This is a genomic window from uncultured Bradyrhizobium sp. (assembly GCF_947648125.1).
Taxonomy (GTDB): Bacteria; Pseudomonadota; Alphaproteobacteria; order Rhizobiales; family Xanthobacteraceae; genus Bradyrhizobium.
The window spans coordinates 1-57,293 of the sequence record NZ_CANSMR010000035.1 but is presented as its reverse complement, the minus strand read 5'-3'; the positions used below and the strand labels follow the sequence as shown (position 1 = coordinate 57,293).

General features: G+C 64.7%; 51 protein-coding genes (1 of these 51 running past the window's edge). 30 read left to right on the top strand and 21 right to left on the bottom strand.

Annotated features, from left to right (window positions below; all coding sequences use genetic code 11):
* On the top strand, positions 1-474 hold the 3' end of the coding sequence (locus Q0030_RS35710) for a TadE/TadG family type IV pilus assembly protein (RefSeq protein ID WP_298378283.1). 876 nt of this gene lie to the left of the window's left edge; only the last 474 of its 1,350 coding nucleotides appear in the window; its start codon lies beyond the left edge, outside the window; its stop codon occupies positions 472-474.
* Between the two features lie 287 nt (positions 475-761).
* Here Q0030_RS35710 and argJ read toward each other — a convergent pair whose 3' ends face one another.
* Positions 762-2,003, bottom strand: coding sequence for a bifunctional glutamate N-acetyltransferase/amino-acid acetyltransferase ArgJ (argJ, locus tag Q0030_RS35705; RefSeq protein ID WP_298378281.1), 1,242 nt, complete (start codon positions 2,001-2,003; stop codon positions 762-764).
* Positions 2,004-2,258: 255 nt separating this feature from the next.
* On the bottom strand, positions 2,259-3,197 hold the full coding sequence (locus Q0030_RS35700; protein WP_097671099.1) for a peptidylprolyl isomerase: 939 nt from the start codon (positions 3,195-3,197) through the stop codon (positions 2,259-2,261).
* 380 nt (positions 3,198-3,577) lie between these two features.
* On the opposite strand from Q0030_RS35700, the gene secA reads away from it, so the two are divergent.
* Positions 3,578-6,442, top strand: a complete 2,865-nt coding sequence (secA, locus tag Q0030_RS35695; RefSeq protein ID WP_298378276.1) for a preprotein translocase subunit SecA — start codon at positions 3,578-3,580, stop codon at positions 6,440-6,442.
* A 57-nt stretch (positions 6,443-6,499) separates the two neighbouring features.
* Here secA and Q0030_RS35690 read toward each other — a convergent pair whose 3' ends face one another.
* Complete coding sequence (locus Q0030_RS35690; protein WP_298378273.1) at positions 6,500-6,934, bottom strand: VOC family protein; 435 nt, start codon at positions 6,932-6,934, stop codon at positions 6,500-6,502.
* 349 nt (positions 6,935-7,283) lie between these two features.
* Between Q0030_RS35690 and Q0030_RS35685 the strand changes: the two genes are divergently transcribed.
* Positions 7,284-9,719, top strand: a complete 2,436-nt coding sequence (locus Q0030_RS35685) for a hypothetical protein (protein ID WP_298378270.1) — start codon at positions 7,284-7,286, stop codon at positions 9,717-9,719.
* Between the two features lie 14 nt (positions 9,720-9,733).
* Here Q0030_RS35685 and Q0030_RS35680 read toward each other — a convergent pair whose 3' ends face one another.
* A complete protein-coding gene (locus Q0030_RS35680; protein WP_038387042.1) occupies positions 9,734-10,177 on the bottom strand; it encodes a MarR family transcriptional regulator in 444 nt (147 codons plus the stop codon).
* A gap of 178 nt (positions 10,178-10,355) precedes the next feature.
* Here Q0030_RS35680 and Q0030_RS35675 point away from each other — a divergent pair, with 178 nt between their 5' ends.
* The 8 genes from Q0030_RS35675 to Q0030_RS35640 all read left to right on the top strand — a co-directional run bounded on the left by Q0030_RS35675 (position 10,356) and on the right by Q0030_RS35640 (position 19,285).
* On the top strand, positions 10,356-11,537 hold the full coding sequence (locus Q0030_RS35675; protein WP_298378262.1) for a substrate-binding domain-containing protein: 1,182 nt from the start codon (positions 10,356-10,358) through the stop codon (positions 11,535-11,537).
* Positions 11,538-11,622: 85 nt separating this feature from the next.
* Positions 11,623-12,786 (top strand): substrate-binding domain-containing protein, encoded by a 1,164-nt coding sequence (locus Q0030_RS35670; RefSeq protein ID WP_298378260.1) that lies wholly within the window; start codon positions 11,623-11,625, stop codon positions 12,784-12,786.
* 323 nt (positions 12,787-13,109) lie between these two features.
* A complete protein-coding gene (locus Q0030_RS35665) occupies positions 13,110-14,624 on the top strand; it encodes an amidase (RefSeq protein ID WP_298378258.1) in 1,515 nt (504 codons plus the stop codon).
* Positions 14,625-14,666: 42 nt separating this feature from the next.
* A complete protein-coding gene (locus Q0030_RS35660) occupies positions 14,667-15,524 on the top strand; it encodes a branched-chain amino acid ABC transporter permease (RefSeq protein ID WP_298378255.1) in 858 nt (285 codons plus the stop codon).
* Between the two features lie 5 nt (positions 15,525-15,529).
* Complete coding sequence (locus Q0030_RS35655) at positions 15,530-16,750, top strand: substrate-binding protein (RefSeq protein WP_298378252.1); 1,221 nt, start codon at positions 15,530-15,532, stop codon at positions 16,748-16,750.
* Positions 16,751-16,757: 7 nt separating this feature from the next.
* Positions 16,758-17,870, top strand: coding sequence for a branched-chain amino acid ABC transporter permease (locus tag Q0030_RS35650; protein ID WP_298378250.1), 1,113 nt, complete (start codon positions 16,758-16,760; stop codon positions 17,868-17,870).
* Positions 17,857-18,591 (top strand): ABC transporter ATP-binding protein, encoded by a 735-nt coding sequence (locus Q0030_RS35645; RefSeq protein WP_176528524.1) that lies wholly within the window; start codon positions 17,857-17,859, stop codon positions 18,589-18,591. The genes Q0030_RS35650 and Q0030_RS35645 overlap by 14 nt, the downstream gene beginning before the upstream one ends.
* A complete protein-coding gene (locus Q0030_RS35640) occupies positions 18,584-19,285 on the top strand; it encodes an ABC transporter ATP-binding protein (protein ID WP_298378243.1) in 702 nt (233 codons plus the stop codon). Before Q0030_RS35645 ends, Q0030_RS35640 begins: the two co-directional genes overlap by 8 nt.
* A 116-nt stretch (positions 19,286-19,401) precedes the next feature.
* Here Q0030_RS35640 and Q0030_RS35635 read toward each other — a convergent pair whose 3' ends face one another.
* Positions 19,402-20,379, bottom strand: coding sequence for a hypothetical protein (locus Q0030_RS35635; protein ID WP_298378241.1), 978 nt, complete (start codon positions 20,377-20,379; stop codon positions 19,402-19,404).
* A gap of 61 nt (positions 20,380-20,440) precedes the next feature.
* Here Q0030_RS35635 and Q0030_RS35630 point away from each other — a divergent pair, with 61 nt between their 5' ends.
* Positions 20,441-20,719 carry a metal/formaldehyde-sensitive transcriptional repressor gene (locus tag Q0030_RS35630; protein WP_298378238.1) on the top strand — a complete coding sequence of 93 codons (279 nt, stop codon included), beginning with the start codon at positions 20,441-20,443 and terminating at the stop codon, positions 20,717-20,719.
* A 107-nt stretch (positions 20,720-20,826) separates the two neighbouring features.
* Positions 20,827-21,057, top strand: coding sequence for a hypothetical protein (locus tag Q0030_RS35625; RefSeq protein WP_298378235.1), 231 nt, complete (start codon positions 20,827-20,829; stop codon positions 21,055-21,057).
* 34 nt (positions 21,058-21,091) lie between these two features.
* On the opposite strand, the gene Q0030_RS35620 is transcribed toward Q0030_RS35625, so the two are convergent.
* From Q0030_RS35620 to Q0030_RS35600, 5 genes are all read right to left on the bottom strand, one after another.
* On the bottom strand, positions 21,092-21,487 hold the full coding sequence (locus Q0030_RS35620) for a nuclear transport factor 2 family protein (protein ID WP_298378232.1): 396 nt from the start codon (positions 21,485-21,487) through the stop codon (positions 21,092-21,094).
* 304 nt (positions 21,488-21,791) lie between these two features.
* A complete protein-coding gene (locus Q0030_RS35615) occupies positions 21,792-23,285 on the bottom strand; it encodes a murein L,D-transpeptidase family protein (protein WP_298378229.1) in 1,494 nt (497 codons plus the stop codon).
* A gap of 229 nt (positions 23,286-23,514) precedes the next feature.
* Positions 23,515-24,477 carry an acetyl-CoA carboxylase carboxyltransferase subunit alpha gene (locus tag Q0030_RS35610; protein WP_298378226.1) on the bottom strand — a complete coding sequence of 321 codons (963 nt, stop codon included), beginning with the start codon at positions 24,475-24,477 and terminating at the stop codon, positions 23,515-23,517.
* A 202-nt stretch (positions 24,478-24,679) separates the two neighbouring features.
* Complete coding sequence (xerD, locus tag Q0030_RS35605; protein WP_298378223.1) at positions 24,680-25,696, bottom strand: site-specific tyrosine recombinase XerD; 1,017 nt, start codon at positions 25,694-25,696, stop codon at positions 24,680-24,682.
* 16 nt (positions 25,697-25,712) lie between these two features.
* Positions 25,713-25,859, bottom strand: a complete 147-nt coding sequence (locus Q0030_RS35600) for a hypothetical protein (RefSeq protein ID WP_050405944.1) — start codon at positions 25,857-25,859, stop codon at positions 25,713-25,715.
* 145 nt (positions 25,860-26,004) lie between these two features.
* Between Q0030_RS35600 and Q0030_RS35595 the strand changes: the two genes are divergently transcribed.
* From Q0030_RS35595 to Q0030_RS35585, 3 genes are all read left to right on the top strand, one after another.
* Complete coding sequence (locus Q0030_RS35595; RefSeq protein ID WP_298378220.1) at positions 26,005-26,637, top strand: shikimate kinase; 633 nt, start codon at positions 26,005-26,007, stop codon at positions 26,635-26,637.
* On the top strand, positions 26,634-27,776 hold the full coding sequence (gene aroB / locus Q0030_RS35590; RefSeq protein ID WP_298378217.1) for a 3-dehydroquinate synthase: 1,143 nt from the start codon (positions 26,634-26,636) through the stop codon (positions 27,774-27,776). The genes Q0030_RS35595 and aroB overlap by 4 nt, the downstream gene beginning before the upstream one ends.
* A 117-nt stretch (positions 27,777-27,893) precedes the next feature.
* Positions 27,894-29,204 carry an HlyC/CorC family transporter gene (locus Q0030_RS35585; RefSeq protein ID WP_298378214.1) on the top strand — a complete coding sequence of 437 codons (1,311 nt, stop codon included), beginning with the start codon at positions 27,894-27,896 and terminating at the stop codon, positions 29,202-29,204.
* Positions 29,205-29,238: 34 nt separating this feature from the next.
* On the opposite strand, the gene Q0030_RS35580 is transcribed toward Q0030_RS35585, so the two are convergent.
* From Q0030_RS35580 to Q0030_RS35570, 3 genes are all read right to left on the bottom strand, one after another.
* Positions 29,239-29,526 (bottom strand): hypothetical protein, encoded by a 288-nt coding sequence (locus Q0030_RS35580; RefSeq protein ID WP_298378212.1) that lies wholly within the window; start codon positions 29,524-29,526, stop codon positions 29,239-29,241.
* 12 nt (positions 29,527-29,538) lie between these two features.
* A complete protein-coding gene (locus Q0030_RS35575; protein WP_298378209.1) occupies positions 29,539-30,027 on the bottom strand; it encodes a hypothetical protein in 489 nt (162 codons plus the stop codon).
* An 88-nt stretch (positions 30,028-30,115) separates the two neighbouring features.
* Complete coding sequence (locus tag Q0030_RS35570) at positions 30,116-30,391, bottom strand: BolA family protein (protein WP_028338206.1); 276 nt, start codon at positions 30,389-30,391, stop codon at positions 30,116-30,118.
* A 109-nt stretch (positions 30,392-30,500) separates the two neighbouring features.
* On the opposite strand from Q0030_RS35570, the gene Q0030_RS35565 reads away from it, so the two are divergent.
* The gene (locus Q0030_RS35565) at positions 30,501-31,136 is read left to right on the top strand and encodes a DnaJ domain-containing protein (RefSeq protein ID WP_223972137.1); all 636 of its coding nucleotides are present in this window, start codon (positions 30,501-30,503) and stop codon (positions 31,134-31,136) included.
* Between the two features lie 192 nt (positions 31,137-31,328).
* Here Q0030_RS35565 and Q0030_RS35560 read toward each other — a convergent pair whose 3' ends face one another.
* A complete protein-coding gene (locus Q0030_RS35560) occupies positions 31,329-32,423 on the bottom strand; it encodes a citrate synthase/methylcitrate synthase (RefSeq protein WP_298378204.1) in 1,095 nt (364 codons plus the stop codon).
* Between the two features lie 76 nt (positions 32,424-32,499).
* Between Q0030_RS35560 and Q0030_RS35555 the strand changes: the two genes are divergently transcribed.
* Positions 32,500-33,723, top strand: a complete 1,224-nt coding sequence (locus Q0030_RS35555; RefSeq protein ID WP_298378199.1) for a citrate synthase family protein — start codon at positions 32,500-32,502, stop codon at positions 33,721-33,723.
* On the opposite strand, the gene Q0030_RS35550 is transcribed toward Q0030_RS35555, so the two are convergent.
* Entirely contained in the window at positions 33,724-34,386 is a 663-nt protein-coding gene (locus Q0030_RS35550; RefSeq protein ID WP_298378196.1) for a DedA family protein, read from the bottom strand.
* A gap of 292 nt (positions 34,387-34,678) precedes the next feature.
* On the opposite strand from Q0030_RS35550, the gene cobS reads away from it, so the two are divergent.
* From cobS to Q0030_RS35520, 6 genes are all read left to right on the top strand, one after another.
* On the top strand, positions 34,679-35,677 hold the full coding sequence (gene cobS / locus Q0030_RS35545; protein WP_050405952.1) for a cobaltochelatase subunit CobS: 999 nt from the start codon (positions 34,679-34,681) through the stop codon (positions 35,675-35,677).
* Between the two features lie 3 nt (positions 35,678-35,680).
* Positions 35,681-36,091 (top strand): GNAT family N-acetyltransferase, encoded by a 411-nt coding sequence (locus tag Q0030_RS35540; RefSeq protein WP_095731654.1) that lies wholly within the window; start codon positions 35,681-35,683, stop codon positions 36,089-36,091.
* Entirely contained in the window at positions 36,088-37,986 is a 1,899-nt protein-coding gene (gene cobT, locus Q0030_RS35535; RefSeq protein WP_298378188.1) for a cobaltochelatase subunit CobT, read from the top strand. The genes Q0030_RS35540 and cobT overlap by 4 nt, the downstream gene beginning before the upstream one ends.
* A gap of 144 nt (positions 37,987-38,130) precedes the next feature.
* Positions 38,131-39,174, top strand: coding sequence for an esterase-like activity of phytase family protein (locus tag Q0030_RS35530; protein ID WP_298378185.1), 1,044 nt, complete (start codon positions 38,131-38,133; stop codon positions 39,172-39,174).
* 134 nt (positions 39,175-39,308) lie between these two features.
* Positions 39,309-40,421: an NADH:flavin oxidoreductase/NADH oxidase gene (locus Q0030_RS35525; protein ID WP_298378182.1), complete on the top strand. Its 1,113-nt coding sequence runs from the start codon at positions 39,309-39,311 to the stop codon at positions 40,419-40,421.
* Between the two features lie 106 nt (positions 40,422-40,527).
* Complete coding sequence (locus Q0030_RS35520; protein ID WP_298378180.1) at positions 40,528-41,628, top strand: LLM class flavin-dependent oxidoreductase; 1,101 nt, start codon at positions 40,528-40,530, stop codon at positions 41,626-41,628.
* A gap of 90 nt (positions 41,629-41,718) precedes the next feature.
* Here the strand turns inward: Q0030_RS35520 and Q0030_RS35515 are convergent, their stop codons facing one another.
* Positions 41,719-43,986, bottom strand: a complete 2,268-nt coding sequence (locus tag Q0030_RS35515) for a DUF2235 domain-containing protein (RefSeq protein WP_298378178.1) — start codon at positions 43,984-43,986, stop codon at positions 41,719-41,721.
* A 222-nt stretch (positions 43,987-44,208) separates the two neighbouring features.
* Between Q0030_RS35515 and Q0030_RS35510 the strand changes: the two genes are divergently transcribed.
* A complete protein-coding gene (locus tag Q0030_RS35510; RefSeq protein ID WP_298378177.1) occupies positions 44,209-44,628 on the top strand; it encodes a hypothetical protein in 420 nt (139 codons plus the stop codon).
* 98 nt (positions 44,629-44,726) lie between these two features.
* Here the strand turns inward: Q0030_RS35510 and Q0030_RS35505 are convergent, their stop codons facing one another.
* Positions 44,727-45,347 carry a TetR/AcrR family transcriptional regulator gene (locus Q0030_RS35505; protein ID WP_298378352.1) on the bottom strand — a complete coding sequence of 207 codons (621 nt, stop codon included), beginning with the start codon at positions 45,345-45,347 and terminating at the stop codon, positions 44,727-44,729.
* 48 nt (positions 45,348-45,395) lie between these two features.
* Between Q0030_RS35505 and Q0030_RS35500 the strand changes: the two genes are divergently transcribed.
* From Q0030_RS35500 to Q0030_RS35480, 4 genes are all read left to right on the top strand, one after another.
* Positions 45,396-45,653: a hypothetical protein gene (locus Q0030_RS35500; protein WP_298378171.1), complete on the top strand. Its 258-nt coding sequence runs from the start codon at positions 45,396-45,398 to the stop codon at positions 45,651-45,653.
* A 287-nt stretch (positions 45,654-45,940) separates the two neighbouring features.
* On the top strand, positions 45,941-49,399 hold the full coding sequence (locus tag Q0030_RS35495; protein WP_298378168.1) for an acyl-[ACP]--phospholipid O-acyltransferase: 3,459 nt from the start codon (positions 45,941-45,943) through the stop codon (positions 49,397-49,399).
* A 63-nt stretch (positions 49,400-49,462) separates the two neighbouring features.
* The gene (locus Q0030_RS35485; protein ID WP_363323531.1) at positions 49,463-51,238 is read left to right on the top strand and encodes an NAD(P)/FAD-dependent oxidoreductase; all 1,776 of its coding nucleotides are present in this window, start codon (positions 49,463-49,465) and stop codon (positions 51,236-51,238) included.
* A gap of 28 nt (positions 51,239-51,266) precedes the next feature.
* Positions 51,267-52,229 (top strand): alpha/beta hydrolase, encoded by a 963-nt coding sequence (locus Q0030_RS35480; protein WP_298378166.1) that lies wholly within the window; start codon positions 51,267-51,269, stop codon positions 52,227-52,229.
* 219 nt (positions 52,230-52,448) lie between these two features.
* Here the strand turns inward: Q0030_RS35480 and Q0030_RS35475 are convergent, their stop codons facing one another.
* The 4 genes from Q0030_RS35475 to rpmB form a co-directional block, all read right to left on the bottom strand.
* Positions 52,449-53,654, bottom strand: coding sequence for an ABC transporter substrate-binding protein (locus Q0030_RS35475; RefSeq protein WP_298378164.1), 1,206 nt, complete (start codon positions 53,652-53,654; stop codon positions 52,449-52,451).
* Between the two features lie 274 nt (positions 53,655-53,928).
* Positions 53,929-54,156, bottom strand: a complete 228-nt coding sequence (locus tag Q0030_RS35470; protein ID WP_298378161.1) for a hypothetical protein — start codon at positions 54,154-54,156, stop codon at positions 53,929-53,931.
* A gap of 291 nt (positions 54,157-54,447) precedes the next feature.
* Positions 54,448-54,672 carry a hypothetical protein gene (locus Q0030_RS35465; protein ID WP_298378158.1) on the bottom strand — a complete coding sequence of 75 codons (225 nt, stop codon included), beginning with the start codon at positions 54,670-54,672 and terminating at the stop codon, positions 54,448-54,450.
* A 317-nt stretch (positions 54,673-54,989) separates the two neighbouring features.
* The gene (rpmB, locus tag Q0030_RS35460; protein WP_207834568.1) at positions 54,990-55,298 is read right to left on the bottom strand and encodes a 50S ribosomal protein L28; all 309 of its coding nucleotides are present in this window, start codon (positions 55,296-55,298) and stop codon (positions 54,990-54,992) included.
* 374 nt (positions 55,299-55,672) lie between these two features.
* Here rpmB and Q0030_RS35455 point away from each other — a divergent pair, with 374 nt between their 5' ends.
* Positions 55,673-56,482: a DUF3108 domain-containing protein gene (locus Q0030_RS35455; protein ID WP_298378346.1), complete on the top strand. Its 810-nt coding sequence runs from the start codon at positions 55,673-55,675 to the stop codon at positions 56,480-56,482.
* The last annotated feature ends 811 nt before the right edge of the window (positions 56,483-57,293 follow it).

The window sequence follows — 57,293 nt, the reverse complement described above, 5'->3', positions numbered from 1 at the left end:
TCCTACACCGCGGACAAGGACAGCCAGTTCACCGCGATTTTCCCCCAGATCAACAACGCGATCGCAAACCCGGGCGCGGGCACGTCGTCGGCGCCGCTCAAATATCTGTTCTTCGTATCCGACGGGGTCGCCGACGAGCCGAATTCAAGCTGCCTGAAGCCGATCACCGGCAGCAATCGCTGCCAGTCGCCGATCAATCCGGCACTCTGCGATGCGATCAAGAAGCGCAATATCAAGATCGCGGTGCTCTACACCACCTATCTGCAGCTGCCGACCAACAACTGGTACATGACCTGGATCGATCCGTTCAATCAGGGCCCATTCGGCCCGTCGCCGAACAGCCAGGTCGCGCAGAACATGCAGGCCTGTGCGTCGCCAGGCTTCTATTTCGAGGTCAGCCCGACCCAGGGCATCGCAGACGCGATGAACGCGCTGTTCAAGAAGGCAGTCGCTGACGCGCGGATCTCGAGCTAGCGAAGGTCGACACACTGTCCCAACGTCACCCTGAGGAGGCCGCGAAGCGGCCGTCACGAAGGGCGACGGCCCCATCTCTCTCCACGCAGCGCTATCGTGGCCGTGCATCCTTCGAGGCTCGCTTCGCTCGCACCTCCAGCGACAAAGGCGAAGCCTTTGCGCGGGGATGGCGGGAATAACCCCGTCATTGCGAGCGAAGCGAAGCAATCCATCTCACCGAACATACGGACGGATGGATTGCTTCGTCGCTTCGCTCCTCGCAATGACGGAGGTGATTGGGAAAGCGACTACGACCTGTAATCGCCGTTGATCGCGACGTATTCCTTGGTGAGGTCGCACGTCAGCACGCGGTCCTTCGCCTTGCCGAGGCCGAGCGCGACCTTGATCTGGATCTTCGGCGCCTTCATCGCCTCCGACACTTCTTTCTCATTGTAGGACGGATCGCGCGCGCCGCTCTTGGCGACGCGGATGCCGTTGAAGGAGATCGAGAGCTTATCGCGGTTGGCGGGCTCGCCGGCCTTGCCGACCGCCATCACCACGCGGCCCCAATTGGCATCCTCGCCGGCGATCGCGGTCTTCACCAGCGGCGAATTGGCGATCGACATCGCGATCCTGCGCGCCGACGGTTTTGTCGTGGCGCCCTCGACCACGACCTCGACCAGCTTGCGCGCGCCCTCGCCGTCGCGCGCCACCTGCTCGGACAGATTGGCGAGGATCTGCTGGAATGCCTTGGTGAAGGCCTTCAGGCGCGGGTCGCTGGCGCGCGAGATCTTCGGCGCGCCGTGCGCCGCCGCAGCGCCGGTCGCAAACGCGAGCAACGTGTCCGAGGTCGAGGTGTCGCCGTCGATGGTCAGCGCATTGAAGGTGTCCTCGACGCCGGCCTTGAGCAGGGATTGCAGCACGCCAGCCGACAGCGGCGCGTCGGTGAAGACGAAGGACAGCATGGTCGCCATGTCGGGCATGATCATGCCGGCGCCCTTGGCCATGCCGTTGATCGTCACCTTGGCCTTGCCGAGCTTCACGGTCGCGGTGGCGACCTTCGGGAAGGTATCGGTGGTCATGATCGCCTTGGCCGCGTCCATCCACAGATCGGGGGTCGCGGTCTCCGCGAGCTGCGCCAGCACGCCGTCGAACTTGGTGGCGTCGAGCGGCTCGCCGATCACGCCGGTGGAGGCAAGGAACACGTCCGACGTCGAACAGCCGACCGCCTTCGCCGCGATCTGCGCGGTCAGCGCGGTGGACGATTTGCCGGTCTTGCCGGTGAAGGCATTGGCGTTGCCGGAATTGACCACCAGCGCGCGCGCAGCCCCGCCCTTCAGCTTGGCGCGGCACCATTCGACCGGCGCCGACGGGCATTTCGACTTGGTGAACACGCCGGCCACCGTGGTGCCCTTGTCCATCAGCGCGAGCAGCACGTCGGTGCGGCCCTTGTAGCGGATGCCGGCGGCGGCGGTCGCAAGCCGCACACCCGCGATCACGGGCATCTCGGGAACGTCAGGCGGGGCGAGGGGGGAGACGGCGGTGGACATGGGAGGCTTCCGGCTACGGGGAGGGAAGCGCTGCATAACATCTCGTCGGCTGAAGCGGGAGAGGGCTGCGATGGTGTCATCAATTGTTCAAGGAAGCCGTAGCCCGGATGGAGCGAAGCGCAATCCGGGGCCGCTATCACTGCGGATGGTCTGCCCCCGGATTTCGCTTCGCTCCATCCGGGCTACGAGGGCGCCTCAAAACGCAAATGGCCGGGACATGCCCGGCCATCGCAACTGCAACAATGTTCGAGAAGCTTACTTCTTCGCCGGCGCCATCTTGTTGTCGGCGGGCTTCGGCGCGTCCTTGGCGGCGTCGGCCGGCGCCGTCGCGTCCTTGGCCGTCTCGGCCGGCTTGTCCATGCGCTCGACCTTGGCGGCCTCGCGCAGCTTGGCGACATAGTCAGCCTGGGCCTTGCGGGTCACATAGGTCTCGATCTGGGCCTTCACCTGCTCGAAGTCGGGCGCCTTGCGGTTGCGCTTTTCCTCGACCTTGATGATGTGCCAGCCGAACTGCGACTTGACCGGATCGGAGATCTTGCCCGGCTCGAGCGTGAAGGCGACCGCGGAGAATTCCGGCACCATCTGCTCCTTGGTGAAGAAGCCGAGGTCGCCGCCGTCGGAGGCGCCGGGATCCTTGGACTTCTTCTTGGCGAGCTCGGCGAAGTCGGCGCCCTTGTCGAGCTCGGCCTTGATCGCCTTGGCCTCGTCCTCGGTCTCGACCAGGATGTGGCGGGCGCGCACCTCCTGCTCGCCGGTGATCTGCTTGGAGGCCTCTTCATAGACCTTCTTCATGGCGTCGTCGGTGGTCGCGGCCTTGCCTTCGCTGGCAAGCAGGCTGTCCATCAACAGGCGGTTGCGGGTGAAGGCGAGCCGCTTCTTGAAGTCGTCGTTGTTCTCGATCTTCTTGTCCTCGGCGGCCTTGGACACGATCTTCATGTCGATCAGGAAGGACAGCACGTTGTCCTTGCGGGTCGAGGGGTCCATCTGTTGCAGGCTCGGGCCGAGTTCCTCCTCGGCGAGCGCCACGTCGCTGGCGTGGATCTCGGAACCGTTCACCTTCGCCAGCACCGGGTCGGATTCCGCGGCGCGGACCGGGAGGCCGGCAGCCAGCACTGCGACAAGACAGCCCGTGGCGGCCAGGGTGGCGAGGCCGAGGCGCAGGCCGGTTTTGGTTTCCGGAGGCGAGGTGGTCATGCAAAATCCTTGTCTCAAAGGGGGGAAGCTCGAGCGGGGCGGACACTCGCCCAATCGTGTTACATTGGCAACGCGAAAGTCTTGTCAAAATGATGAATTCCTTGACATCTTGGCGGCGTTGACAACCCCCCGACCGGGCCATATCTCTGGCCGACCGTGTCAGCGGTGAGAGCGCTTATTTTGCTGCGTTTTTCGCCGTTGAACCCAGGATGGCCTGTTTCCCACTCAATTGGCGGAGGAGCTCCGGGCCGGGGCTCGAACCGTAGCGCGTCACGGTGAGTTGATAGGCAATCCGGCGGACCATCTCAGGCTGTATTCCAAGACTTGAAATTCAACACTGAACCAAGACCGAACTCGAGACCGAAGAACAGGAATTTCGCATGATCGGCGCGCTCGCCCGCAAGTTTTTCGGCTCCTCCAACGACCGTCGGGTCAAGGGGTATCAGTCCCGCGTCAGCGCCATCAACGCCCTCGAGCCCGAAATCGTCAAACTGACGGACGACCAGCTCAAGGCCCGCACCGCCGAGTTCAAGCAGCAGCTCGCCAGCGGCAAGACGCTCGACGACCTGCTGGTTCCGGCCTTCGCCACGGTGCGCGAGGCGGCCAAGCGGACGCTCGGCCAGCGCCATTTCGACGTCCAGCTGATCGGCGGCATGGTGCTGCACGAGGGCGACATCGCCGAGATGAAGACCGGCGAAGGCAAGACGCTGGTTGCGACGCTCGCGGTCTACCTCAACGCGCTCGCCGGCAAGGGCGTCCATGTCGTCACCGTCAACGACTACCTCGCCCGCCGCGACTCCGGCTGGATGGGTCAGATCTATTCGTTCCTGGGGCTGACCACCGGCGTGATCGTGCACGGCCTCGACGACGCCGAGCGCAAGGCGGCCTATGCCTGCGACATCACCTACGGCACCAACAACGAATACGGCTTCGACTATCTGCGCGACAACATGAAGTACCGCCTGGAGGATATGGTCCAGCGCGAGCATTTCTATGCGATCGTCGACGAAGTGGACTCCATCCTGATCGACGAAGCGCGCACGCCGCTGATCATCTCCGGCCCGCTCGACGACCGTTCGGATTTCTACAACACCATCGACACCTTCATGCCGCAGCTCACCAAGGCCGCCGACTTCGAGGTCGACGAGAAGCAGCGCACGGTGACGCTGACCGAAGGCGGCATGGAGAAGCTCGAGAACCTGCTGCGCGACGCCGGCCAGCTCAAGGGTGATTCGCTGTACGACGTCGAGAACGTCTCCGTCGTGCATCACGTCAACCAGGCGCTGCGCGCGCACACGCTGTTCACGCGCGACAAGGACTACATCGTCCGCGACGACGAGGTTGTCATCATCGACGAGTTTACCGGCCGCATGATGCAGGGCCGGCGCTATTCGGAAGGCCTGCACCAGGCGCTGGAAGCCAAGGAGCATGTCACGGTCCAGCCCGAGAACCAGACGCTGGCCTCGATCACCTTCCAGAACTATTTCCGGATGTACCAGAAGCTGTCCGGCATGACCGGCACGGCGCTGACCGAAGCCGACGAACTGTTCGACATCTACAAGCTCGAGGTCGTCGAGATCCCGACCAACCTGCCGGTGGCGCGCCTCGACGAGGACGACGAGGTCTACCGCACCCAGAATGAGAAGTACGGCGCGATCCTTGCCGAGATCGAGCGCGCCAACAAGCGGCTGCAGCCGGTGCTGGTCGGCACGGCGTCGATCGAGAAGTCGGAAGTGCTGGCCGAGTACCTCAAGAAGCACGGCTACAAGCAGATCGATTTCACCTCCGAATCCGGCATGGAGAAGCTCTACGCCGCCGCGCGCGCGGGCAAGCCGGCAAAACTGTTCGCGGTGCTGAACGCGCGCTTCCACGAGCAGGAAGCCTATATCGTCGCGGAAGCCGGCGTGCCGGGCGCGATCACGATCGCGACCAACATGGCCGGCCGCGGCACCGACATCAAGCTCGGCGGCTCGCTCGAAATGCGGATCCAGCAGGAGACCGCCGCGATCACCGACGAAGCCGAGAAGGCGAAGAAGATTGAGCTGATCAAGGCCGACATCGAGCGCTTCCGCGAGATCGTGCTGAAGGCGGAAGAGGATTTCGAGGTCGAGCCTGCCAAGGGCAACAAGCCCGCCAAGACGGTGAGGAAGCCGGGCGGCCTTTACATCATCGGCTCCGAGCGCCACGAATCCCGCCGCATCGACAACCAGCTGCGCGGCCGTTCCGGCCGTCAGGGCGACCCCGGCCGCTCGAAATTCTTCCTGTCGCTGGAAGACGATCTGATGCGCATCTTCGGCTCCGACCGGCTCGACAGCATGCTGCAGCGGCTCGGCTTGCAGGAAGGCGAGGCCATCATCCATCCCTGGATCAACAAGGCGCTCGAGAAGGCCCAGCAGAAGGTCGAGGCGCGCAACTTCGACATCCGCAAGAACCTCTTGAAGTTCGACAACGTCCAGAACGACCAGCGCAAGGTGATCTTCGACCAGCGCATCGACCTGATGAAGGACGACAGTGTCGTCGAGACCGTGACCGACATGCGTCATGCCTTCGTCGAGGACGTGGTCGCCAAGCACATCCCCGAGCACGCCTATGCCGAGCAGTGGGACACCGCGGGCCTCAAGGAAGAGCTGAAGCGCGTGCTCGATGTCGACCTGCCGGTCGACGAATGGGCCAAGGAAGAGGGCATCGCCGACGAGGAGCTGCTGACGCGCATCGAGAATCGCGTCGACGAGCGGATGGCGGCTAAGGTCGCGCAGTGGGGCCCCGACGTGATGCGTTACGTCGAGAAGACCATCCTGTTGCAGACGCTCGACCATCTCTGGCGCGAGCATTTGATCATGCTCGATCATCTGCGCCAGGTCATCGGCCTGCGCGGCTATGGCCAGCGCGATCCGTTGCAGGAGTACAAGACCGAAGCCTTCAATCTCTTCCAGGAGATGAGCGCGCATCTGCGCGAGGCCGTCACCGCGCAGCTGATGCGGGTCGAGATCGTGCCGCCGGAGGAGCCGGCGATGCCGCTGCCGCCGATGGAAGCGCACAAGCTCGATCCCAACACCGGCGAGGACGAGTTCGCCCAGGCCCGCCTGACCGAGGCCACCTATGCCCAGGCCTCGCTGGCGCCAGGCATGCCCGCCGCCGACCGCAATCCGAATGACCCGGCAAGCTGGGGCAAGGTCGGCCGCAACGAGGATTGCCCATGCGGCTCAGGCAAGAAGTACAAGCACTGCCACGGGCGGTACGCGTAAGCCGCCGCAGGTCCTGACGCGGCGGGCGTCTGGCCCGCCGTCGAGGCTCCATCGCCCTCAGCCGGCGAACGCCTTGTCAAGATCGGCGATGATGATCTTCTGCATCTTCAGCATCGCCTGCATCGCGCGATCGGCCGCCTTGCGGTCGGGATCGCCGAGATAGCGGCTCAGCGCCGTCGGGATCACCTGCCAGGACAGGCCGAAGCGGTCTTTGAGCCAGCCGCAGCGCGATTCCTGGCCGCCGTCGGTGAGCTTCTCCCAGAAGTAGTCCACTTGCTCCTGAGTCTCGACGCTGAGGAAGAACGACACTGCCTCGTTGAACTTGTGTTGCGGCCCGCCATTGAGCGCGTAGAACCGCTGCCCCTCGAGCTCAAAACTCGCCATGAAGTCGCTGACGGTCTCGATCTCGGCGTTCGGGAACACCGATTTGTAGAAGACGACGGCATCGCGGACGTTGTTGTCGAGCCAGAGGAACGGCGTGATCGAAGTCATCAGGGGAAATCCTTGTGATCGATGAGGAGGATGAACCGGAACCGCGCGCAGTGTTCGCGCATTCGGAGGACGAGCCCGCGACCGGCACTCCGACATGTTGACCGGACTTTTTGTTGGACCCTCCCGGCATGGCTGTCTGTCGGCGAGGCGGTATTTTCGCGATTTTGGGTTCCCGGGTAACCCCGCGCTAAGCCCGCCGCCGGTCCGGCCACTACCCAAAGTCGGTGTTGGCTCGTCCAATCAATCACTTGTTAGGGCTCTGTGTCTCAGTATTGCAGCGCGCGTTGGGTGAGCCGCCAACGCGCATCAAAGCGTCTCTTTGGTCAAGGCTCGATCAGGAGGTCGCGCCTTGCAGACCGCGACGACTATGCCCGGCCGCTACTATCCGGCGATCTTCGTGCTGGCGTCGGCCACGCTGGCCTATCAGATCCTCATCACCCGCTTTTTCAGCGTGATGGTGCATTACCACTTCGCTTTCGGGGCGATCGCCCTCGCGATGTTCGGGCTGACGCGCGGTGCAATGAAGGTTTATGAGGATTCCGCCCGTTATGCGCCGGAGCGTGTGGCGCCGGAATTTGCCCGTCACGCCGCGCGGTTCGCGATCAGCGGCGTCGCCGCCATGTGTGCCTTTCTGTATGCGCCGCTGGTCGTGCCCGGCGCATATGCCATGTCTGCGCTCGCCCTGGTGGCGCTGGCTTTCACCATTCCGTTTACCGAGGGCGGCATCTGCATCACGATTCTCCTGACCCGGCTGCCCTATGTCGGCGGCTGGCTTTACGCTGCCGATCTGGTCGGTGCCGCGGTCGGATGCCTCGGCATCATCTTCGTGCTGCTGGTGATCGATCCGGTCAGCGCGACGCTGTGGATCGGCGCCTGCGCCGCGGCCGTCGGCTGGTTCGTGGTCCGTCACGGCGAAGGCCGAAGCGATGTGCGCCTGAGCCGCAACGCCGCGCTTGGTCTCGCTGCGCTCGCCGCGGTTCACACCGCGCTTGCCGCAACCGGCGGCAGCCATCTTGGCGTGATCTGGGCCAAGGGCACCCAGCAGACCGGAACGTTGTTCGAGCGCTGGAACACCTATTCGCGCATCCGCGTGACCGATCTCGGGCTCTCGATTCCGTTCGGCTGGTCCTTCTCGCGCACCCCGGATGTCAGGATCGAGCAGCTCTATCTCGACATCGATGCCGACGCGGCGACGCCGATCACCCGCTTCTCCGGCGATCTGACCAAGGTTTCCTATCTCAAGGACGACGTCATCAACGCGCCCTATCTGGTGCAGCAACGGCCGGGCGATGTGGCCGTGGTCGGCGTCGGCGGCGGCCGGGACATCCTCTCCGGCCTCTATTTCGGCGCGCAGCGAATTCACGGCATCGAAATCAATCCTGCGATCTTCGAAGTGCTGACCGACAAGTTCGCCGATTATTCGGGCCATCTCAATCGCCAGCCCGGCGTGTCGCTGGTCAATGCCGAAGCGCGCAGTTACATCAACCACTCGCCCGATCGCTACGACCTGATCCAGATCTCGCTGATCGACACCTGGGCCGCCACCGCAGCCGGCGGGCTGACGCTGACCGAGAACCGGCTCTACACCGTGGAGGCGTGGGACGATTTCTTCCGCGCGCTGAAGCCGGGCGGCATGCTCTCGGTGTCGCGCTGGTACGAACCAACGGTCTATCGCGGCGAGTTCTATCGCCTGATTGCGATCGCGGCCGAGGCGCTGCAGCATCAGGGCGTGCCGATGACCGAACTGTCGCAGCATGTGATTGCGGCGAATGTCGGCAGCATCGTCACGGTCATGACCCGGCCCGAGGCGTTCACCGCGGCGCAATGGCAGGGCGCGCGCGACCGGCTGGAAGCACAGGGATTCAAGCTGCTGCTCGGGCCTGACATCGCGTATGACAATGTCACCTCGGCTCTTCTATCGGGCAGGGCCGACCAGAGCTTCCTTGATTCATTGCCGGAAAACATCGCGGCCTCGACCGACGACAAGCCATTCTTCTTCTATACCGGGCGACTTGGCGATCTGTTCGTCAAAAATGGCCTAGATGTGCGGCACAACGCAGCGCTCGCCGTCATCAAATGGGTGCTCGTCTTCCAGCTCGGCATCTGCATCTACTACATCGGCATTCCCTTCAGGCGCCTGATGCGGCGGATGCCGGTGGCCACACTGGTGCCGCCGGTGGCCTATTTCGCCGCGATCGGCATGGGCTTCATGCTGATCGAGATTTCGCAGATGCAACGGCTGATGGTGTTCCTCGGCCACCCCGTCTACGGGCTCAGCGTCGTGCTGTTCACGATCCTGCTGTTCGGCGGCATCGGCAGTGCGACAGTGGGTGCCGCGCCTGCACGGCCGGCCATGTTGATCGCTCGCCTCGTGGCGCTGGTTGCAACGCTGGTGGTTGCAGGCCTGCTGACGCCGGCGGTCACCGCCTGGGCGCGCTCGGCGCCGACCGACATCCGCATCCTGGTATCGGTCGCGCTGCTGGCACCGCCCGCTTTCTGCATGGGCATGATGTTCCCGCTGGGCCTCGGCATCTGGCGGCGGCATGACGGGCTGCTGCCGTTCTTCTGGAGCACCAACGGCATCACCTCGATGCTTGCTTCCGTGCTCGGCATGGGGCTGTCGATCCAGTTCGGCATCACCACGACATTCGCACTCGGCGTCTGCTGCTATGTGCTGTGCGCGATCATGATCGTCGGCAACCGGCTGGCCCATCCGGTCGCTGATGCTGCCCTCACGCCGGTCCGTCCGGCCGGCCTGGTGGCGCAGGACGAGGTGGCGTCGTAGCGGAGGCTGTTGCCTCAGTTTGCGCTGCCGATCAGGCTTTCCAGCAGGCGCTTGAGCTCGGTGGTCGACTTGTCGCCATAGCTCTCGACGATGTGCTCTTCCTGGCTCACCGCCAGCGAGTTCAGCCGGCGGCACAGCGCCTTGCCGCGGTCGGAGACGAACATCAGCACCTTGCGGCGATCCTTCGGATCCTGCACGCGATAGACCAGCGCATCCGATACCATGCGGTCGATCATCTTGGTCAGCGTCGGATGGTTGAGCAGCACAGCGTCGGCGAGCTCGCCCATCGAGTGTCCGTTGCCGTCGGACAGCACTTTGAGGATGCGCCACTGCTCGACCGGCACGCCTTCCTTGGCCAGCCGCGTCTCCAACTGCCGGTTGATCTCCCGGTTGGCTTGCGCGAGCAGGTAGGTGAGGTGTTCGGTGATCGGGGAATTTTCTTTCGGCGGTTTAGCCACGGCGTGAGACCTGGTTCCTGACCCGGTGAATGAATGTCCGGCAACTCATGCCATTTCTATATGCACTTCAATTGTTGAATATTCAATATTTTCCCCTAGGATATTCCCCCAACCAAAGGGCGGATGCCGCGACCGCCCGCTGGCTGCGTTGCGTACTGCTTCCCAGACAGGAGTTGGCGTGCTTTCGACGGTCCCTTTCAAGGCGTATGGCGGCATGCCCGTCGCGCCGCCGCACCTGTTTCGAAATCCGTCGTCCTGCGCGGCCGATCTCGCTTTGACCGTCAAGCCGGGCTCCTCGCGTCGTGGCGGCACCGACGGCAAGCTTAGAATCGGCAATTTCATCACCTTCTCCGGCGCGCCCGGAATCTGGGGGCCGATCTCGGCCAACAGCGTCATGCTGGCGGTTGCCGAGATCAACCGGCGCGGCGGCATCCGCGGCCGCGAGGTCGAATTGTCGATGTACGACGCCGGCGGCCCGATCGAGGAGGTGGTGCGCCGCGCGGAGCGGGCGATCGCGTTCGACGAGATCGACGTGATCATGGGCTCGCACATCTCGGCGGTCCGCCTCGCGCTGCGCAAGGTCACGGCCGGCCGCATCCCCTATGTCTACACGCCGGTCTATGAGGGCGGCGAGCGGACGCTAGGGGTGATGGCGATCGGCGAGACGCCGCGCGCCGAAAGCCGCCCGGCGATCCACTGGCTCACCGAGGTCAAGAAGGCGCAGCGCTGGTACCTGATCGGCAGCGACTATGTCTGGCCCTGGCAATCGCATCGCGCGGTGAAGCGCTACATCAAGGAGGCCGGCGGCCAGGTGGTCGGCGAGGAGTTCGTCCCGCTCGGCGAGGACGATCACGCGCCGCATCTGGCGCGGATCCGCGCAGCCCAGCCCGATGTCGTGCTGATCACCCTGATCGGCACCGACAGCATTACCTTCAACCGCGCCTTCGCCGAGGCGGGGCTCGCCGCCACCACGCTGCGCTATGCGGGCGCGATGGACGAGACCGTGCTGCTCGGCATCGGGCCGGACGCGACCGAGAACCTGTTCTGCGCCTCGGGCTATTTCGGCTGCGTCGATTCGCGCACCAATGACGAGTTCCAGATCAGCTATCGCGCGATGTTCGGCCCGCACGCGCCGCCGATCGGCTCGGTCGGACAGTCCAATTACGAGGGGATGCGCTTTCTCGAAGCGGCGGCCAACCGGGCCCGCTCGCTCTCGACGGGCCCGTTGTTCGCTGCGGCGCGGAACCTCGTCTACAGCGGCGCCCGCGGCACCGTCACCATTCGCGACGGCCGCGCCGAAATGCCGATCTATCTTGCCGAGGCCGACGGTCTCGACTTCAATGTGATCAAGACGATCTAGCGTGGCACCGTCGCCCGCGAGGGCGATGCCGTGAGCGGCGTGCCGGTGCCGGACAGGAGCAGGTGTGCATTCGACGCCCAACGTCATGGCAAGAAACCTCCCGTTCCCGCCATCCCTGCTGTTCAGGAACCTGGCGTCGGCGGCGTCGGATCGCGTGCTCGCGCCGATGGATCGTGGCGGGTTCGGTCCGCGCGGCGCGCGCAACCGGCTGCGGATCGGCGGCTTCGTCTGTTGCTCCGGATCGCCCGGAATGTGGGGGCCGGCTACGACCTCGACCGCGCAACTCGCGGTCGCCGACATCAACCGGCGCGGCGGCATCCTCGGCCGCGAGATCGAGTTCCAGGTCTACGACGCCGGCGGCCCGATCGACGCGGTGATCGACCGCGCCGAGCAGGCGATCGCCTCCGATGAGGTCGATCTCATCATGGGCATGCACACCAGCGCGGTGCGTGTCGCGCTGCGTCACCTCATCACCCGCAGCAAGATCCCCTACATCTACACGCCGGTCTATGAGGGCGGCGAGCGGACGCCGGGCGTGATCGCGATCGGCGAGACGCCGCGCTGGCAGAACCGGCCGTCGATCCACTGGCTGGCCGAGATCAAGAAGGCCAGGCGCTGGTACCTGATCGGCAGCGATTATGTCTGGCCATGGCAGTCGCACCGCGCGGTGAAGCGCTACATCAAGGAGACCGGGGGCCTCGTGGTCGGCGAGGAGTTCGTGCCGGTCGGCGAGGACGATCACGAGGCGCATCTGGAGCGGATCCGCGCAGCGAAGCCCGATGTCGTGCTCATCTCGCTGATCGGCACCGACGGCGTGACCTTCAACCGCGCCTTCGCCGAGGCCGGGCTCGCCGCCACCACGCTGCGCTTTGCCGGCTGTTTCGACGAAACGGCGCTGCTCGGCATCGGCGCCGACAAGACCGAGAACCTGTTCTGTGCCTCCGGCTATTTCCCTTCCGTCGGCTCGCAGGCCGGTGACGATTTCAGGGACCGCTATCGCGCGATGTTCGGGGCGTTCGCGCCGCCGGTCGGATCGTGCGGCGAGTCCGCCTATGAAGGCTTCTGCCTGTTGGAGGCTGCCGCCAATCGCGCCGGCACGCTGGACCTGCGGCCGCTGCTCGCGGCAGCGGATAACCTGGTCTATCGCGGCCCGCGCGGTCCGGTCACGGTGCGCAGCGGCCACGCCAGGATGCCGATGTATCTCGCCGAAGCCGACGGCCTCGACTTCAGGGTGATCAAGGCGATCTGAGAGGCTGTGATGCTTTGCATCACCGTCATTGCGAGGAGCATAGCGACGAAGCAATCCATCGTCCCGTTATGCCGAGCTATGGATTGCTTCGCTTCGCTCGCAATGACGGGGACAGCGCTGTGCGCACCGGTTGTCCTGAGGCGCGTTCCGGCAGCCTTAGTCAGCGGTTTTGCGAAATAATACTTGAAAAGGAAAATATTTCCGTTTTCAATACGGCGACGGGGTGAGCGGTTCGCGCGGGTCAACGCGCCGCTGCTGCTTCGTGCCCAAGGGATCCGATCCAGGAAATCAAATCCAAAGATCAAAAGCTTCAGGAGAGCGCCGTGACCGTCGTCCTTCCCACGCCAACGCAACTTCGTGCCGTCGCCGAGCAATGCGGCCTGTCCCTGACCGATGAGGACGTGGCCTCGTTCCGCGGCCTGATGCAGGGCTCGGTCGAGGCCTACAACCTCGTCGCCGCGATGCCGGACGAACTGCCCGAAGTGAAATATCCGCGCACGCCCGGCTATCGTCCGGCGCCGGAAGAGAACAAGCACAACGCCTGGTACCGCAAGTCGACGGTGAAGGGCGCTGCCTCCGGCAAGCTCAAGGGCAAGACGGTGGCGCTGAAGGACAACATCATGCTGGCCGGCGTGCCCATGACCAACGGCTCGTCGACGCTGGAAGGCTATATGCCCGACTTCGACGCCACCATCGTCACGCGCATGCTCGATGCCGGTGCCGAAATCGCCGGCAAGACCCACTGCGAACACTTCTGCCTGTCCGGCGGCAGCCACACCGGCTCCTACGGGCCGGTGCACAATCCGCACAAGATGGGCTATTCGGCCGGCGGCTCGTCGTCGGGCTCGGGCGTCGTGGTCGCGCTCGGTGAGGTCGACATGGCGATCGGCGGCGACCAGGGCGGCTCGATCCGCATGCCGTCCTCGTTCTGCGGCACCTATGGCATGAAACCGACCTGGGGCCTCGTGCCCTACACCGGCATCATGCCGATCGAGATCTATGTCGACCACACCGGCCCGATGACCGCGACCGTGGAAGACAACGCGCTGCTGCTGGAAGTGCTCGCCGGCGACGACGGCTATGATCCCCGGATCAAGGCGCCGAAGGTAGACGACTACACCAAGGCGCTCGGCAAGGGCGTCAAGGGCATGAAGATCGGCATCGTCAAGGAAGGCTTTGAGCAGCCGACCGCGGAGGCCGCGGTGAATGAAAGCGTGCACGAGGCGGCCAAGCGCTTCAAGGATCTCGGCGCCAGTGTCGAGACGGTGTCGATCCCGATGCACATGCTCGGCGGCGCGATCTGGACTCCGATCGGCACCGAGGGCCTGACCCAGACCATGATGTTCGGCGACGGCTACGGCCTCAGCCGCGGTGACCTCTATTCGACCTCGCTGATGGATCACCATCGCGGCTGGCGCCGCCAGGCCGACTCGCTGTCGGAGACGACGAAGCTGTTCATGATGCTCGGCACCTACATCAACAACAATTTCGGGCCGCGCTTCTACGGCAAGGCGCTCAACATCTCCCGCCGGCTGGCCGCGGCCTATGACAAGGCGTTCAAGGACTACGATCTGCTGCTGATGCCGACCACGCCGATGAAGGCGACGAAGTTGCCCGAGGCCAATGCCAGCCGCGAGGAATATGTCGCCCGCGCACTTGAGATGATCTCCAACACCGCGCCGTTCGACATCACCCACCACCCAGCGATGTCGCTGCCCTGCGGCATGGTCGACGGCCTGCCGGTCGGCCTGATGCTGGTCGGGCGGATGTTCGAGGAATCCACCATCTACCGCGCCGCGCACGCCTTCGAGCAGGCCGGCGACTGGAAGAAGATGTGAGGCGCCGCTTGTCGCAGACGCAGGGTCGATGGATCGAACGCCATGGCTAGCACCTTCGCCGCGGTGTTCGAGATCGTGAGCTTCGGCGCGATCATCGTGCTGGTCGTGCTCGGGCTCGGCATCATCGCCAGCATGATGGGCATCTTCAACTTCGCGCAGGGCGAATTCGTCCTGCTCGGGGCCTATGTGACCTATCTGGCCTACGCCCACGGCGCGCCGGTCTGGGTCGGCATGGTCGCCGCGCCCTTTGTGGTCGGCGCGATCGGCTTCGTGCTCGAGGCGCTGATCATCCGGCGCTTCTACGCCGCGCCGATCGTGGCGATGCTCGGCACCTATGCGCTCGGGCTGATCATCCGCGAAAGCGTCCGTGGCCTCATTGGCGGCTTCTATCTCACGGTGCCGGAGCCGATCGGCGGTTCGATCGACCTCGGCTCCGTCCACATCTCGGCCTGGCGCTTCACCATCATCGTGATCACGCTACTGGTGATGGGCGGCTGCTATCTGCTGCTGGCGCGCACGAGCTTCGGGCTTCGGGTCCGCGCCACGCTGGAGAACCCGGCGCTGGCGCGCGCGTCGGGTATCTCGACGCCGTTGATCTACGGCGCGACCTTTGCGTTCGGCGCGGCCCTGGCCGGGCTTGCCGGCGCGCTGATCGTGCCGGTGTTCAGTCTGTTTGCCGATCTCGGCATCCGTTTCCTGATCCAGGGCTTCGTTGCCGTGATGGTCGGCGGGGTCGGGTCCTTCATCGGTCCGGTCGCCGGCGCTGGTGTGATCGGCACGCTCAGCGCGGCGCTGCCATGGGTCATGTCTCCAGTCGTCGCCGACGTTCTCGTCTTCGTGCTCGCCATCGCCTTCATCAAATTCCGGCCGCAAGGCCTCATTGCTGGGAAAGGGGTCTAATCACCATGTCGATTGAACGCATGAATCTCACGCGCCGCCGCTTCATGAGCAATTTCGCCTTCGCGACCGGGGCGCTCGCGACCGGGGTCGGCAGCTGGGTGGTGAGGCCCGAATGGGCCAATGCCGCCGAGGGCCCGATCAAGGTCGGCATTGCGACCGACCTGACCGGCCCGATCGCCTATGCCGGCAATGCCGACGCCAATGTCGCCAAGATGGTGATCAAGGAGATCAACGCGGGCGGCGGCCTGCTCGGCCGGCCGCTCGAGCTCTATATCGAGGACACCGCCTCGAACGAATCGGTCGCGGTCGGCAACGTCCGCAAGCTGATCCAGCGCGACAAGGTCGACATGGTGCTGGGCGGCATCACCTCGTCGATGCGCAACGCGATCAAGGACCCGATCGTGGCGCGCGGCAAGACGCTCTACATCTATCCGCAGCTCTACGAGGGCAAGGAGTGCACGCCCTATCTGTTCTGCACCGGGCCGACGCCGGCGCAGCAATGCGACGAGTTCATCCCGTGGCTGATCAAGAACGGCGGCAAGAAGTTCGCGCTGCCGAGCGCCAACTATGTCTGGCCGCACACGCTCAACGTCTACGCCCGCAAGGTGATCGAGGCCAATGGCGGCGAGGTCGTGTTCGAGGAGTACTACCCGCTCGACCAAGTCGACTTCTCGGCGACCGTCAACCGCATCATCTCCAACAAGGTCGACGTCGTCTTCAACACCGTGATCCCGCCGGGCGTCGGCCCGTTCTTCAAGCAGCTCTATGAAGCCGGCTTCCTCAAGAACGGCGGGCGGCTCGCCTGCGTCTACTATGACGAGAACACGCTCAACATCAATCAGGCGAGCGAGATCGAGGGATTGGCGAGCTGCCTCGATTATTTCAAGGTGCTTACCAAGGAGGATCCGTTCAACGCCAAGATCCAGGCGGCCTATGAGAAGGATTTCCCGGGCAACTTCCTGTTCGCGGCCGGCAGCGCCGCCACCGGAACCTATCGCGGCCTCAAGCTCTGGGAAGCCGCGGCCAAGGAAGCCGGCAAGGTCGACCGCGACTCGGTTGCGGCCGCGCTCGATCACGCCAAGATCGCCGAAGGCCCCGGCGGACCCGCCGAAATGGTTCCCGGCAAGCGTCACTGCAAGATGAAAATGTACACCGCTGTTGCCAAGGGCGGGAACTATGAGATCGTGGCGCGCAGCGCCGGTCTCGTCGATCCCAAGGAATGCTGAGCAGTCAATGGGTGGAGCAGAGCAGGCCGTCGCACGCATCGGTGAGGGACCGGATGTCGTGACGCGTGAGGGTGCACCGGCCGCGAGCGCGCCGGCGAGACAGGCATCGGCAGGATGGAAGGTCCTGCCGATCGTGGAAGGGCTGGTGCTCTTGATCGCACTGGTCCTGCCATGGGTGCTGCAGGATTATCTCACGGTGTTCGCCACCCGCGTGGTGATCCTCGCGCTGTTCGCGCTGTCGTTTGACCTGGTGTGGGGCTATGCCGGCATCATGAGCTTCGGCCAGGCGCTGTTCTTCGGCGCCGCCGGCTACGGCGTGGCATTGCTCGCGCGCGATCTCAACGTCACCTCGATCCTCCTGATCCTGCCGGCGGGCACCTTGATCGGCCTCACGGCATCGCTGCTGCTCGGCGGCTTCCTGCTGCTCGGGCGCTATCCCTCGAGCGTGATCTTCGTCTCGCTCGGCACCCTGACCGGCTCCTATGCCGCGGACCGGCTGGCGCGCGGCTGGTATTATCTCGGCGGCCAGAACGGCATCCCGTCGATCCCGCCGCTCACCCTCGGCAGCTACGAGTTCGAGGAGGGGCCGGTTTACTATTACATGGTGCTCGGCATCCTCGTGGTCGTCTACCTGCTGTGCCGCTTCCTGATCCGTTCGCAATTTGGCCTCGCGCTCGCCGGCCTGCGCGAGAACGAACAGCGCATCGCCTTCTTCGGCTACAAGGCGCAACACCTGAAGGCGATCATCTTCGCGGTCGGTGGCACGATCGCCGGTCTGGCCGGCAGCCTCTATGCCTTCCACGAAGGATTTGTCTGGCCCAACATGCTGGGCGTCGTGTTCTCGACCCAGGTCGTGCTCTACGTGTTGTTCGGCGGCTCCGGCACCCTGATCGGCGCGGTGATCGGCACCGTGATTATCGAGGGTGTCAGCTTCTGGCTGTCGGACAATTACCGCGACGTCTGGCCGATCATCCTCGGCGTGCTGCTGCTGCTCGTGATCATGTTCCGCCCGCTCGGGCTGGTCTCCTTCGTGCTCGGCGAGCGCGAGCGGGTCGGCAGCTTTGGCAAGGGACCAAGCAAGGCGCCAAAGCCAAAGGAGACCGGCAATGCCGCTCCTTGAGGCGTCAGGCATCAGCAAGGTGTACGGCAAGCTCACCGCGCTCGACGGTGCGGCGCTGACCGTCGGGGAGAATGAGTTTCATGGGCTGATCGGCCCCAACGGCTCGGGCAAGAGCACGCTGATGAAATGCGTCGCCGGCGCCGAGGTGCCGACCACGGGCAAGGTCTCGTTCGTCAACACCGACATCACGGCGTTCACGCCGACCGAGCGCGCCCGCGCCGGCATGAGCCTGAAATTCCAGATCACCTCGGTGCTGCCGACGCTGACGCTGTACGACAACATCCTGCTGGCGCTGCAGGCACATTCGTCGCTGTTCGATCTGGTGCTGTCGCGCACCCGCAACAGGCTGCACGACCAGGTGATGACGATGCTGACCCAGTTCCGGCTTGCCGATCGCGCGTATGATGCCGCAGCGGCCCTGTCGCACGGCCAGCAGCAATGGCTCGAGATCGCGATGGCGCTCGCCGGCAAGCCGCGGCTGTTGCTGCTGGACGAGCCGACCGGCGGCATGAGCCTCGAGGAGCGTCGCGTCACCGGCGAGCTGTTGCAGCCGATCAAACAGCATTGCTCGCTCGTCATCGTCGAACACGACCTCGATTTCATCCGCGACATCTGCGACCGTCTCACCGTGCTCGACCAGGGCAAGGTGCTGGCGTCGGGGACGGTCGCGGAAATCCAGGCCAACAGAAACGTCCAGGAGATATATCTTCGCCGTGCCTGACCAATCCTTCCTCGATATCCGGCATCTCGATGCCGGTTATGGCCGCAGCCAGGTCCTGTTCGATATCAACATCGGCATTCCCTGGCGCGGCGGCGTCGCCGTGCTCGGCCGCAACGGCGCCGGCAAGACCACGCTGATGAAGACCATCGTCGGCGAGCTTACGAGCTCGCAGGGCGAACTGTTCTTCGACGGCCGCGACATCACGCGCCGCCGTACCGAGGAGCGCGTGCGGTCCGGCATCGGCTATGTGCCGCAGGAGCATTCGGTGTTCGCCCGGCTTTCAGTGCGCGACAATCTCGCCGTCGGCTCGCTGACCAATTCCGACGCCGGCGCGGTCGATCGCGTGCTGGCGATCTTCCCCAAGCTTGGCCAGCGTCTCGACCAGCCGGCCGGCACGCTGTCCGGCGGCGAACGCAAGATGCTGGCGATCGGCCGCGCCATGCTCGGCAATCCGAAGCTGCTGCTATTGGACGAGCCGACCGAAGGCGTCTGGATCGGCGTGATCGAGGAGATCACCGAGCGGCTGATCGAGCTCGCCAAGAACATCTCGGTCGTGATCGTCGAGCAGCACCTCGACCTCGCGCTACGCGTCGCCGACTATGCCTATGTGCTGGACCGCGGCCGCGTCGCGCTGCAAGGCGGGGCGAGCGAGGTGCGCAACGATCCAGAGTTGCTGCGCTATCTGGCGCCGTAGAGCGTTTTCGAGCGAAGTGGACGCCGGTTCGCGTGAAGAAAACGCGTCAAAACAAGAATCTGGAGCTTCGGTTCTGATTCAATCAGAACCGAAGCTCCAGCGCCTGAAAGCCTCGCCTACCAAGCAATCTGGCTGCGCTCGGGCCGGTCGCTCAACAGCGGCTTCCTGAACAGCGATGGCACAAGGTCATCGAGGAAGAGCAGCAACTGGGCCCGGAAGCCCGGCCCGGTACCGCCGGCGCGGCTGAGCGGGATGATCGCCTCGGCGGCGACCTGCCAGGTCACCGCCACATACGCGAAGCCGGGATTTGCGGTCGCGGCGGTCGCCTGGCCGCGCGGGCTGTCGAACTGGAACTCAACCAGCGGCACCAATTGATTCAACGGCTCGTCCTTCGGCGGTCCGCCGTCGAACCGCTTTGTCAGATACAGCGTGCTGTACTGGATCGAGAAGCCCCAGTGCAGCGTCTCGACTGCGGGCGAAAGGATGGTGTCAAACCGGCCTGTCACCGGATTGGGCGCCAGTGCCCGGCCTGCCGTGCCGAGGGGAACCTCGCCGACGACCGCGCCGGTGACGGCAAACGGGCGCAGCCATGACACCGAGTCCGGGAGGTCGCCAAACCCCTTGCCGAAGAAGATGCCCGGCTGGATCGTGTCGGGCGCGTCCGCGCCGACCGCGACGGCACCGGAGTGGCCGATGCCCCAGGCGAGGCTGACCGACATCAGCGCTTCGTGGCGATTGTCGCGGTAAGCCTCATACTTGAGACCGATATTGGTCTTGTCGAAGCCTGACGTGCGGCCGGTTGGCCAGTTCTGGTGGAGCCATGAGCTGTCGACGGTGAACGCGAGCGTCGGCGTCAACAGGCGGGCAAAGGCCCCATTGATGCGGCTCTCGGCGACATTGCTGCCCTGTGCGGGATGATCGAGGTAGCTGAAATTGGGCAGGATGAGCTCGTCGGCGACGGCGGGGTCGTCGAATGTCATCGTGCCGGCGAAATAACGATTGCCGGCGATGCCATGCGCGTGCGCCGCCTGCGTCCACAGCAGCGGCGCGATCAGGAACGCGCCTCTGCGGAGAGTTATCGGCCTGCTCGCCATCGCCCTGCCTGGGGTAAACTGTCGCTTGATCAAAATAGGGTACCCCCCTATATTACGATTCATGTCGCATACCATCAAGCACAAGTCCAAGCTGATGGGCCGGGTCAGGCGCATCAAGGGACAGATCGAGGCGGTCGAGCGTGCGCTCGAATCCGAGCTCGGCTGTGCCGACGTGCTGATGCTGGTCGCCTCGGTGCGCGGTGCGGTGAACGGGCTGACCGCCGAGCTGCTCGAAGATCATATCCGTCATCACGTCGTCGATCCCGCGCAAGAGAAAAACCCCGAGAAGGCGCAGGGCGCGGCGGACCTGATCGATGTCGTCCGCACCTACCTCAAGTAAAGCGATAGCCGGCAAGGGCTCCAGCAAGCCAAAGCCAGCCAAGTCACGCCCCTGGTTCCCAGGAACGAAGGGCGCCGCCTGCCGTTAGCCAGCGGGAGGATTCATCGATGCGCTATCTTTCGATCGTCGCTTTCGGTGTCGTTGCGATGTTGAGCAGCGGTGCCGTATTTGCTCAGCATTCCGGCACCAAAGAGGAACAGAGTGCGTGCTCGCGCGACGCACAGCGTTTCTGCCGCAAGGACCTCGGCAATGACGGCGCCGTGCAGAGCTGCCTTCAGATGAAACGCGCCAGTCTGAGCCGAAGCTGCAAGAAGGTTTTCGAAAGCCACGGCATGTAACCGTCAGCAGCCGGTGCGGCGTAAGTCTTTTTGATCAACGCGACGGCGTCCCGCCGACGTGTTCGACAAGGTGCGCGCGCGACGGCGATGGCTCGAACCGGTCGGCGAAATACTGCGTTTCGTGGACGACCTGTCCGTCGCGGAATTCCATGATGCTCACCGTGTAGGACGGGATGCCGTCATAGGTCAGCACGAACTCGGTAACCCAGAGGTCGCCGCCGCCGATCATGCGCTGGATCGCGAAGCGCTTCTTGTTCGGCTGCACCGTGCGGCTCTGCTGAATGTTGCGCCGGCCGCGGATCCGCTCGCCCGATTGCGGATAATCGAGCACCGCATCCTCGCGATAGATGTCGTGCTCGCGCTCGAAATCGCTCGCGTCCGAAGCCTCCCAATGGCGCTCCAGCGCCGTGCGTACGGCTCGATCGTCCATCGCAACCTCCCGGCTGTGCCCCGCGTGCATGATCTGGCGACCGTCTACGCGTGATTGGCAAGGGGAATGTGGCGGCGAAGGGGGCTACGATTGCCATCCTCATCGTCGTCCTGGCGAAAGCCAGGACCCATTACCCCAAATATCAATTGTTGCGCGACGCTGGGGCCACAGCTTTCCTCGCCAACACAATTCTGTGGTTATGGGTCCTGGCTTTCGCCAGGACGACGGTTGGAGATTGTTTGCGCTACAGCAGTATTGCGACTCGCGGCAGCGACCTGTCTGTGCGCAGTCGCGCCGCCCGCGCTCACTTCACCGCGGAGAAGCGGGTGTCGAACGAGTTGGTCTGCACGACCGGAGCGGAGCCGGCGAGTTGGGTCGACGATGTCGTGGCCGGCGCGGCGGCGGCGTTGGTGACCTGCGGCTTCGCTGCGGGCTTGGCGGCCTGCTTCGCCTCGGCCTTCGGGGCGACGCGCACCACCGATTGCGGCTTGGCCTCGGCGATTTTCGGCTTGGCCGGTGCGGCGGCGGCCGGAGCGGACGGCGACGCGGACGGCTTGCTGGCGTCGGCGGTGGCGTCACCGATGCCGACCTTGCGGGCAAAGCTCGAGAAGAAGCCTTCCGACTTGTCGGACGCGTTCGCGGAAGCGACACGGGTGCTGGCCGGGGGCGTGGTCGACGACGGTGTCGCGACCGAGGTCGACGACGTTGTCGCCACGACAGGCTCTTCCCGCTGGACCGCGAGATTGGGCCGCGGCGGATTGACCGTGCCGGGGATCGTGCCGGGGGCGCGCGCGAGCGACATCGATGCCAGCGCCTGGCTGTCGCCGCCTTCGGACAGACCGGTGTTTCCTTCGGGAATCTTCGAGGCGAAGATCGCGTTCATGCCGCCGTCGATGCCGGTGTTGAGGCGCGCCACGGGCGTACCCTTCGCGGCCAATTTGGCCATCTCGGCGTCGTCGCGCTGCTCCTTCTCGCGCACGGCGCTCGCGATCTCCTCGGGGATGACATAGGCCGGGCACTTCGCCGATGCATTGAACACCGGATCGCGCGTCGCGTCCGGCGGCTTCACCGCGTCGAAGACGTATTTCTTCTCGCAGAAGTCGACCTTCGGCTCCTGCTTCGTCACCTCGAAATGATCGTTGCCTTCCTTGATCATCTTCCAGAAAGGCATGTTCGGGTTGTTGCGGTGCTTGGCCATGTTCACCGGCGTCATCCGGAACGGATAGGCCTGAAACTGGAAGGCCTTCTGGCCACCGAAGAACGACTCGCGGCCGAGCGAATAGATCTCCGCGATCTGCTCGTCGGTCATCGCGTAGCAGCCGCGCGACGAGCAGTCGCCGTGCACCATCAGCTCCGAGCCGGTGCGGCCGAGCGACTTGTCGAACGCGTTGGGATAGCCGGTGTTGAACGACAAATAGTAGGCCGACTGCGGATTCATCTGGCTCGGGTTGATCGAATAGAATCCCTCGGGCGCCTGGCGGTCACCCTCGCGGACCTTCGGGCCGAGATCGCCCGACCAGCGGCAGATCGGGTAGGTCTTGAGCAGCGCGAACTGGCCGGAGCGGGTCTGCTTCCAGACCTCGAGCTCGGCCTCCTGCTTGAACAGCCGCACCAGGATCGGCGACTGCATGTCCATGTCCTTTTCGGTCATGGCAGCGACGAGCTTTGGCGGGACCGGCTGGTTGGCCTTGGCGTTCTGCGCGAGCGAGATCTGATCGCTGTCACAGCCGGCGAGCATGACACCCGCGGCGAGGACCGCCGAAGTCAGAAGCGCGCGTACGAGCGTGCGATGAGTCAAGTCCGAGCTCCACACCCACCGGGCGATTTTCGCGACCCCAACACGGCGAATATGCCCTGAAGCCATTGTGTAAAATATTAGCCTTCGACCACCCCTGCTCGCAACCTGAACCGAGGCTGACAGCCTTCACGGTAGCAGGCATGGTTCAAGGAACGTTAAAGACCCGGCTCGGGGCCCAATTACGGCAAAATCGGCCGATTTGGTCGAAAAATCCGGCGGTTTGGGTGCCTCAGCCGAGCTTGCGGCCGATATCCAGGAACTTCTGGCGCCGCTGTTTGCGAATCGCGTCCGGATCAAGATTTCGTAGGTCGTTGAACGCTTGGGCGATGGCATCGCCCGTGGTCGTGATCATCGCGGCGGGGTCGCGATGAGCGCCGCCGGAGGGCTCCTTCAATATCTGGTCGATCACGCCGAAGCGCAGCATGTCCTGGGCGGTGATCTTCATGCTGTTCGCGGCTTCCTGCGCCTTGGTGCCGTCGCGCCACAGGATCGAGGACGCCGCCTCCGGCGAGATCACGCTGTAGATCGCGTGCTCCATCATCAGGACGCGGTTGGCGGTGGTGATGGCGATGGCGCCGCCCGACATGCCTTCGCCGGTGACGATCGCGACGTTGGGCACGCCGAGCGACAGGCAGGCGTCGGTCGAGCGCGCGATCGCCTCGGCCTGGCCGCGCTCCTCGGCGCCGATTCCGGGATAGGCGCCGGCGGAATCGACGATCGACAGCACCGGGATGCCGAAGCGGTCGGCCATCTCCATCAGGCGCACCGCCTTGCGGTAGCCTTCGGGACGCGCCATGCCGAAATTGTGCTTGATGCGGCTGTCGGTGGTGGCGCCCTTCTCCTGGCCGACCACGCAGATGCTCTCGCCGCGAAAGCGGCCGAAGCCGCCGATCAGGGCCTCGTCGTCGGCGAATTTGCGGTCGCCGGCCATCGGGGTGAATTCGGTGATCAGGCCGCCGATGAAATCGGTGAAGTGCGGCCGCTGTGGATGCCGCGCCACCAGCGTCTTCTGCCACGGCGTCAGGTTGGCATACAGGTCGGTGAGCGCCTGCGCCGCCTTGTCCTCGATCCGCGCGACCTCGTCGCCGATGTCGCTGCCGCTTGCGGCAAGCGCACGCAACTCGTCGATCTTGGATTCAAGCTCGGCGACGGGTTTTTCGAAGTCGAGATAGCTGCGCATCGGGTCGGGCATCAACTCAATATAGGGAGGAACAATGCGAGGGGCGAAGCGGTTTCGGCGGTGGCAAGAGAAGTTTTGTAACTTCAATCGGTTAACGCGCATTCGGGCGGAATGCACGCTTCGGGATCGCAGGCAGGTGACGCTCTTTCTGCGGAGACGCAGCGGAAGTCAAGGTGGATCAGGTGAAGGTATCGATGTCCGGCGGGCACCGGACTTACTTCTCCGCCAGCGGATGCAGGTCGCGGACAAGGCTCTTCAGCCGCTCCTCGACCACATGGGTGTAGATCTGGGTGGTGGAGATGTCGGTATGGCCGAGCAGGGTCTGCACGATGCGCAGGTCCGCGCCATTGTGCAGCAGATGGCTGGCGAAGGCGTGGCGCAGCACGTGCGGAGACACCAGCCGCGGCGCGAGGCCGGCGGCGCCCGCAAGCTCCTTCAGGTCGCGGGCGAAATGCTGCCGGGTCAGGTGGCCGCTCTCGCCGGAGGAGGGAAACAGCCATTTCGACGGCGCGGCCTTCTTCGCCTTCGGCTGCATCACCTCCAGCGCGGCGAGATAATCCGCCATCGCCCGGCGCGAGGCCTCGTTCAGCGGCACCAGCCGCTCCTTGTTGCCCTTGCCGCGCACCACGATCATCCGCGCGTCGCGCCGCGCTGCGGAGACCGGCAGCGACACCAGCTCGGAGACGCGCAGGCCGGTGGCATAGAGCACCTCGAGCAGGCAGTACAGCCGCAGCGCGCGCAGCCGCTGCGCCGGCGAGACGTCGGTCTGGGTCAGCTCCTTGGCGCGGGTCAGCATGCGGTCGACATCGGCAATCGACAGCACCTTGGGCAGGCCGCGGCCGCGCTTCGGCCCGGACAGGATCGCGGCCGGATCGTCGCCGCGGATACGTTCGTTGAGCAGGAAACGATAGAGATGCCGCATCGCCGACAGCCGCCGCGCCACGCTGGTCGACTTGAAGCCGCGCGTGTCCAGGTCGGCGAGGTAGCCGCGCAGCGCATCGGTGTCGGCGCTGGTGAAATCGGTGCCGGCATGGGCGAGGTAATCGGAGAAATCGGTGAGGTCGCGCCGGTAGGCGTCGAGCGTGTTGACGCCGGCGCCCTGTTCCGCGGCGAGCATGTCGAGGAACAACGCGGTCAGCTTGGCGTCGGAGGACTTGGCAGGGGTCCCTGCTTGGGTCCTGGCTTGGGTCTTGGCGGATGTCTTCACAGGAGCCTTGGCAGCAGCGGGCATGCCAGAATCATAGCGCCTATTTCTTGAGGAACTTATCCGGCGGGATGGTCACGCTCATTTCCCGCGGTTTCGGGTGCACGAAATTCGCCAGCGCGAAGACGATGCCATAGCCGATCCCGAAAATCACGGCGACGACCGTCAGGAAGCGGAACAGGCTGGGCATGGAGGCGACTCAGGCGGCGAATTAACCAATGAAATCATCCAACATGTTCCCCGCGCGGTTGCAAGAGTCGCTGGTAACGGTATCGCCGGGGGTAGTATAGGTGGCTCGAATTCTGAACAAATCGTCCCAATATCCGAGCTTTTTGATGTCCGACGCAGCCGTCCCGGCGCCCACCCACCCGACCCTGGAGGCCGATATCACGGCCGCGCTGGGGACGCGGTCGATCGTGCTGGTCGGCATGATGGGGGCCGGCAAGTCGACCATCGGCCGACGGATGGCGCTGCGGCTCAAACTGGCGTTCACCGATGCCGACACCGAGATCGAGACGGCGGCCGACATGACGATCCCCGAGATCTTCGAGACCCATGGCGAGCCGTATTTCCGCGACGGCGAGGCGCGGGTGATCGCGCGAATCCTCGACAACGGTCCGGTCGTGCTGGCGACCGGCGGCGGCGCCTTCATGCGCGAGGAGACCCGCAACAAGATCCGCGACAAGGCGATCTCGGTCTGGCTCAAGGCCGACAGTGATATCATCATGCGCCGGGTCCGCCGCCGCGCCGACCGCCCGTTGCTGCAGACTGCCGACCCCGAGGCGACCGTCAACCGGCTGCTCAGCGAGCGCGAACCGTTCTACCAGAACGCCGATCTGACGATCGCCTCGCGCGACGTGCCGCACGACCGGATCGTCGACGAATGCCTCGAGGCCCTGCACGCGCATCTGTGCGGCGTGCGTCCGACCGGCGAGCTACCACCTGATGGATTGAACGCGACCTCATGACTGCGCCCTTGAAACATTCCGCCTCCGTTACCGTCGACGTCGCACTCGGCGACCGCACCTATGACATCGTCATCGGCCGCGACGTGCTGGCCTCGCTCGGCGAGCGGGTCGCGGCGCTGCGGCCCGGCGTGCGGACCGCCATCGTCACAGACCGCACCGTCGCGAAGCATTGGCTGGAGCCGGCCGAGGCGTCGCTGGCGGCCGCGGGCGTGCCGACATCGCGGATCGTCGTCGAGGAGGGCGAGGGCTCGAAGAGCTATGCCACCCTGACGCAGGTCAGCGAAGCGCTGATCGCGGCGAAGATCGAGCGCAACGATCTGGTGATCGCGCTCGGCGGCGGCGTGGTTGGCGATCTCGCCGGATTCGCAGCGGCGATCCTGCGCCGCGGCGTCGATTTCGTGCAGGTGCCGACCTCGCTGCTGGCGCAGGTCGATTCCTCCGTCGGTGGCAAGACCGGGATCAACTCGCCGCAGGGCAAGAACCTGATCGGTGCATTCCACCAGCCGGTGCTGGTCATCGCCGACACCTCGGTGCTCGACACGCTGTCGCCGCGCCAGTTCCGCGCCGGCTACGCCGAGGTCGCCAAATACGGCATCCTCGGTGACGAGGCCTTCTTCGCCTGGCTCGAAACGAACCACGCCGACATCTTCTCGGGCGGCGCCGGGCGTGAGCACGCGATCGCAACCTCCTGCCGCGCCAAGGCCGGTGTCGTTTCCCGCGACGAGCGCGAGACCGGCGAGCGCGCGCTGCTCAATCTCGGCCACACCTTCGGCCATGCGCTGGAAGCCGCGACCGGCTTCTCCGACCGCCTGTTCCATGGCGAGGGCGTCGCGGTCGGCATGGTGCTCGCCGCTGAATTCTCGGCGCAGCTCGGCATGATTTCGTCCGACGATGCAGCCCGCATCGCGCGTCATCTTTCCGCGGTAGGATTGCCGACGCGCCTGCAGGATATCGCAGGCTTCACGCAGGAAGGGCTTGCCGATGCCGACGCTCTGTTGGCGCTGATGGCGCAGGACAAGAAGGTCAAGCGCGGCAAGCTCACCTTCATCCTGCTGGAGGCGGTCGGCCGCGCCGTGATTGCCAACAATGTCGAGCCACAGCCAGTGCGCGACTTCCTGCAAGCCAAGCTGAAGGCCTAGAGCGGGATGACTCTCCCTCGGATCGTCATCCCACTCTATCTCTTTGATTTGAGCATGATCTTTTCGGAAAACCGCTACACACTTTTCCGGATCATGCTCTAGCCACGGATCAAGCCAGTGGGATGGTTGACCTTCTCGATCGTGCTGCTCTGTCTGCTCGTCTCCGCCTTCTTCTCGGCGAGTGAGACGGCGCTGACCGGCGCTTCGCGCGCCAGCATGTTGCGGTTGTCCAAGCAGGGCAACAGCGAGGCCACGGTGGTCTCGAGCCTGATGGCGATGCGCGAGCGGATGATCGGCGCGCTGCTGCTCGGCAACAATATCGCCAATATCGGCGCCTCCGCGCTCGCCACCGGCATCTTCACCGCCTGGTTCGGCGATGTCGGCGTGCTTTATGCCACCGGTGTGATGACGGTGCTGGTGGTGATCTTCGCGGAAGTGCTGCCCAAGACCGTCGCCATCAATGCGCCGGACCGGGTGTCGCTGCTGGTAGCCCGGCCGATGCGGCTGACGGTGTTCGTGCTCGGCCCGCTTCTCACCATCATCGAAGGGATCGTCCGCGCCCTGATGCGGCTGCTTGGCATCAAGATCGGCGCGCATCAGGCTATCCTGTCGCCGACCGAACGCCTGCGCGGCGCGGTCGACCTGCTGCATCACGAAGGCAAGGTCGAGAAGCAGGACCGCGACATGCTCGGCGGGTTGCTGGACCTCAGCGAACTGCAGGTCTCCGACGTGATGGTCCATCGCACCGAGATGACCATGGTCAACGCCGACCTGCCGCCCGAGGAACTGGTGCGCGAGGTGCTGGCCAGCGAGTACACCCGCATCCCGCTGTGGCGCGAGAAGCCGGAGAACATCGTCGGCGTGCTCCACGCCAAGGATCTGCTGCGGGCGATGCGCGCCAATGAGGGCAACATGTCGGCGATCGATGCCTCCGCGATCGCGCTGCCGCCCTGGTTCGTGCCGGAGATGCGCCCGGTCTCCGAACAGCTGAAGGCGTTCCGCCGCCGCAAGACCCACTTCGCCCTGGTGGTCGATGAGTATGGCGAGGTCGAAGGCATGGTGACGCTGGAAGACATCCTGGAGGAGATCGTCGGCGACATCTCCGACGAGCACGATGTCGTGGTCGCCGGCGTGCGTGCCCAGCCCGACGGCTCGGTCGTGGTCGACGGCTCGGTGCCGATCCGCGACCTCAACCGCGCGATGGACTGGCGCCTGCCGGACGAGGAGGCGACCACGGTCGCCGGCCTCGTGATCCACGAGGCGCGCTCGATCCCCGAACGCGGCCAGAGCTTCACCTTCCACGGCTTCCGCTTCCGCGTGCTCCGCCGCGAGCGCAACCGCATCACCGCGCTGCGCATCGTCGCCGTCCCGCGCGAGGCCGCCGAACTCGACGAGAAGAAGCCGAAGCGGGCCGGCACGGCGTTCTGAGGCGGGCCGCCATCGGCGCGGCGCGGTCAACGAGCTAGGAGCGTGGGTCTTCACCCATATGGAAGGCCTTGGCGAAATCGTAGCAGGCGCCGCAAAGGATCTTCGGCTCAAGATGCTTCAGGGCAGCGTCCACCCATTCGCCGTCGGTCGCTTCGACCCTGCTTTGGCAAGCCGAGCACCAGGCATCCGGGCGCGGGTTCTCGGGGTCGTCACTCGTCCAGAAAAATCCGACGCGCTTGCGATCCACCAGTCCTTGGGCGATGTGTTGACAGACGAAGGTTCTCTGCTGAAGTCCATGGATGGTGCATTTCACCTCCGCCATGGGCTGCCTTCCTCACTCGATATCGATCGAGATCCCCGACAGCTTCCACGCGCCGTCGGAGGGGATGAAGCCGAGCTGATATTTCACCTGCTTGGGCGTGGTGTCGAAATGGCCCTTCAGCCGCAACACGCCCTTGTCGTCGACCTTGGCGTCCTCATCGAGGACGATCGGCTTGGCCACCACGGCGTCGAACACCGCGTGCTTGTCGACCAGATCCTTGAAGATCGTCTTCAGCTTGTCTGGCGAAAACTGGTCGCGGAACGGCTTTGAGATCTTGGTGTGGAACACGGTGAAATTGTTCGCGGCCACCGCGTCGTTGAGCGACACCAGGATGCTCTTGATCAGCACCTCCTGGACGAACGGGCTCGGCATATCCAGCGCCGAGGCCGGGCGCATCGCGCAGATCAGGAGCAGGCCGCCGGCGGCGACAATCGACCGGAAACGTGGCCAGCAAGGGATCATCAATGGCCCCATATCAAACGTGGCGATACGATCCATCATTCACCTGCTCACAGATGGCGCAGGTCCGTCGCCCGAGGTCCCATTCTCATAACGGAAAACCACTGCTTCGTCTTGAGCCAAGCCCGAGCTAGCGCGGCTTTTCCCCGGGGCCGTGGGCGTGGATCGCCAGCGCATGCACCGAGCCGGCGAGTTCCTGCGCCAGCGTCGCATTTATCATGCGATGGCGTTCGATCCGGCTCTTCCCTTCGAAGGCCGGAGACACAATATATACCCTGAAATGCGTCTCGCCGCCTGGCCTGTGGCCGGCGTGGCCCTCATGCAGATGTGACTCATCGACCACGTCGAGGCTTTCAGGCAAGAAAGCTTCACGCAACTTGTTTATGATAGCGTCTTTGGTGCTCATGGCGGCGGAGTTAGGTCCGCGACAGCTTTTCGTCAATGGTGCAAGCGGGAAACGAGGTCTGCGCAATGTCAAGACTTGAAGATTTGTGCATTGCGTAGTCAAAGAGAACATGCCGATCGATTCATCAAAATTCTTCGACTCCATTCGCATCAAGCCGACCAAGGTGAGTGCGAAGCGCCAGGCGCAGGCCGGTGAGCAGGCTGTTGCCTGCGAGTGGGCGGGTTGCCAGAACAAGGGTGCGCACCGCGCCCCGAAGGGCCGCGAGAATTCGCGCGAGTATTGGCACTTCTGTCTCGATCACGTCCGCGAATACAACCAGTCCTACAATTTCTTCCAGGGCATGAATCCGGACGACGTCGCGCGCTACCAGAAGGACGCGCTGACCGGCCACCGTCCGACCTGGAAGATGGGTGCCAACAACGGCAAGAAGGAGAGCGGTCTCGACGCCGCCGCCGATCCGTTCCACGTGTTCTCCGAGCTCAACGGCCGCGGCCGCTGGCGGCCCGGGCCGGGCGGCGCGGAGCCAAAGCCCGAGACCCGCAAGGTCATGAACGCCGAGCGCAAGGCGCTGCTGGTGATGGGGCTCGGCGCCGGGGCGACGCTCGAAGACGTCAAGTCGAAGTACAAGGCGCTGGTGAAGCAGCACCACCCCGACGCCAATGGCGGCGACCGCTCTACCGAGGATCGCCTGATCGAGATCATCAAGGCGTACAATTATCTGAAGACCGTGGTGCGCGAGGCCTGAACCCTTGCCTCCGTCGCCCCTGCTAGCCTCCGTCGCCCCTGCGAAAGCAGGGGCCCATAACCACCGGCAGTAATTGTTCACGCGAGATGTTTGCCAGGTCGCCCCAATGATGGGCCGCGGCGTATGGGTCCCTGCTTTCGCAGGGACGACAGCGGAGTTTGTGGCTCCGCTGTCGATTTCGCCGGCTAGCTCTCAGCCCTTCGGCACAGCGCCGACATAGGACGAGCTCGGCCGGATCAACCGGCCGGTGCGGCGCTGCTCCAGCGCGTGCGCGGTCCAGCCGGCGGCGCGGGCCACCGCAAAGATCGGCGTGAATGCCTGTCGCGGAATTGCCAGCCCATCGAGCAGGATCGCGGTGAAGAATTCGACATTGGTCTCCAGCGGCCGCTCCGGATTCTTCTTGCGCAAAGCTTGCCGGATATAGGCCTCGACCTCGCCGGCGAACGGCAGGTCGGCACCACTGGCCTCGAGGCGCTCGATCGCGACTTTCAGCACGTCGGCGCGCGGATCGCGCACGCGATAGACCCGATGGCCGAACCCCATCAGCCGTTCGCCGTGTGCAAGCGCGCCGTCGACCCAGGGCTGGATGCGCTCGCGCGTGCCGATCGCATCCAGCATCTCGAGCACCGGCTCCGGCGCGCCGCCATGCAGCGGACCGGTCAGCGCGCAATAGCCGCCGGTGATCGCCGCGAACAGGTCGGCCTGGGTCGAGGCGATCACCCGCGTGGTGAAGGTCGACGCATTCATACCGTGGTCGCAGACCGTGACGAGATAGGCGTCGAGCGCGGCGACCTCACGCGGCTCGGTCTTGCCGCCCCGCAGCATCCGCAGCGTGTCGGCGGCGTGGCTGGCATTCGGGTCCGGCGCGATCGGGGCATGTCCCTTGGCGTGCTGGACCAGGGCGCCCGCAATCACCGGGAAAGCGCCGACAATGGTCGCCTCGTGCTCGAGCCCGTTCTCGCCGCAGAGGCCGGCGATCGCGGCGCGGAAGCCGTCGACGATCGACATGCCGCGCGTCGCCGGCAGCAGGTCCGGCAGGCGGGCAAAGGCGCGTTCGCGGGCGGCGCCAAGGCTGGCGCGGACATTGGCCTCGCTCAGCGACTTGCCGGTGGCGCCGTTCCACAGCCGCGCCGTGACGCCCTCGAAGCTCGACTTGCCGGCGAGGTTGGCGACGTGCTCGCCGGCGATGATCAACTCGCCGCGCTCGCCGTCGACATGGCTCAACACGGTCTCGGCGGCGGGAACGCCGTCCAGACCGATCTGGCTCTTGGTGAGAATCATGTTCATGGCCCGATCTCCTTGCTTCACGCCTTGAAGGTCGGGCCTCTCGACGAGTTGATCAATCTTGATTATATAAATCAATATGAAAAAATCCGCCGAGCTTTACCTCTCCGCTCGCGAAGCCGCCGCCGAGCTCGCGATCTCGCCGGCAACCCTCTACGCCTATGTCAGCCGCGGCCTGATCCGCTCCGAGCCGTCGCCGGATTCGCGCAGCCACCGCTACCGCGCCGAGGACATCCGGGGTTTGAAGGAGCGCCGCGTGCCGTCGCCGGAGCCGCGCGGGTTTCGCAATTTCGATGCCGACCTGCCGGTGATGGATTCGGCGATCGCCACCATCACCGAGCAGGGCCCGATCTATCGCGGCGTGAACTGCGTCGATCTCGCCCAGCGCGACACGCTGGAGCACACCGCGACACTGCTGTGGGACGTCACCGGCGTCGATCCGTTCGCGCCGGACAATTGCCCGCATGTCTCGGATGAAATGCGCGCGATCGCCGAGGCCGCGCGGCGCGCCCAGCCGATCGACCGTACCGTCGCCGTGCTGGCGCTGGCGGCGAGTGCCGATCCCGGCGCCTTCACCCGCGCGCCCGATGGCCGCGCGATGGTCGGCGGGCGCATCTTGCGGCTGTTGGTTGCGACCATGCTGAATGCGGCACCATCGACCGAGCCGCTGCATGAGCAGGTGGCGCGGGTCTGGACGCCGGACAACAAGCACGCGCCCGACCTGATTCGCCGCGCGCTGGTGCTGCTCGCCGATCACGAATTGAATGCCTCGACCTTCACCGCGCGCTGCGCGGCATCGACCGGCCTCAATTTGTACGACACCGTGATTGCGGGGCTCGTCGCGCTGAAAGGGCCGATGCATGGCGGTGCCGGCGTGCTCGCCTCGCGTCTGGTCAAGACCATGATCGACAACGACGTTGCGCCTGTGGTCCGCGAGCGGGTCGCGCTCGGCGAGCGCTTCGCCGGCTTCGGTCACGGCGTCTACAAGAAGGGCGACCCGCGCGCGATTTCGCTGCTCGATGCCCTGACGCGGGCCGGTGCACCGCGCAAATTCACCAGGGAAGTGCCGGAGCGGATCGCGGAAGCAACCGGCGAATTCGTCAATATCGATTACGCGCTGGCGGTGCTGGTGCATGCGCTGCGGATGCCGGCGGGGAGCGAGCTCGCGCTGTTTGCGATGGCCCGCAGCGTCGGCTGGATCGCGCATGCCAGCGAGCAGCTTCAGCTCGGCAAGCTGATCAGGCCTCGCGCCCGCTATGTCGGCCCGGCACCCGGGCGCGCCGGCACCACCAGCAGTATCTAACTATTTTGCCGGCTCGGCCGGTTCGATCAGGCCGCCGCCATGCCGGCGGCGAATGGTCCAGATCGCCAGCGCCAGGATGACGGCGCCGCCCGCGACCGCGAACATCCACAGATGCTTGCCGACATGCTGATGATGCGGCAGGCCGGCGTAGTCGTGCAGCGCGGTAACGGCGAGCACGCCCGGCAGCACATGGGCGGGCGCCCAGAGCAGGATTGCGGGGATGTTGACCGCGTAGAAGCGCGCCGGCGGCATGTCGAGCGCGCCGGCGGTGATCGGCACGAAGGCGCGAATCGGCGGCACGAAGCGGGCGAAGAACACCGCGAGCACGCCCCAGCGGTTGAAGAAGGCCTCGCTCTGCGCGACCACGCGCGGGTAGTTGGAGAGCGGCCAGGCCGACAGGATCTCGCGCTGGCTGCGGTGGCCGATCAGATAGGCCGTGCCGTCGCCGAGCATCGCGCCAGCGGCCGCGGCGGCGAGCACCGGCACGAGCTTCAATTCGCCGCCCGGGACCAGCGCGCTCAGCGCCAGGATGATGGTCGAGCCCGGCACCAGCGAGCCGACCACCGGGACGGCTTCCAGCAGAGCAGCCAGAAACAGCGTCAAATAGGCGAGCCAGGCATGGGCCGAAACGAACGCGATCAAAGGGTCAAGGAATGAAGTCACTGAATTCCTGGGTGGCGATGAAACAGGTCCGAGAGCTAACAACTCCCCGCCGGGCTGAAAAGTGCCCTGCGGAGAAGCCGCCGTGGCGCTGCGGCGAAAGTACGGCAGGATTTGCAGAGCAGCCTTCCAAAAACCGAGTTTCGCGCCTATCTTTATGATACAACAACGGAACTTTGATTTGCCCGTGGGCTTCTGCCGACCGATGCTCTCTGCTAGGCTCGTGCGTAGCACCCCATCCGCAGCCAAATGACCTAAATCTGGTTTCGGGAATGCCCGGGACCTCGGAGGATGAATGACGACGGCCGTCCAGACCAAAGCGCAAGAACCCGTCGGGTTGCCCGACATGAAGGTTTCGGTTCGGCAGGTCTTCGGGATCGATAGCGATCTGGAAGTTCCCGCCTATTCCGAAGTCGACCCGCATGTGCCAGAAGTCGACAGCGACTATCGCTTCGATCGCGCCACCACGCTCGCGATCCTCGCCGGTTTTGCCAAGAACCGCCGTGTGATGGTCACCGGCTATCACGGCACCGGCAAGTCGACGCACATCGAGCAGGTTGCGGCCCGTCTCAACTGGCCCTGCGTGCGCGTCAACCTCGACAGCCATATCAGCCGTATCGATCTCGTCGGCAAGGACGCCATCGTGGTCAAGGAAGGCAAGCAGGTCACCGAATTCCGCGACGGCATCCTGCCCTGGGCGCTGCAGCACAACATCGCGCTGGTGTTTGACGAATACGATGCCGGCCGTCCGGACGTGATGTTCGTGATTCAGCGCGTGCTGGAAGTCTCCGGCCGCCTGACGCTGCTCGACCAGAACAAGGTGATCAAGCCGCATCCGGCGTTCCGCCTGTTCTCGACCGCGAACACGGTCGGCCTTGGCGACACGTCGGGCCTCTATCACGGCACCCAGCAGATCAACCAGGGCCAGATGGACCGCTGGTCGATCGTCACCACGCTGAACTACCTCGCCCATGACGAGGAAGTCGAGATCGTGCTGGCGAAGGCGAAGCACTATCGCACCCAGGAGGGCCGCGACATCGTCAACAAGATGGTGCGGCTGGCGGATCTCACGCGCAACGCGTTCGCCAATGGCGACCTGTCGACGGTGATGAGCCCGCGCACGGTGATCACCTGGGCCGAGAACGCCGACATCTTCAACGACATCGGCTTCGCGTTCCGCGTCACCTTCCTCAACAAGTGTGACGAGCTGGAGCGGCCGCTGGTCGCCGAGTTCTACCAGCGCTGCTTTAACGTCGAGTTGCCGGAATCCTCGGTCAACGTGGCGCTCAGCTAGTCCATGCCGAAAATCTCCGTCGAGCGCACAGTCACACAGACGAAAAAGGCGGTGCTCGGCGGATTGCTCCGCTACAACAACGAGAAGATGGGGAAGCAGAAGTACAAGCGCTTCGCCATCTCGCTGCGGCAAGGCGACGAGATCGTCGGCGGCATCGTCGGCGAGGTCTGGACCGCGGTGTTGTTCATCCAGCTGTTCTGGATGGAGCAGAAGTTTCGCAACAAGGGCTTTGGCGCGAAGCTGATCAAGGCGATCGAAGACGAGGCGCGGCGCTTCGGAGCCACGCAATCCTATCTGGATACGATGAGCTTCCAGGCGCCGGGCTTCTACCGCGCCAATGGATATAAAGAGTTCGGTTCGATTGAGGGGTATCCCGGCGGCGTCACGCGCCACTGGTTTACGAAATCGCTATGACAACCTCCAATATCAAATTCCGTCCGGGTTCGAAGGAAGCGCCGACCGAGCCGTTCAAGCGCTCGGTGTCGGCGTGCCTGAAGGCGATCGCCAAGAAGCCGGAGCTCGAGGTCTCCTTCGCCGCAGAGCGGCCGGGCCTTGCGCCCGGCAAGGCGCGGCTGCCGGAGCCGGCGCGCAAGATGACCAAGCGCGATGCGGCGATCGTGCGCGGCCACGCCGATTCGATCGCACTCAAGATCGCCTGTCACGATCCCAAGGTGCATCGCAAGCTGATGCCGGGCAATCCGCAAGCGCGCGGCGTGTTCGAGGCGGTCGAGCAGGCGCGCGTCGAGGCGATCGGCTCGCGGCGGATGGCCGGCGTTGCGAGGAATCTCACCGCGATGCTCGACGATCATTTCCACCGCGGCAAGTATGACGAGATCACCGACCGCGCCGATGCGCCGCTGTCGGATGCGCTGGCGATGCTGGTGCGCGAACGCCTGACCGGCATGGCGCCGCCCGCGGCTGCCAAGAAGATGGTCGATCTCTGGCGTCCGACGCTGGAGGACAAGATCGGCTCGCGGCTCGACCAGCTCAGCCGTTTCACCGAGGACCAGGCCAGGTTCGGCGACCTCGTCCATGATCTGCTGTCGGCGCTCGATCTCGGCGACGACCGCAACATGGATTCCGACGACGATGATGACCAGGACGAGAACCAGGACGGCGAGAACGATCAGTCCGGTGCCGAGGGCTCGCCCGATTCAGATGCCGCGCAGGAGATGAGCGCCGACCAGGCCCAGACGTCAGCGGAAGAGATGAGCGAAAGCGCGATGGAGAGCGCGCAGGCCTCCACGTCGGACACGTTCGACGACGGCGAACTCGGCGACGACGAGACGCCGGGCGAGGCGACACGGCCGAATTCCCGCGGCCAGAACGAGCCGCGCGGCCCCGAGTATCATGCGTTCGCGCCGAAGTTCGACGAGGTGATCGCCGCGGAAGACCTCTGCGACCACGACGAGCTCGAGCGGTTGCGTTCCTATCTCGACAAGCAGCTCGCGCATTTGCAGGGCATCGTGGCGCGGCTCGCCAACCGCTTGCAGCGCCGCCTGATGGCGCAGCAGAACCGCGCCTGGGACTTCGACCTCGAGGAGGGCATCCTCGATCCGGCGCGGCTGTCGCGCGTCGTCACCGATCCCTATCATCCGCTGTCTTTCATGCATGAGAAGGAGGCGACCTTCCGCGACACCGTGGTGACGCTGCTGCTGGATAACTCCGGCTCGATGCGCGGCCGTCCGATCACGGTCGCCGCCACCTGCGCCGACATCCTGGCGCGCACGCTGGAGCGTTGCGGCGTCAAGGTCGAGATCCTGGGCTTCACCACCCGCGCCTGGAAGGGCGGGCAGTCGCGCGAGGCGTGGCTTGCCGCCGGCAAGCCGGCCAATCCCGGCCGCCTCAACGATCTCAGGCACATCATCTACAAGTCGGCCGACGCACCGTGGCGTCGTGCGCGCAAAAATCTCGGCCTGATGATGCGCGAGGGCCTGCTCAAGGAGAACATCGACGGCGAGGCGCTCGACTGGGCGCACAAGCGTCTGCTCGCGCGTCCCGAGCAGCGCCGCATCCTGATGATGATCTCCGACGGCGCGCCGGTCGACGACTCCACGCTGTCGGTCAATCCCGGCAACTATCTCGAGCGGCACCTTCGCCACATCATCGAGGAGATCGAGACTCGCTCGCCGGTCGAGCTGATCGCGATCGGCATCGGTCATGACGTGACGCGCTACTATCGCCGCGCCGTCACCATCGTGGATGCCGAGGAGCTTGGCGGCGCCATCACCGAGAAGCTCGCCGAACTGTTCAGCGAGACCCACGGCTCGGCGCCGGCACCGGGCACGCGGCGCCGTCTCCACTCGTGAGACATGCGCTCACCGCCTAGAGCGTTTTCGAGCGAAGTGGATACCGGTTCGCGTAAAGAAAACGCGTCAAAACAAGAATCTAGAGCCCCGTTCCGATTCAATCGGAACGGAAAAGGCTCTAGCCGTCGCCATTTCCTGAGAGATGTGGCGGCGGGGCTGTCGGCCGCAGCGCTGCCGCGCCTCGCGCAGGCGCAGGGCGCGAGCCAGCCGGCGCTGACGCCGGGACCGCCCGGCAGGCCGGGCCGTCACCGCGTCGATGAACCCGCCGCGGTCGAGGTCAACGCACGGCCGCTGCCGTCGTTCGATATCCGCGATCGTGCGCGGGTGCGGTTCGGCGCGCTGGAATATCGCAGCGGCCTGATCCTGACCTCGTCATTCGCCGGGTTCGGCGGCCTCTCCGCGCTGCGGCTCGATCCCAAGGGCGAACGCTTCATTGCGGTCAGCGACCAGGGCACCTGGTTCACCGGCCGTATCGTCTATCGCGGCCGGGAGATGGCCGGGCTCGACGATGTCGAGGCGGCGCCGCTGCTCGACGCCCGCGGCAAACCGATCACCGCCACCCGCGGCTGGTACGATTCGGAATCGCTCGCGCTCGACGGCTCCATTGCCTATGTCGGGCTCGAGCGGGTCAACCAGGTGCTGCGTTACGATTTCGCCAAGGGCTTCACCCGCGCGCGCGGCGAGGTGGTGCCGCTGCCAGCGGCGGCGCGCAAGCTACCCATCAACAAGGGGCTCGAGGCGCTCGTCTTCGTGCCGAAGGGGCTGCCGCTCGAAGGCACGTTGATCGCGCTCTCCGAACGCGGGCTCGATGCCGGCGGCAACCTGATCGCCTTCCTGGTCGGCGGCAAGACGCCGGGCCAGTTCAGCGTCCGCCGCACCGAGAATTACGACATCAGTGACGCGGTCCTGCTGCCGTCGGGCGATCTGTTGATCCTGGAGCGGAAATTCTCCTGGCTCGGCGGCGCCGGCATTCGCATCCGCCGCCTCGCTTTGTCCGACATCGCGCCCGGCGCCGTCGTCGATGGTCCGGCGATCTTCAATGCCGATCTCGGCAACGAGATCGACAACATGGAAGGCATCGACGCCCATGTCACTGATGAGGGCGAGACCGTGCTGACAATGGTTTCCGACGACAATTTCTCCCTGATCCAGCGCAATTTGCTGCTGCAGTTCACGCTGGTCGAGTAAAGGGCGGCGCCCAAGGGACGGCGCTATCGCATTGCTGATCTGCCCCGGCCCGTTCGGCGACCGCGACAGTTGGTGATCACGGCGGCCGCCTCTATCTTGTGGTGGCCCTTTCCCCGATCCCGGATATCCCTCGCATGAGCACCCTGTTTTCCCCGATCGAACTGCGCAGCCTCAAGCTCTCCAACCGGATCATGGTCTCGCCGATGTGCCAGTACTCGGCCGACGACGGCTCCGCCAATGATTGGCACTTCACCCATATCAACATGCTGGCGCTATCGGGCGCCGCGATGTTCTGCATCGAGGCCACCCATGTCGAGGATATCGGGCGGATCACGCCGGGCTGCCTCGGCCTCTACAGCGATGCCAACGAGGCGGCGCTGAAGCCGATCCTGGCCTCGGTGCGCAAGCATTCGAAGGCGGCGGTCGCGATGCAGCTTGCCCATGCCGGCCGCAAGGCTTCCAGCCAGCGTCCATGGGAGGGCGGGCAGCTGATCCCGATCGCCGAAGGCGGCTGGCAGACGGTTGGACCGTCGGCTGTCCCGCATAAGGAGAGCGAGGCCGCGCCGGTGGCGCTCGATGATGCCGGCCTGAAGCGCATCCGCGAGGCCTTTGTCGCGGCCGCCAAGCGTGCCGACCGGCTCGGCATCGACGCGCTCGAGCTGCACGGCGCGCACGGTTATCTGCTGCACCAGTTCCTGTCGCCGATCGCCAACAAGCGGACCGACAGCTATGGCGGCTCGCTCGAAAACCGCATGCGCTTCCCGCTGGAAGTGTTCGACGCGGTGCGCGCCGTATTCCCGGATCACAAGCCGATCGGCATGCGGGTGTCGGCGACCGACTGGGTCGAGGGGGCCTGGGATCTTGCGCAGACCATCGAATTCGCCAAGGAGCTGAACAAGCGTGGCGTCGACTGGATGGACGTCTCCTCCGGCGGCGTGTCGCCGCTGCAGAAGATTCCACTCGGGCCGGGCTACCAGGTGCCGGCGGCGCAGGCGGTGAAGGAGGCAACCGGCGTCACCACGATGGCGGTCGGCCTGATCACGGAAGCGAAGCAGGCGGAGGAGATCGTTACCTCAGGCAAGGCCGACATGATCGCGCTCGCCCGCGGCATGCTCTACGACCCGCGCTGGGGCTGGCACGCCGCCGCCGAGCTTGGCGGTGAGGTGAGCGCTCCGCCGCAATACTGGCGCTCGCAGCCCTCGACGCAGAAGGCGCTGTTCGGCAAGACCACGTTCGGGACGCGGTAAGACCTGCGATGAGGGGCTGCGACAAAGCCATTGTTCTGCCGTAGCCGGGGCAGGTACGCTCCGGAGCGCGTGCGGAAGATACGCATCGAACAAAGAGAGGAAACCCATGGAACTCGGATACTTCGCGATGCCGTCGCATCCGCCGGAGTGCGGACTGAAAGAGGGCCACGATTGGGACCTTCAGGTGCTGCGGTGGCTGGACGAACTCGGCTATCAGGAAGCCTGGATCGGCGAGCACCACACCGCGCCGTGGGAGCCGCATCCGTCGCCGGATCTGTTGATCGCGCAAGCGCTGCTGCAGACCAAGAACATCCGTATCGGGCCTGGCGGCTTCCTCTTGCCGTATCATCATCCGGCCGAACTCGCGAACCGCGTTGCGATGCTCGATCACCTCTCGAACGGGCGGCTCAACTTCGGCGTCGCGGCCTCAGGCCTGCCGAGCGACTGGGCGATGTTCAATGTCGACGGCATGTCCGGCCAGAACCGCGACATGACCCGCGAGGCGCTCGAGATCATTCTGAAGATGTGGACCGAGCCGGCTCCGTGGACCCACAAGGGCAAGTTCTGGACGGTGACCAAGCCGGACACGATGTTCGATTTCCTCAAACCCCACATCAAGCCAAAGCAAGCACCGCATCCGCCGATCGGCGTCGCCGGCCTGTCGAAGAATTCCGACACACTCAAGCTCGCCGGCGAGCGCGGCTTCATCCCGATGAGCCTCAACCTCAACCCGGCCTATGTCGGCAGCCACTGGGACTCGGTGGAAGCCGGCGCCGCCAAGACCGGCCGCAAGCCGAGCCGCAAGGACTGGCGGATGGTGCGCGAGGTGTTCGTGGCTGATACCGATGAGGAGGCGTGGAGGCTGTCGACCGGCGACATGATGGGCCGGATGATGGGCGAGTACTTCCTGCCGTTGCTCGGCCACTTTGGTTTCAAGGATTATCTGAAGGCGTCGCCCGACGTGCCCGATAGCGACGTCACGGTCGAGTATTGCGCCCGCAATAACTGGATCGTCGGCTCGCCCGCGACCGTCACCGAGAAGATCGAGAAGATCTATCAGGAGGTCGGCGGCTTCGGCGTGCTGCTGGTGTTCGGCTTCGACTACAAGCACAAGCCCGAGGCCTGGCACAATTCGCTGCGGCTGCTGAAGCAGGAGGTCTTGCCGAAGCTGAAGCATCTCGACGCCTCGGTCGGCCGCGCGGCATAGGTTGAGGCTAAGGAAACGCGGGGCAGCAATGCTGCCCCGCGCTCTATACTGATCGTCCAGTCGCAATGGCCTGGCGCGGGCTGCGTCGCGTCACAGCAACTTCACCGTGACCTTCGCCTTGCCCTTGTGATCACCGTAGAACCATTTGTAGATCCAGGGCAGGCCGATGACGGCCTGGTTGACGTAGAGAAAGATCTCGCCGCTGCGATCGGCGGTGAATCTCGCCTTGTAGACTTGCGGGTCGGTGTTCGGCGCCGGCAGCGGATCGAGGAAATACTCATCGACGCCGGTTTCTCCGACCCGTGCGATCAGCCTGAACCATGGCCGGAACAGGATACGCCGCAGGAAGATCGTGGCGTATCCACGCCAGCGTTTTGCGCCCTCGATTGTCGAGGTCCGGTATCCGATCGGCGTGACCGCGCGTCCGGCGTCCTCCCACGGCTCCGACATCGTGATCGCAATCTCATACTTGAAACCGGTGCGGACCTTGAGGCCGGTCGGCGCACAGATCTCGCTGGTGTCGAAATCGGCCGCATCCTGCGGGATGCCCTTGTCGACGGCGACGAGCTTGTCTGCCGCGCTCCCATTGCAGAAGGCGCCCGTCGAATCCGCAGCATTGAACAGGAAATGGCTGAGCAAAGTCGCGCTGAACCAGACCAGCAAGGCCGTGAGCACGAACGGCACGACATGCCGCTTCCCGGCATTGAGGATCCACTGATAGATCGCGCTGGTGCGGAATCGATAGATCGTGTTGTGCACGATCCCGGAGAGTGGCGTCGGGTTCGTGCGGGTGCGCCAGATAATCCGCATCCTGTCGCTGATCGTTGCGCTGAGCGAATTGCCCACCGCCATCAGCACGACGACGGCAATGATGCCGCCGGCGAACCATTCCGGGTTGCCGGCGTACCAGTCGGTCCACCAATGAAGCGAAGCGGGCAGGAACGATTCGATGAAGCGCACCAGCTCCGAGATCATCCTGACGTGGGAGCTGAATTCGTGCTCCTTGTGCTGGTTGTGGAACAGCCAGAACGTCGCCAGATGCAGTGACGCCGCCAGCGTGGCGAAGTAGGCGATCCGCCGCATCCAGACGAAATTCCACAGCTTCTCCTGCGCGGCATAACGTGCCGGCGCGCCGACAGGCGTTTCAAACGTAGTGGAGCCCAGCGGTGTGACCCGGCCGCTGCGGGAGACGACCACATAGTTCGCGGGAAGTCCGATCGGGGCATAGGCATTGGCGCCGCTGTCGATCCGCTCGAACACACTTTCGTGGATCTTCGGCATCGGCACGCTGACACCGGCATAGGGATCGTTGCAGAGGTCGGCGACCTTGCGGGGACCGTACCGGTAATAGGCGCCGAGGCCGGCCCGCGAATCGTAGAGGCGGCCATCCTTGTCCTCGGAGGATTTGATCGCCTTGATCGCATCGGGATCGGCGATCGGCGCGCTCTTGAACGCGAGCCCGCGCTTGACGGCTTCGTCGACCAGCCAGGCCAGCGGCACGAACGCGACGGCATCGTCCGGATAGCCGCCGCCGACATTGGCATGCATGCCGACGAACCACACCTGGACGAGGCGCTCGCCATCGATCGTTGCCGGCACAGCCGGTGCGGGCTGTCCCGGCTCTTGCTCCGTCCAGAGCACCGGATGAAAGGTCGTGCGCTCGTCGTCGAGCGCCAGCGCGTGCCGCGCCCACTTGACCTTCGGGCTGAGAATCCGGTTCGGCAGCTCGAGCGGCCACACCCAGTTCGAGATGCCGCGTGTCATCTCGTCGATCGGCAGGCCATAGGCCGCGACGGTGTCCCAGATGCCGATGAACTCGATCGCTGGCACCGGCTTCCGTGCGATCTCCGCATAAGGCTTGTTGCGCTGAAGGCGCTCCAGCACCGGCACGAGGATGTAGTCGCGCAGCGCCCGGAACAGCACCTCGATGCGCCAGATCGAGTGGTAGCCCGCGGCCCGGTACGCGCGATAGGCTTTCACAGCGCCGTCGTGCAGTTCGGCTTCGGTGCCAGCGACGATCAGACCCTGATCGAGGATGAGCGCGGCGAGCGTGCGCACGGTGAATGCGCCGCGGCTGAACCCGAACAGGTAGATTTGCGAATCGTTCTGGTGGTCGTAGTTGCGGCAGATGAACTTGTAGGCATCCAGGATATTGCGCTTGAGGCCGTAGCCGAAGGCGCCGCCGAGCAACGCTAGCGGAACGAAGGACGACGTGCCGACGCCGTCATCATACTTGGCGGCCTGCGTGTTGCCCTGCAGATCCAGCGACTGGAATACCCGCCAGACATTGGTGCGCCAGACGCTGGAAGCGGCATTGCCGGTGCCGTCGGACAGGATAATGATCTTGCGGCTCGGCATTGAAGGACGCTCGCTGAAATGACTGAAGCGGATGGCGCAACGTAGTGGTAGCGGATTCGATTGCTACCTTGGATCGATATTTAGTCATTCTGTGCCACGACAGATGTGAACTGACGCACAAAAAGCGTCACGTGGTCGCGGCCACGTGAGACGAGACGCCTTTCGCGCTGCTGCGAAAAGGCCTAGCCTGATAGCGGCGCAATTCATTGATGAGGCACAGCAATGCGCAGCCGCGTCAGAAAATTTGCCCATGTGCTGGAGCGCTTCGGCCTTGCCCTGGCGGGAGCTGCAAGCGGTCTGTTCGTCGCCATCCATGTCGGCTCGAGCGTGTCGGCGCTGACGTCGCAGGCGTTCCTGCTGATCATGATGCTGAGCGGCGCGATCGGATTCTATCTCGGCATCGATACGCCGCCAAAGCTGTTCCATCCGAAGGACGGGAGCTCGACACGCAAGATCGACGCGGCGGAGCTGCTCAGCGCGATCGGCACCTTCCTCGCGACCATGGTCGCGTTCTTCTCGGTTGGTGTCGTCGTGCTGCGCAGCGAGCCGGACATCGCCTGGACCGCGGCGATCATGGCGGGCTGGGTGCTCGGCGTCGCCATGCAGATCGTCGCCGGCACGATCGCCCGCACCCGCGTCTGATCAGAGCTTCGGTTCTGATTGCATCAGAACCGAAGCTCCAGTTTATTATTGACGCGTTTTCTTCACGCGAACCGGCGTCCACTTCGCTCGAAAACGCTCTAGGCACCGCGCGTGACGCCCAATCCCGCAAGATGCGTGTCGACGAACTGTACGAGCCGCTCGCGCAACATCTCCGGCGGCACCGCGACCATGCGCTCCTCGAGGCCGAGCGAGATGATGCCGTGGACCGCGGAGAACATCATCCGCGACAGCAGCGCGACGTCGTCGGGATCGCGACCCGGCAACAGCCGCACCAGCGGCGCGTGCATCAGTGCGAACGCATCCATCACCATCGCCAGGATATCTTCCGGAAACGGCCGGTCGTCCTCCATCCGATGCTCGAACAGCGAGCGCAGCAGATTGGCGTGCTCGGTGGCGAAGCCGAGATAGGCGTCCGCAAGCCCGTGCAGCTGGCGCAGGGGATCGTCGGCCGGGACTGCCTTGAGCCGTGCGGTCAGCGCCTGCACGGTCTCCCGGTTCACGGTCAGGATCAGGCCGTCGAAGTCGCCGAACTCATTATAGACGCTGCCGATGGAGCAGCCGGCGGCCTCGGCGACATCGCGAACTTTCAATGATCTCAAGCCTTTAGTCGCAATATACCGGCGCGCGATCTCGATCAGCAGAACTCGCCGCTGAAGTTTTTTTCGGTCCCGTCGCGATTCTTCTTGAACAATGTTCATTTTCGAGCTACTAATTTGAGCGTTGCTCAAGTTGGCATAGGAGGCCACATGCAGACCCTAGCACTTCGATTGACCACCACCTTTGTCGATGACGCGATCGAGCTCGTGAAGGGCTTTGGCCGCGCCATCTTGGCGCTGGCGACTGCGCCGATCGAGCGGATCGCCCGCGCCTGCGACGTCGCAGGTGTCCTGGAGCAGCAGCGCGCCGATCGGCGCGCGCCGCGCCAGGCGGCCCAGCGTGGCAACCGGTGCAGGTCACGCAACTGCCGCTGGTCGCCGTTCGGCGGCTTGAGCGACCTGACCTGACGCGCCCACTCCGCAATTGTCGCCGAAACCTCAACAAAGCGCTCACCATGTCCCTCGCGAGCCGTTTCGAGATTTATCAACCCCAGGTCCGGATAAGGTCTCGTACATCTCTGGCGGGCAATGTCTCGCCGGCCCGGCGCCAGCGGATGTGCGCCGGTTCGAACCGATACGTTGCGGAAAAGACTAAAGGCTGCGGCATCTCCGTCAATTTCACCACGCTCACCATTCTCTGCCACGCGAATTCGCAGACCTGCCAGCGCCCTGCGCGCTAACCCAAGGAACCGGTCATGATCAAGGAATTGATGACGTCCCGCCGCTTCGCGCCGCTGTTCTGGTCGCAGTTCTGCTCGGCGCTGAACGACAACGTGCTGAAGAACGCGCTGGTCATCATGCTGCTGTACGGCATCGCCAATGAGCAGGGGCCGGCGCTGGTCCAGCTCGCCGGCGCGGTCTTCATCGCCCCGTTCTTCGTGCTGTCGGCACTCGGCGGCGAGCTCGCCGATCGCTTCGTCAAGTCCATCGTCGCGCGCCGGCTCAAGTTCTTCGAGATCTTCGCCGCGGCCTTCGCGGCCGCCGGCTTCTTCACCCATTCGATCCCGCTGCTGTTCATCGCGCTGGCGCTGTTCGGCATCGTCGCGGCGCTGTTCGGCCCAGTGAAATATGCTGTTCTGCCTGACCAGTTGTCGGTCTCCGAACTCGCGACCGGCAACGCGCTGGTCGAGGGCGCAACCTTCATGGCGATCCTGATCGGCACCATCGCGGGCGGCATGTTCGTCGCCGGCGCCAGCCACATGGGCTGGATCTGTGCCGCCGTGGTCGGCCTGTCGGTGCTGTCCTGGGGATTTGCCTCGCGCATTCCGGTGACGCAGCCCTCCGCGCCCGATCTGCCGATCACCAAGAATCCCTGGACCTCGACGGTCCGCCTGCTGAAGTCGCTCTATGCCGAGCAGCGGCTGTGGGACGGCATGGTGATCGTGTCCTGGTTCTGGATGGTCGGCGCGATCGTGCTGTCGCTGCTGCCCGCGCTGATCAAGGAAGGCGTCGGCGGCACCGAAGGCGTGGTCACGCTGTGCCTCGCCGTCTTCGCGATCGGCATTGCCGCCGGTTCGCTGTTCGCCGCGCAGCTCAGCCATGTTCGTCCGAATCTCGCGCTGGTGCCGATCGGCGCCATTGTGATGGGCGTGATCGGCATCGACCTCGCCTGGGCGATCGCCACCACCTCGCTCGGCAAGGACGTCACCGCGGCGGCGTTCGCGGCCTCGTTCGGCGGCTTCCGCATGCTGGCTGATTTCTTCCTGTTCGCGTTCGGCGGCGGTCTGTTCGTGGTGCCGTCGTTTGCCGCCGTGCAGGCCTGGACCGCGCCGTCCGAGCGCGCCCGCATCATCGCCGCCGGCAATATCCTGCAGGCAGGCTTCATGGTTGCCGGCGCGGTGTTCGTCGGCGCGCTGCAAGCTGCCGGCCTGCCGATCGCCTGGATCTTCTTCGGCCTGGCGATCGCGAGCTTCGGCACCGTCTGGTTCGTGCTGACCAAGTGGGGCAAGGAGGGCGTGCGCGATTTCGGCGCGCTGCTGTTCCGGGCGCTGTTCCGGCTCGAGGTGCGCGGCATGGAGAACCTGCCGCCCGCAGGCACCCGGATGCTGATCGCGCCCAACCATGTCAGCCTGGTCGACGGCCCGCTGCTGCACGCCATGCTGCCGATCGACGCGAGCTTCGCGGTCGACACCGGCATCGCCAAGGCGTGGTGGGCCAAGCCGTTCCTGAAGATGATCAAGCACTACACGATGGATCCGTCGAAGCCGCTGGCTGCGCGCGACCTGATCAAGCTGGTCGCCGCCGGTGAGCCGGTCGTGATCTTCCCGGAAGGGCGCATCACGGTCTCCGGTTCGCTGATGAAGGTCTATGACGGCACCGCGATGATCGCCGACAAGGCCGATGCGGTCGTCGTTCCGGTCCGCATCGAGGGCGCGCAGCGTTCACATCTCAGCTATCTCAAGAATGGCGAGATCAAGCGCTCCTGGTTCCCCAAGGTGACGATCTCGATCCTGCCGCCGGTGAAGCTGCCGATCGACCAGTCGTTGAAGGGCAAGGCGCGCCGCAACGCTGCCGGCGCCGCGCTGCAGGACGTCATGATCGACGCCATGGTGCAGAACGCGATGCTCGACCAGACGCTGTTCGAGGGCCTCGGCCATGCCTATCGCGACCGCGACACCGGCAAGCCGATCATTGAGGACGCGCTCGGCACCAAGCTGACCTATCGCAAGCTGATCCTCGGCGCGCAGGTGTTGAGCCGCAAGCTCGAGCAGGGCACCGCCGTCGGCGAGAACGTCGGCGTGCTGCTGCCGAATTCGGCCGGCGTTGCCGTGGTGTTCATGGCGCTGCAGACCATCGGCCGCGTGCCGGCGATGCTCAACTTCTCGGCAGGTCCAGTCAACGTACTGGCCGCGATGAAGGCGGCACAGGTGAAGACCGTGCTGACCTCGCAGGCCTTCATCGAGAAGGGCAAGCTCGACAAGCTGATCACGGCGATGGTGGGCCAGGCGCGCGTCATTTATCTCGAGGACGTCAGGGCCGGCATTGGCCTTGCCGACAAGATCGCAGGCTTCCGCGCCGGCATCGCGCCGCGCGTCGCCCGCGAGGCCAACGATCCCGCGGTCATCCTGTTCACCTCGGGTTCGGAAGGCACCCCGAAGGGCGTCGTGCTGTCCCACCGCAACATCCTCGCAAATGCGGCGCAGGCGCTGGCGCGAGTCGATGCCAATGCCAACGACAAGGTGTTCAACGTCCTGCCGGTGTTCCACTCGTTCGGTTTGACCGGTGGCATGATGATGCCGCTGCTCGGCGGCATTCCGATCTTCATGTATCCGTCGCCGCTGCACTACCGGATCGTGCCCGAGCTGATCTACCAGACCGGCGCGACCATCCTGTTCGGCACCGACACCTTCCTCACCGGCTACGCCCGCTCTGCGCATGCCTATGATTTCCGCACGCTGCGGCTCGTCATTGCCGGCGCGGAAGCGGTGAAGGAGCGCACACGGCAGATCTATATGGAACGCTACGGCATCCGCATTCTCGAGGGCTACGGCGTCACCGAGACCGCGCCGGTGCTGGCGATGAACACGCCGATGGCGAACCGCCAGGGCACCGTCGGCCGGATCTCGCCGCTGATGCAGTACCGCCTCGATCCGGTCCCCGGCATCGAGGAAGGCGGCCGCCTTTCGGTGAAGGGGCCGAACGTGATGCTCGGCTACCTCCGCGCCGAAAACCCCGGCGTGCTCGAGCCGCTGCCCGAAGGCTGGCACGACACCGGCGACATCGTCACGGTCGACGCGCAGGGCTTCATCGCGATCAAGGGCCGCGCCAAGCGCTTTGCCAAGATCGCGGGCGAGATGGTCTCGCTCTCCGCGGTGGAGACGATGGCATCGGCGCTGTGGCCGCAGGCGATGTCGGTCGCGGTCTCGATCCCCGATGCGCGCAAGGGCGAACGCATCGTGCTGCTCACCACCGAGAGGAATGCCGACCGCGCCGCGATGCAGCGCCAGGCCAAGAGCGTCGGCGCGTCCGAGCTCGCGGTGCCGGCCGACATCCGCGTCGTCGACAAGGTGCCGCTGCTCGGCACCGGCAAGACGGACTATGTCGGCGCTACCGCGCTCGCCAAGGAACTTGCCGCCGCGCCTGCGCCGCAGGCCGAGACCGCCAGTGAAGAGCCCGAGGCCGAGCCGGCGTCGCTGCAGCAACACGTCGCATGATGGTTGTGCTTTTCGGGAGCATGTTGTCAGATAGACGGCAACTGCTCCCGAGAAAGCACGATCATGCTGGACAAACTGAACCCGGCTACAGAGGACGCGCCTGAACTCTTGGCCGAGCGCTGGATCGCCGCGCTGGATGCGGTGCTTGCGAGCCGCTCCCTTGATGCTCTTGCCTCGCTGTTTGCGCCCGAGAGCCACTGGCGCAACATCTTCGGCATCTCCTGGTGTTTCGCGACCTTTAGCGAGCAACGGAGCGTGGTCGCCGAGTTGCTGGAGCGCGCCGCCGCGGTCAACGCGCGTGGATTTCGTCTCGATGACCGTGCCTTGATACCGCGGCGCGCCGTGGTGGCCGGACGCGAGGTGATCGAGGCGGTCTTCACCTTCGACACATCGAATGGTCCCGGTACCGGGGCGATCCGTCTGTTGCATGATAGGGGCGGAAATTCCGCGGCGTGGACGTTCTCCACGATGCCTGACTTCGACCGCATCTGCGACGCGCGCGGCAAACACGCCACTGAGCAATCCCACGCGCGCGATTTCGCCGCACCCGACTGGCTGGAGCAGCGGCGGGCCTCGCGCGCCTATGCCGATCGCGAGCCCGATGTCCTGATCGTCGGCGGTGGCCATGCCGGCATCGCGGCCGCCGTCGAGTGCAAGCGGATCGGGCTCGATGCCCTGATCGTCGATCGCCAGCGGCGCATCGGAGACAATTGGCGGCTGCGCTATCGCGGCCTCAAGCTGCACAACAAGACGCCGGTCAATCTGTTTCGTTACCTGTCGTTCCCGCCGACCTTTCCGGACTACATCCCGAAGGACAAGATCGCGAACTGGCTGGAAAGCTATGTCGACATCATGGAGCTCAACTTCTGGACCGAGACTTCGTTCGAAGGCGCGCGCTATGACGAAGCCACGCAACGCTGGACGGTGACGCTGCAGCGGAGCGACGGCCCGCGCACGCTGCATCCTAAACACATCGTGCTCGCGACCAGTGTCAGCGGCACGCCGAACGTCCCGACCATCGCAGGCATCGAGCGGTTCGGCGGCAAGGTGCTGCATTCCAGCGCGTTCGCGGCGGGCCGTGAATGGGCAGGGCGGTCGGTCGTCGTGTTCGGCACCGGCACCAGCGCGCATGACATCTGCCAGGAGCTGCACGCCGCCGGCGCCAATGTCACCATGATCCAGCGCAGCCCGACCATGGTGGTCAATGTCGAGCCGGCGCAGCTCTACGACAAGACCTATCTCGGCGACGGACCGCCGATCGAGGTGCGCGACATCCTCAATTCCGGCGTGCCGCTGCCGGTCATGAAGACCGCGCACAAGATCATCACCGACGAGGTGAAGCGGCTCGATGCACCCCTGCTGTCTCGGCTGGAGCGCGCCGGCTTCCGGCTCGAATTCGGCGAGGACGGCACCGGCTGGCCGCTCAAGTTCCGCTCCCGCGGCGGCGGCTATTACTTCAATGTCGGCTGCTCCGAGCTGATCGCCGACGGCAAGATCCGCCTGATCCAGGCCGCCGACATCACGGGCTTTACCGCCTCTGGCCTCGCGCTGAAGGACGGCACTGCGCTGAACGCCGAGCTGTTCGTGCTCGCCACCGGCTACAAGGGTCCTGACCACCTGGTCGGCAGGCTGTTCGGCGACGATGTCGCAGCGCGCGTTGGCCGCGTCTGGGGCTTTGACGATGCGACGCAGGAGCTGCGCAACATGTGGACGCGCACGCCCCAGCCCGGCCTCTGGTTCACCGGCGGCGCCTTCTCGCAGGCCCGCATCTACAGCCGCTTCATCGCGCTGCAAATATCAGCGATCGAGGCCGGCACGCTTTCCAAGCATCTGAACTGACCTGCAAGCACTGACCTAAAGGATTCCCATGCCGCTTCCGCTCGATCCCGTCATTGAGAAGATCATCCCGCTGCTGCCGCTGCGCGATCCCGCAACCATGACGCCGCAGAGCTGCCGCGATTCGCTGCGCGCACTGGCCGATGCGCGCGCCGCGGTGCCGCCGCCACCGGTCGATGTGGCACGCGACATCGAGGTCGCGGGCGCTGCCGGCAAACTCGCGGCGCGGCTCTATCGCAATGGCAGCGGCACGGCGCCGACCGTGATCTTCTTCCACGGCGGCGGCTGGGTCGCCGGCGATCTCGAGACCCATGACCGCCAGGCCCGCAACCTCGTGATCGAGACCGGCGCTGTGGTGATCTCGGTCGATTACCGCCGCCCGCCGGAGACGCGCTTTCCCGGCGCGTTCGAGGATTCCTTCGCCGCGATCCGCGACGTGATCGCGCGGCTCGCCGAATTCGGCGGCGATCTCTCCCGCATCGGCGTCGCCGGCGATTCCGCGGGCGGCAATCTCGCTGCCACCACGGCGCTCGCCTGCCGCGACGCCGGCATCGGGCTCGCCGGGCAATTGCTGGTCTATCCCGTCACCGACGTAGCAGGCAATTATGCCGATGCGGGCGAGAACGCGAAATTTCCGTCGCGCGCCGAGAATGCCGAGGGTTACTTCCTGACGCGCGAGACGATGCAGTGGTTCGCGGGACATTATCTCGCGAACAAGGCTGAGGGGTCCGACTGGCGCGTCTCGCCGCTGCGTGCGAAGTCTCTCGCCGGTGTCGCGCCGGCGGTCGTCACCACCGCCTGGTTCGACCCGCTGCGCGACGAGGGCCATGCCTATGCCAAGGCGTTGCAGGCGGCCGGCGTGCAGGTCGCGTATCATACCGGCGAAGGCCTGATTCACGGTTACTTCGGCCTCGGCGATGCCTCGGAGGCCGCGCGCGCCGAAGCGCAACGCGCGCGGGCGGATTTCAAGGTGCTGTTGGAGAAGGGAGTCTAGTCTCCCGTCGCACCAGCCATTGTTGGCAAGGGGAGTCTAACCTCCTCGTCGTTCCGGCCGAGTGCGCAATTGCGCACGGGGGCCGGGACCCATAACCACCGCAGCCTGTTGTTGGAGCGGGCTGCGGCCCCAGCGTCGCGCCACACATTCAGTCGGGGTAATGGGTCCCGGCCTGCGCCGGGACGACGATGTGGATGGTTCAGCCTTCAATCACATGCCTCAATCATTCCCGATCGTGTCGCCGAACAGCTGCCAGGTCTCGCCGTTGAACTTTTGCAGCCGCATCGCTTCGACCGGGAAGTAGTCGGTCGGCGAGGTCTTCACCTTGATGCCGGGCAGGAACATCGGCAGCGCGATGTCGAGGTTGGCGGCCTGCTTCATGATGTTCTCATGGGTGAGGTCGTCGCCGCATTGCCTCAAGACCTGCACCGTCGCCTCCGCCACCACATAGCCGTAGACGATCAGCTGATCCTGCAGATTGCCGTCAGGGAAGTACTTCTTCATGAAGTCCTGCCAGGCGATCACGTCCGGATCCGCCTTCCATTGCGGATCGTTCGGATCCTTCAGCGAGTAGGACGAGATGATGTCTTTGGAGTAGTCGAAGCCGGCCGGCTTCAGCACCGAGGACACCGAGGTCGAGGTCGCCGCGAGGAAGAACATGTCGGGCTTCCAGCCGATCTCGCCGATCTTCTTGATCGCCTGCGCCGCCTGCTTGGGGATCGCGTGCATGAACAGCACGTTGGCGCCGGAGGCTTTCAGCTTCACGATCTGGCTGTCGACCGTAGGGTCCGTCGATTCATAGGTCGTCTCCGCCACCACCATCTTGGCGGTGTTCTCTGCGCCCAAGCCCTTCTTGAACCCGTTGCCGTAATCCTTGCCGGCGTCGTCGTTCTGGTAGAACAGCGCGATCTTGGCGTCCGGCTTGTTGGTCAGCACATATTTGGCGTAGACCGCGGTCTCGGCCTGGTACGACGGCTGGAAGCCGATCGACCACGGATAATGCAGATAGTCGCCCCACAGCGTGGCGCCGGCGCCGACGAACAGCTGCGGCACTTTCTTGTCGTTGAGATATTTGCGCACCGCAAGGCCGGTCGGCGTGCCCAGCGGATTGAGGATCGCGGCGACTTCCTCCTGCTCGACCAGCTTGCGGGTCTGCTCCACCGTCTTCGGCGGCGAGTAGCCGTCGTCGAGCGTGATCAGATTGATCTTGCGCCCGTTCACGCCACCCTGGTCGTTGATCATCTTGAAGTAGGCGGCCTGCGTCTTCGCGATCACGCTGTAGGCCGATGCCGCGCCGGAGAAGGGCGAGGTCTGTCCGAGCTTGATCTCGGTGTCGCTGGCGCCTAGCCCGTATTTCTTCTCGGCGGCGTGCGCCTGTGATGCGATTGCAAGCGCGAGTGCTGCCGTGATGGCCTTGCAGATCATCGTGAGCCTCCCTGTGGCGTTCTTATTGTTCGCGAGGGAGAGCTTACGCAGGTCGAGGGAGGCAGGCTTGCGACGAGACGCCGGGGCAGGGATGCGAAAATGCGGCGGGGTGAAACTACTACCGTCGTCCCGGCGAAGGCCGGGACCCATAACCACTAATGTTTGCCGCTACATGGAATGTCGCCCCAGCATCGCACCAAACAGACAGCCGGGGTAATGGGTCCCGGCCCCCGTGCGCAATTGCGCACTCGGCCGGGACGACGATGACGAGCCCTCAGCGGTAGCGCACGCTGCCGGTCGTGACCGGATCGGTCGGAAGCACGGTGGCGCCGGCTCTGCTGGCGGCGGCGGAGGTGATCATGCCGGGCTCGGCCGCGGCCTGCACATCGCGGGGCGGGTTGAATTCGAGGATGACGAGGATTGCCGTGGCCAGCACCGCCACGGCGGCGGTTGCGAGCGCAGGCACCAGTCTTCCGCGCGTATCGGCTGCGCGAACTTGCATTGACCAATTCCTTTATTGGGGTCGTTCTTTGGACGTGATGTAAGAACGGCCAGGCTTCTTCCCAAGAGTGCGGCGCACATGCCTCACAATCAGTTGTGCCGGCCGTGATGTCCCTCACGGTCTTCGAGCGACGCGGGGGCGACCCTCGTCGAATCGCATTCGTGTCGGACGGCTTGTTTGCACACCATGAGTTGGAAGAGATCGTGGCGTTTTGCATGCGCCTCATGCGCTCGTGATCGATCGCGTGAGGTTGTGATTAACAGCGCTGCGACACGCCGTTTTTGCCGTGATTTAGAGGCTTTCTTCGCTGTGCATGGCGTGTGCGTTAAGGCTTTCTTCACGCGCGAACGGCGCACCAAGCAGAGATTCGTGTGATGTGCGCGTGATGGAAGCGATGACACCGCTGTCATTGGCAACAGGTGTCAGCGGACGTGTTGCAACCATGGCGACGCCGTCATCGCGAGGCTTGTCGCGCCGTAGCTTAGCAAAGGCGGAAGCCTTGGCGGAACGATCCATCTCTCCTCACGCAGAGCGATGGATGATTTTACTTCGTGGGTCATTACGCAAAGAAGATTCCACTTCGCGTCATGCCTCGATCGCGGTCTAGATTTCAATTCGATGCTTCGATGCCGAGTCGACGAAATGCACTGATGCGTCGCTTAACGCGAGAGCTCGCGTGTTGCTTTCCGAAATTGGTCCAGCGCTCACGACATCAATGTGCGACGCATGCAACAGAGCGATCATCTCGGTAGCCTGTTGGCCAAACAAAAACGGCCGGGTCATCCGACCCGGCCGTTCAAAACTCTCTCCGCGTATTCCGCGTTCGGTTGAGCTCAGCTCGCCTTCTTCACGAACACCGGCTTGCCGACCTTCTTCTCGATCGCGCGCTTAAGATCCAGCGCGCGGGGCGACAGCACGTCGGCCTTGGCCTTGAGCAGGTAGGCATCGAGGCCGCCGTTGTGGTCGACGCTCTTGAGCGCATTGGTCGAGACGCGCAGGCGCACGTTGCGGCCGAGCGCATCCGAGATGAAGGTCACGTTGGCCAGGTTCGGCAGGAAGCGCCGCTTGGTCTTGATGTTGGAGTGGCTCACCTTGTGGCCCGTCTGGGGGCCCTTGGCCGTCAGTTCGCAGCGCCGGGACATCTTACAAAATCCTTATTGCATCCCCGCTTCCGGCAGCACGTGCGATCACGCGGCCCGCGCGGGGGTTTTGAATTCGCGTCCATTTTCCAGGAACCGCGGGTGTATAGGGGGAGAATACCCGAGCGTCAAGATTATATCGCCGCATAACCGTCCCGGGAAAAGGCGGTTCATAAGCGCTTCCAGCCACTTAACGGCGGATATGGCAACCATATAAAGGGCGTATTCGGCTGCAAGTCTTGGTTCCATAACAGATGCGCGCGTTGTCCGGCCGAATTGAAGGACCAAATGGACAGCGAACAGAGCGCCGATAGCAGGACCGTCAGGTAGGTTAAGTGACCACCGCCATTGCCCTTTTGCCCCCGCTCGGCCGGCTCATCGGCCTGTGCGCTGGTGCCCTCTTGCTGTTTTGCGCCGAGCGCGCGAGCGCGCAAGGGCGGCTCGACGCCCATTATGAGGCGACGCTCGCCGGTATCCCGGTCGGCAAGGGCACCTGGACCATCGAAATCGGCGACGACACCTTCTCAGCCTCGGCGCAGGGCGGCACCGCGGGCCTCTTGAAGGCGTTCTCCGGCGGCAGCGGCGCGGGTGCCTCGCAGGGCCGCGTCGTCAACGGCGCGCTGGTCGCCTCCTCCTACACCGCGACCACCACCACCTCGAAGAAATCCGAGACGATCCGGATGGTGCTGGCCGCTGGCGGCATCAAGGAATCCACCATCGAGCCGGAGCCGCCGGTCGATGCCGACCGTCTGCCGGTCTCCGACGCGCAGAAGAAGAACGTGTTCGATCCGATGACCGGCTCGTTCCTGCGCGCGCCCGGCAATGCCGAACTGATGAGCCCGGATGTCTGCCGCACCGGCGCCGGCGTGTTCGACGGCCGCATGCGCTATGACCTCAAGCTCGATTTCAAGCGGGTCGAGATCGTGAAAGCCGAGCGCGGCTATCACGGCCCCGCGCTGGTCTGCGCGCTCTATTTCGTGCCGATCTCGGGCTACATCCCGGATCGCCCTGTCATCAAATATCTCGCCGCCCAGCGCAACATCGAGATCGCCTTCGTGCCGATCGCGGGCACCCGCCTCTTGGTGCCGTTCCGCATGACGATCCCGACCCCGCTCGGCCAGGCCATGCTGGAAGCCACCTCGTTCGTCACCACTGCCGCGCCGCCGCGCGTGGCGAAGACGCAGTAGGGGATCTCTTCCCTTCTCCCCTTGTGGGTGAAGGTGGCCATAGGCGGCCCACTGGCCGCCGTTGTTAAAAGGACGCCGATGCTGCGCATCGGCTATGCGCAGTCCGCGCCGGATGAGGGGTTCTCTCCGCGGAGGCAGACCTCTCACCCGGCGCCTGCGGCGCCACCCTCTCCACAGGGGGGGTACTTCGGAGGCGCTGCGCGAGCGCGAGGAAATGCAACAAACGTCACCGGAATCCAGTTGACTCTTGTCCGCTTCTGATTCGACTCGCCGGCCCCTGGAACTTAAGGAATTCAGTCCGCATATCCTGTGCTTGTGGAGCCCTCTCAAACTTGATCTAGTGCCGCCGCCGTCAGCCTGCCCGAGATGTTGCGGTGAACGTTTCAGGTCTGGAATGGAGTCACCGATTCGGCCGCGATTCGTTCTAGACTCGTTCCGAAGCTTAAGGGCGGCGCAGAAAGCGTCGCATTGTGAGACAGATTCGCCTCAGATGATGCCCATGATCGATCAGTTTCCGGATTTCCGCGTCATTGCGAGGAGCGCAGCGACGAAGCAATCCATCGTGCCGACGCGCACGCGAAATGGATTGCTTCGCTTCGCTCGCAATGACGGCTGACAGCTGCCGGACAATAAAAGAAACACCTGCAAAATATGGCTTTCTCAACTTCGTTCGGAAATGACCGCGTGCCCGGCGCAGGCGTCACTGCGGTGCTGGGGCCGACCAACACCGGCAAGACGCATCTCGCCATCGAGCGCATGCTGGCGCATTCGTCCGGCCTGGTCGGGCTGCCGCTGCGGCTGCTCGCGCGCG

Bases quoted from the DNA above. Each gene is read 5' to 3' on its own strand.
- Q0030_RS35575 (WP_298378209.1), bottom strand. From the start codon at position 30,027: ATGATGGATCGTATCGCCACGTTTGATATGGGGCCATTGATGATCCCT.
- aroB (WP_298378217.1), top strand. From the start codon at position 26,634: ATGACTGCGCCCTTGAAACATTCCGCCTCCGTTACCGTCGACGTCGCA.
- Q0030_RS35670 (WP_298378260.1), top strand. From the start codon at position 11,623: ATGGCAAGAAACCTCCCGTTCCCGCCATCCCTGCTGTTCAGGAACCTG.
- Q0030_RS35655 (WP_298378252.1), top strand. From the start codon at position 15,530: ATGTCGATTGAACGCATGAATCTCACGCGCCGCCGCTTCATGAGCAAT.
- Q0030_RS35625 (WP_298378235.1), top strand. From the start codon at position 20,827: ATGCGCTATCTTTCGATCGTCGCTTTCGGTGTCGTTGCGATGTTGAGC.
- Q0030_RS35540 (WP_095731654.1), top strand. From the start codon at position 35,681: ATGCCGAAAATCTCCGTCGAGCGCACAGTCACACAGACGAAAAAGGCG.
- Q0030_RS35600 (WP_050405944.1), bottom strand. From the start codon at position 25,859: ATGCCCAGCCTGTTCCGCTTCCTGACGGTCGTCGCCGTGATTTTCGGG.
- Q0030_RS35475 (WP_298378164.1), bottom strand. From the start codon at position 53,654: ATGATCTGCAAGGCCATCACGGCAGCACTCGCGCTTGCAATCGCATCA.
- Q0030_RS35520 (WP_298378180.1), top strand. From the start codon at position 40,528: ATGGAACTCGGATACTTCGCGATGCCGTCGCATCCGCCGGAGTGCGGA.
- Q0030_RS35610 (WP_298378226.1), bottom strand. From the start codon at position 24,477: ATGCCCGACCCGATGCGCAGCTATCTCGACTTCGAAAAACCCGTCGCC.
- Q0030_RS35620 (WP_298378232.1), bottom strand. From the start codon at position 21,487: ATGGACGATCGAGCCGTACGCACGGCGCTGGAGCGCCATTGGGAGGCT.
- Q0030_RS35495 (WP_298378168.1), top strand. From the start codon at position 45,941: ATGATCAAGGAATTGATGACGTCCCGCCGCTTCGCGCCGCTGTTCTGG.
- argJ (WP_298378281.1), bottom strand. From the start codon at position 2,003: ATGTCCACCGCCGTCTCCCCCCTCGCCCCGCCTGACGTTCCCGAGATG.
- Q0030_RS35580 (WP_298378212.1), bottom strand. From the start codon at position 29,526: ATGGCGGAGGTGAAATGCACCATCCATGGACTTCAGCAGAGAACCTTC.
- Q0030_RS35650 (WP_298378250.1), top strand. From the start codon at position 16,758: ATGGGTGGAGCAGAGCAGGCCGTCGCACGCATCGGTGAGGGACCGGAT.
- Q0030_RS35595 (WP_298378220.1), top strand. From the start codon at position 26,005: ATGTCCGACGCAGCCGTCCCGGCGCCCACCCACCCGACCCTGGAGGCC.
- xerD (WP_298378223.1), bottom strand. From the start codon at position 25,696: ATGCCCGCTGCTGCCAAGGCTCCTGTGAAGACATCCGCCAAGACCCAA.
- Q0030_RS35555 (WP_298378199.1), top strand. From the start codon at position 32,500: ATGAAAAAATCCGCCGAGCTTTACCTCTCCGCTCGCGAAGCCGCCGCC.
- Q0030_RS35470 (WP_298378161.1), bottom strand. From the start codon at position 54,156: ATGCAAGTTCGCGCAGCCGATACGCGCGGAAGACTGGTGCCTGCGCTC.
- Q0030_RS35485 (WP_363323531.1), top strand. From the start codon at position 49,463: ATGCTGGACAAACTGAACCCGGCTACAGAGGACGCGCCTGAACTCTTG.
- Q0030_RS35515 (WP_298378178.1), bottom strand. From the start codon at position 43,986: ATGCCGAGCCGCAAGATCATTATCCTGTCCGACGGCACCGGCAATGCC.
- Q0030_RS35630 (WP_298378238.1), top strand. From the start codon at position 20,441: ATGTCGCATACCATCAAGCACAAGTCCAAGCTGATGGGCCGGGTCAGG.
- secA (WP_298378276.1), top strand. From the start codon at position 3,578: ATGATCGGCGCGCTCGCCCGCAAGTTTTTCGGCTCCTCCAACGACCGT.
- cobT (WP_298378188.1), top strand. From the start codon at position 36,088: ATGACAACCTCCAATATCAAATTCCGTCCGGGTTCGAAGGAAGCGCCG.
- Q0030_RS35480 (WP_298378166.1), top strand. From the start codon at position 51,267: ATGCCGCTTCCGCTCGATCCCGTCATTGAGAAGATCATCCCGCTGCTG.
- Q0030_RS35560 (WP_298378204.1), bottom strand. From the start codon at position 32,423: ATGAACATGATTCTCACCAAGAGCCAGATCGGTCTGGACGGCGTTCCC.
- Q0030_RS35465 (WP_298378158.1), bottom strand. From the start codon at position 54,672: ATGGATCGTTCCGCCAAGGCTTCCGCCTTTGCTAAGCTACGGCGCGAC.
- Q0030_RS35510 (WP_298378177.1), top strand. From the start codon at position 44,209: ATGCGCAGCCGCGTCAGAAAATTTGCCCATGTGCTGGAGCGCTTCGGC.
- rpmB (WP_207834568.1), bottom strand. From the start codon at position 55,298: ATGTCCCGGCGCTGCGAACTGACGGCCAAGGGCCCCCAGACGGGCCAC.
- Q0030_RS35700 (WP_097671099.1), bottom strand. From the start codon at position 3,197: ATGACCACCTCGCCTCCGGAAACCAAAACCGGCCTGCGCCTCGGCCTC.
- Q0030_RS35505 (WP_298378352.1), bottom strand. From the start codon at position 45,347: ATGAACATTGTTCAAGAAGAATCGCGACGGGACCGAAAAAAACTTCAG.
- Q0030_RS35570 (WP_028338206.1), bottom strand. From the start codon at position 30,391: ATGAGCACCAAAGACGCTATCATAAACAAGTTGCGTGAAGCTTTCTTG.
- Q0030_RS35690 (WP_298378273.1), bottom strand. From the start codon at position 6,934: ATGACTTCGATCACGCCGTTCCTCTGGCTCGACAACAACGTCCGCGAT.
- Q0030_RS35525 (WP_298378182.1), top strand. From the start codon at position 39,309: ATGAGCACCCTGTTTTCCCCGATCGAACTGCGCAGCCTCAAGCTCTCC.
- Q0030_RS35500 (WP_298378171.1), top strand. From the start codon at position 45,396: ATGCAGACCCTAGCACTTCGATTGACCACCACCTTTGTCGATGACGCG.
- cobS (WP_050405952.1), top strand. From the start codon at position 34,679: ATGACGACGGCCGTCCAGACCAAAGCGCAAGAACCCGTCGGGTTGCCC.
- Q0030_RS35635 (WP_298378241.1), bottom strand. From the start codon at position 20,379: ATGGCGAGCAGGCCGATAACTCTCCGCAGAGGCGCGTTCCTGATCGCG.
- Q0030_RS35645 (WP_176528524.1), top strand. From the start codon at position 17,857: ATGCCGCTCCTTGAGGCGTCAGGCATCAGCAAGGTGTACGGCAAGCTC.
- Q0030_RS35660 (WP_298378255.1), top strand. From the start codon at position 14,667: ATGGCTAGCACCTTCGCCGCGGTGTTCGAGATCGTGAGCTTCGGCGCG.
- Q0030_RS35565 (WP_223972137.1), top strand. From the start codon at position 30,501: ATGCCGATCGATTCATCAAAATTCTTCGACTCCATTCGCATCAAGCCG.